General features: G+C 36.9%; 60 protein-coding genes, 1 other RNA gene, 1 pseudogene and 1 other annotated feature (2 of these 63 cut by a window edge). Of the genes and pseudogenes, 17 read left to right on the top strand and 45 right to left on the bottom strand.

From position 1 onward, the window contains the following. On the top strand, positions 1–1,418 hold the 3' portion of the coding sequence (locus tag AC4BHP_RS09310; protein WP_490551911.1) for an SH3 domain-containing protein. 205 nt of this gene lie to the left of the window's left edge; the window shows 1,418 of its 1,623 coding nt (coding positions 206–1,623); its start codon lies beyond the left edge, outside the window; the stop codon is at positions 1,416–1,418. A 470-nt stretch (positions 1,419–1,888) separates the two neighbouring features. Here AC4BHP_RS09310 and AC4BHP_RS09315 read toward each other — a convergent pair whose 3' ends face one another. From AC4BHP_RS09315 to AC4BHP_RS09335, 5 genes are all read right to left on the bottom strand, one after another. Then, positions 1,889–2,263: a hypothetical protein gene (locus AC4BHP_RS09315; protein WP_490551912.1), complete on the bottom strand. Its 375-nt coding sequence runs from the start codon at positions 2,261–2,263 to the stop codon at positions 1,889–1,891. Between the two features lie 224 nt (positions 2,264–2,487). Beyond that, a non-coding RNA gene (ssrS, locus tag AC4BHP_RS09320) (6S RNA) lies at positions 2,488–2,684 on the bottom strand. An 18-nt stretch (positions 2,685–2,702) separates the two neighbouring features. Further along, on the bottom strand, positions 2,703–3,701 hold the full coding sequence (locus AC4BHP_RS09325) for a TIGR01777 family oxidoreductase (protein ID WP_490551913.1): 999 nt from the start codon (positions 3,699–3,701) through the stop codon (positions 2,703–2,705). An 84-nt stretch (positions 3,702–3,785) separates the two neighbouring features. Further along, on the bottom strand, positions 3,786–4,643 hold the full coding sequence (locus AC4BHP_RS09330) for an ATP-grasp domain-containing protein (RefSeq protein WP_490551914.1): 858 nt from the start codon (positions 4,641–4,643) through the stop codon (positions 3,786–3,788). A 1-nt stretch (position 4,644) separates the two neighbouring features. Beyond that, positions 4,645–5,538 carry an ATP-grasp domain-containing protein gene (locus tag AC4BHP_RS09335; RefSeq protein WP_490551915.1) on the bottom strand — a complete coding sequence of 298 codons (894 nt, stop codon included), beginning with the start codon at positions 5,536–5,538 and terminating at the stop codon, positions 4,645–4,647. A gap of 171 nt (positions 5,539–5,709) precedes the next feature. On the opposite strand from AC4BHP_RS09335, the gene AC4BHP_RS09340 reads away from it, so the two are divergent. Beyond that, entirely contained in the window at positions 5,710–6,474 is a 765-nt protein-coding gene (locus tag AC4BHP_RS09340) for a YqcI/YcgG family protein (RefSeq protein WP_490551916.1), read from the top strand. A gap of 63 nt (positions 6,475–6,537) precedes the next feature. Here the strand turns inward: AC4BHP_RS09340 and AC4BHP_RS09345 are convergent. The 3 genes and pseudogenes from AC4BHP_RS09345 to AC4BHP_RS09355 all read right to left on the bottom strand — a co-directional run. Then, positions 6,538–6,720, bottom strand: a pseudogene (locus AC4BHP_RS09345) (KGG domain-containing protein); the annotation flags it as partial. 170 nt (positions 6,721–6,890) lie between these two features. Continuing rightward, positions 6,891–7,565, bottom strand: coding sequence for an SOS response-associated peptidase (locus tag AC4BHP_RS09350; protein ID WP_490551917.1), 675 nt, complete (start codon positions 7,563–7,565; stop codon positions 6,891–6,893). A gap of 74 nt (positions 7,566–7,639) precedes the next feature. Further along, positions 7,640–8,119: a spore coat protein gene (locus tag AC4BHP_RS09355; protein ID WP_225983664.1), complete on the bottom strand. Its 480-nt coding sequence runs from the start codon at positions 8,117–8,119 to the stop codon at positions 7,640–7,642. Positions 8,120–8,345: 226 nt separating this feature from the next. On the opposite strand from AC4BHP_RS09355, the gene AC4BHP_RS09360 reads away from it, so the two are divergent. Beyond that, positions 8,346–8,561: a hypothetical protein gene (locus AC4BHP_RS09360; protein WP_066101348.1), complete on the top strand. Its 216-nt coding sequence runs from the start codon at positions 8,346–8,348 to the stop codon at positions 8,559–8,561. A gap of 30 nt (positions 8,562–8,591) precedes the next feature. Here the strand turns inward: AC4BHP_RS09360 and AC4BHP_RS09365 are convergent, their stop codons facing one another. Further along, complete coding sequence (locus tag AC4BHP_RS09365) at positions 8,592–9,152, bottom strand: phosphatidylglycerophosphatase A family protein (RefSeq protein ID WP_139891415.1); 561 nt, start codon at positions 9,150–9,152, stop codon at positions 8,592–8,594. Between the two features lie 135 nt (positions 9,153–9,287). On the opposite strand from AC4BHP_RS09365, the gene AC4BHP_RS09370 reads away from it, so the two are divergent. The 3 genes from AC4BHP_RS09370 (at position 9,288) to AC4BHP_RS09380 (ending at position 11,044) form a co-directional block, all read left to right on the top strand. Next, positions 9,288–10,019 (top strand): alpha/beta hydrolase, encoded by a 732-nt coding sequence (locus AC4BHP_RS09370; RefSeq protein ID WP_139891416.1) that lies wholly within the window; start codon positions 9,288–9,290, stop codon positions 10,017–10,019. A gap of 78 nt (positions 10,020–10,097) precedes the next feature. After that, positions 10,098–10,613 (top strand): 2'-5' RNA ligase family protein, encoded by a 516-nt coding sequence (locus AC4BHP_RS09375; protein WP_066101354.1) that lies wholly within the window; start codon positions 10,098–10,100, stop codon positions 10,611–10,613. Between the two features lie 5 nt (positions 10,614–10,618). Next, complete coding sequence (locus AC4BHP_RS09380; protein WP_490551918.1) at positions 10,619–11,044, top strand: GNAT family N-acetyltransferase; 426 nt, start codon at positions 10,619–10,621, stop codon at positions 11,042–11,044. 110 nt (positions 11,045–11,154) lie between these two features. On the opposite strand, the gene AC4BHP_RS09385 is transcribed toward AC4BHP_RS09380, so the two are convergent. Then, positions 11,155–11,442, bottom strand: coding sequence for a hypothetical protein (locus tag AC4BHP_RS09385; protein ID WP_490551919.1), 288 nt, complete (start codon positions 11,440–11,442; stop codon positions 11,155–11,157). 153 nt (positions 11,443–11,595) lie between these two features. On the opposite strand from AC4BHP_RS09385, the gene AC4BHP_RS09390 reads away from it, so the two are divergent. Next, positions 11,596–13,911, top strand: a complete 2,316-nt coding sequence (locus AC4BHP_RS09390) for a UvrD-helicase domain-containing protein (RefSeq protein WP_490551920.1) — start codon at positions 11,596–11,598, stop codon at positions 13,909–13,911. 68 nt (positions 13,912–13,979) lie between these two features. On the opposite strand, the gene spoVIF is transcribed toward AC4BHP_RS09390, so the two are convergent. Continuing rightward, complete coding sequence (gene spoVIF, locus AC4BHP_RS09395) at positions 13,980–14,237, bottom strand: sporulation-specific transcription regulator SpoVIF (RefSeq protein ID WP_066101365.1); 258 nt, start codon at positions 14,235–14,237, stop codon at positions 13,980–13,982. Positions 14,238–14,425: 188 nt separating this feature from the next. After that, a complete protein-coding gene (locus AC4BHP_RS09400) occupies positions 14,426–14,584 on the bottom strand; it encodes a YjcZ family sporulation protein (RefSeq protein ID WP_066101369.1) in 159 nt (52 codons plus the stop codon). A gap of 170 nt (positions 14,585–14,754) precedes the next feature. On the opposite strand from AC4BHP_RS09400, the gene AC4BHP_RS09405 reads away from it, so the two are divergent. After that, positions 14,755–15,441, top strand: coding sequence for a GNAT family N-acetyltransferase (locus AC4BHP_RS09405; protein ID WP_148630892.1), 687 nt, complete (start codon positions 14,755–14,757; stop codon positions 15,439–15,441). Between the two features lie 489 nt (positions 15,442–15,930). Here AC4BHP_RS09405 and AC4BHP_RS09410 read toward each other — a convergent pair whose 3' ends face one another. From AC4BHP_RS09410 to mgtE, 13 genes are all read right to left on the bottom strand, one after another. Beyond that, positions 15,931–19,683 (bottom strand): AAA domain-containing protein, encoded by a 3,753-nt coding sequence (locus tag AC4BHP_RS09410; protein ID WP_490551921.1) that lies wholly within the window; start codon positions 19,681–19,683, stop codon positions 15,931–15,933. A gap of 328 nt (positions 19,684–20,011) precedes the next feature. After that, positions 20,012–20,368 carry a stage V sporulation protein AE gene (gene spoVAE, locus AC4BHP_RS09415; protein ID WP_066101378.1) on the bottom strand — a complete coding sequence of 119 codons (357 nt, stop codon included), beginning with the start codon at positions 20,366–20,368 and terminating at the stop codon, positions 20,012–20,014. A gap of 22 nt (positions 20,369–20,390) precedes the next feature. After that, positions 20,391–21,407, bottom strand: a complete 1,017-nt coding sequence (gene spoVAD / locus AC4BHP_RS09420; RefSeq protein ID WP_490551922.1) for a stage V sporulation protein AD — start codon at positions 21,405–21,407, stop codon at positions 20,391–20,393. 1 nt (position 21,408) lies between these two features. Continuing rightward, complete coding sequence (gene spoVAC, locus AC4BHP_RS09425; RefSeq protein ID WP_066101382.1) at positions 21,409–21,888, bottom strand: stage V sporulation protein AC; 480 nt, start codon at positions 21,886–21,888, stop codon at positions 21,409–21,411. A gap of 12 nt (positions 21,889–21,900) precedes the next feature. Then, positions 21,901–22,371: a hypothetical protein gene (locus AC4BHP_RS09430; protein WP_066101385.1), complete on the bottom strand. Its 471-nt coding sequence runs from the start codon at positions 22,369–22,371 to the stop codon at positions 21,901–21,903. A gap of 365 nt (positions 22,372–22,736) precedes the next feature. After that, positions 22,737–23,315, bottom strand: a complete 579-nt coding sequence (locus AC4BHP_RS09435) for a hypothetical protein (RefSeq protein ID WP_490551923.1) — start codon at positions 23,313–23,315, stop codon at positions 22,737–22,739. A gap of 193 nt (positions 23,316–23,508) precedes the next feature. Further along, entirely contained in the window at positions 23,509–24,366 is an 858-nt protein-coding gene (gene nikC, locus AC4BHP_RS09440) for a nickel transporter permease (RefSeq protein ID WP_066102359.1), read from the bottom strand. 57 nt (positions 24,367–24,423) lie between these two features. Beyond that, positions 24,424–25,431 (bottom strand): ABC transporter permease, encoded by a 1,008-nt coding sequence (locus AC4BHP_RS09445; protein WP_066101395.1) that lies wholly within the window; start codon positions 25,429–25,431, stop codon positions 24,424–24,426. Between the two features lie 75 nt (positions 25,432–25,506). After that, positions 25,507–27,105 (bottom strand): ABC transporter substrate-binding protein, encoded by a 1,599-nt coding sequence (locus AC4BHP_RS09450; RefSeq protein ID WP_490551924.1) that lies wholly within the window; start codon positions 27,103–27,105, stop codon positions 25,507–25,509. 13 nt (positions 27,106–27,118) lie between these two features. Beyond that, positions 27,119–28,114 carry an ABC transporter ATP-binding protein gene (locus AC4BHP_RS09455; RefSeq protein ID WP_139891422.1) on the bottom strand — a complete coding sequence of 332 codons (996 nt, stop codon included), beginning with the start codon at positions 28,112–28,114 and terminating at the stop codon, positions 27,119–27,121. Beyond that, a complete protein-coding gene (locus tag AC4BHP_RS09460) occupies positions 28,092–29,111 on the bottom strand; it encodes an ABC transporter ATP-binding protein (protein ID WP_490551925.1) in 1,020 nt (339 codons plus the stop codon). The genes AC4BHP_RS09455 and AC4BHP_RS09460 overlap by 23 nt, the downstream gene beginning before the upstream one ends. A gap of 295 nt (positions 29,112–29,406) precedes the next feature. Continuing rightward, complete coding sequence (fabI, locus tag AC4BHP_RS09465; protein ID WP_066101403.1) at positions 29,407–30,186, bottom strand: enoyl-ACP reductase FabI; 780 nt, start codon at positions 30,184–30,186, stop codon at positions 29,407–29,409. Positions 30,187–30,294: 108 nt separating this feature from the next. Next, a complete protein-coding gene (gene mgtE / locus AC4BHP_RS09470; RefSeq protein ID WP_066101407.1) occupies positions 30,295–31,656 on the bottom strand; it encodes a magnesium transporter in 1,362 nt (453 codons plus the stop codon). A 132-nt stretch (positions 31,657–31,788) separates the two neighbouring features. Between mgtE and prpE the strand changes: the two genes are divergently transcribed. Continuing rightward, a complete protein-coding gene (gene prpE / locus AC4BHP_RS09475; protein ID WP_490552015.1) occupies positions 31,789–32,535 on the top strand; it encodes a bis(5'-nucleosyl)-tetraphosphatase PrpE in 747 nt (248 codons plus the stop codon). Between the two features lie 90 nt (positions 32,536–32,625). Here the strand turns inward: prpE and AC4BHP_RS09480 are convergent, their stop codons facing one another. From AC4BHP_RS09480 to yjbM, 4 genes are all read right to left on the bottom strand, one after another. After that, on the bottom strand, positions 32,626–32,949 hold the full coding sequence (locus AC4BHP_RS09480; RefSeq protein ID WP_139891423.1) for a hypothetical protein: 324 nt from the start codon (positions 32,947–32,949) through the stop codon (positions 32,626–32,628). Between the two features lie 98 nt (positions 32,950–33,047). Next, entirely contained in the window at positions 33,048–33,935 is an 888-nt protein-coding gene (locus tag AC4BHP_RS09485; protein ID WP_066101416.1) for an RluA family pseudouridine synthase, read from the bottom strand. Positions 33,936–34,055: 120 nt separating this feature from the next. Next, a complete protein-coding gene (locus AC4BHP_RS09490; protein WP_066102367.1) occupies positions 34,056–34,850 on the bottom strand; it encodes an NAD kinase in 795 nt (264 codons plus the stop codon). A gap of 22 nt (positions 34,851–34,872) precedes the next feature. Next, positions 34,873–35,496: a GTP diphosphokinase gene (gene yjbM, locus AC4BHP_RS09495; RefSeq protein ID WP_066101419.1), complete on the bottom strand. Its 624-nt coding sequence runs from the start codon at positions 35,494–35,496 to the stop codon at positions 34,873–34,875. A 268-nt stretch (positions 35,497–35,764) separates the two neighbouring features. Between yjbM and AC4BHP_RS09500 the strand changes: the two genes are divergently transcribed. From AC4BHP_RS09500 to AC4BHP_RS09520, 5 genes are all read left to right on the top strand, one after another. Further along, positions 35,765–36,361, top strand: a complete 597-nt coding sequence (locus tag AC4BHP_RS09500; RefSeq protein WP_490551926.1) for a CYTH domain-containing protein — start codon at positions 35,765–35,767, stop codon at positions 36,359–36,361. Positions 36,362–36,366: 5 nt separating this feature from the next. Further along, the gene (locus AC4BHP_RS09505) at positions 36,367–37,038 is read left to right on the top strand and encodes a lytic transglycosylase domain-containing protein (protein WP_490551927.1); all 672 of its coding nucleotides are present in this window, start codon (positions 36,367–36,369) and stop codon (positions 37,036–37,038) included. 216 nt (positions 37,039–37,254) lie between these two features. Next, on the top strand, positions 37,255–37,659 hold the full coding sequence (locus AC4BHP_RS09510; RefSeq protein WP_139891425.1) for a globin domain-containing protein: 405 nt from the start codon (positions 37,255–37,257) through the stop codon (positions 37,657–37,659). Continuing rightward, on the top strand, positions 37,652–38,533 hold the full coding sequence (locus AC4BHP_RS09515; protein WP_066101430.1) for a ClpXP adapter SpxH family protein: 882 nt from the start codon (positions 37,652–37,654) through the stop codon (positions 38,531–38,533). Before AC4BHP_RS09510 ends, AC4BHP_RS09515 begins: the two co-directional genes overlap by 8 nt. Before the next feature lie 308 nt (positions 38,534–38,841). Further along, complete coding sequence (locus tag AC4BHP_RS09520; RefSeq protein WP_490551928.1) at positions 38,842–39,015, top strand: hypothetical protein; 174 nt, start codon at positions 38,842–38,844, stop codon at positions 39,013–39,015. Between the two features lie 105 nt (positions 39,016–39,120). Here AC4BHP_RS09520 and AC4BHP_RS09525 read toward each other — a convergent pair whose 3' ends face one another. From AC4BHP_RS09525 to AC4BHP_RS09565, 9 genes are all read right to left on the bottom strand, one after another. Beyond that, positions 39,121–39,438, bottom strand: coding sequence for a GyrI-like domain-containing protein (locus AC4BHP_RS09525; protein ID WP_306821543.1), 318 nt, complete (start codon positions 39,436–39,438; stop codon positions 39,121–39,123). Then, on the bottom strand, positions 39,426–39,602 hold the full coding sequence (locus AC4BHP_RS09530) for a hypothetical protein (protein WP_262366018.1): 177 nt from the start codon (positions 39,600–39,602) through the stop codon (positions 39,426–39,428). Before AC4BHP_RS09530 ends, AC4BHP_RS09525 begins: the two co-directional genes overlap by 13 nt. A 146-nt stretch (positions 39,603–39,748) precedes the next feature. Then, positions 39,749–41,560: an oligoendopeptidase F gene (gene pepF / locus AC4BHP_RS09535; RefSeq protein WP_066101435.1), complete on the bottom strand. Its 1,812-nt coding sequence runs from the start codon at positions 41,558–41,560 to the stop codon at positions 39,749–39,751. Between the two features lie 50 nt (positions 41,561–41,610). Beyond that, a complete protein-coding gene (locus AC4BHP_RS09540; RefSeq protein ID WP_490551929.1) occupies positions 41,611–42,141 on the bottom strand; it encodes a hypothetical protein in 531 nt (176 codons plus the stop codon). A 204-nt stretch (positions 42,142–42,345) separates the two neighbouring features. Next, a complete protein-coding gene (locus AC4BHP_RS09545) occupies positions 42,346–42,756 on the bottom strand; it encodes a competence protein CoiA (RefSeq protein ID WP_490551930.1) in 411 nt (136 codons plus the stop codon). A gap of 122 nt (positions 42,757–42,878) precedes the next feature. Next, on the bottom strand, positions 42,879–44,396 hold the full coding sequence (gene cls / locus AC4BHP_RS09550; protein ID WP_490551931.1) for a cardiolipin synthase: 1,518 nt from the start codon (positions 44,394–44,396) through the stop codon (positions 42,879–42,881). 193 nt (positions 44,397–44,589) lie between these two features. Continuing rightward, a complete protein-coding gene (gene mecA / locus AC4BHP_RS09555; protein WP_066101444.1) occupies positions 44,590–45,249 on the bottom strand; it encodes an adaptor protein MecA in 660 nt (219 codons plus the stop codon). Positions 45,250–45,508: 259 nt separating this feature from the next. Continuing rightward, complete coding sequence (gene spxA / locus AC4BHP_RS09560; RefSeq protein ID WP_066101447.1) at positions 45,509–45,904, bottom strand: transcriptional regulator SpxA; 396 nt, start codon at positions 45,902–45,904, stop codon at positions 45,509–45,511. A gap of 355 nt (positions 45,905–46,259) precedes the next feature. Next, positions 46,260–46,841 carry a GNAT family N-acetyltransferase gene (locus AC4BHP_RS09565; RefSeq protein WP_139891428.1) on the bottom strand — a complete coding sequence of 194 codons (582 nt, stop codon included), beginning with the start codon at positions 46,839–46,841 and terminating at the stop codon, positions 46,260–46,262. A gap of 293 nt (positions 46,842–47,134) precedes the next feature. Here AC4BHP_RS09565 and AC4BHP_RS09570 point away from each other — a divergent pair, with 293 nt between their 5' ends. Then, complete coding sequence (locus AC4BHP_RS09570; RefSeq protein ID WP_066101454.1) at positions 47,135–47,323, top strand: hypothetical protein; 189 nt, start codon at positions 47,135–47,137, stop codon at positions 47,321–47,323. 253 nt (positions 47,324–47,576) lie between these two features. On the opposite strand, the gene AC4BHP_RS09575 is transcribed toward AC4BHP_RS09570, so the two are convergent. The 6 genes from AC4BHP_RS09575 to AC4BHP_RS09600 all read right to left on the bottom strand — a co-directional run bounded on the left by AC4BHP_RS09575 (position 47,577) and on the right by AC4BHP_RS09600 (position 54,724). Next, entirely contained in the window at positions 47,577–48,764 is a 1,188-nt protein-coding gene (locus AC4BHP_RS09575; RefSeq protein WP_375138407.1) for a putative glycoside hydrolase, read from the bottom strand. 183 nt (positions 48,765–48,947) lie between these two features. Beyond that, a complete protein-coding gene (locus AC4BHP_RS09580; protein WP_066101457.1) occupies positions 48,948–49,895 on the bottom strand; it encodes an ABC transporter ATP-binding protein in 948 nt (315 codons plus the stop codon). Position 49,896: 1 nt separating this feature from the next. Then, positions 49,897–50,967 (bottom strand): ABC transporter ATP-binding protein, encoded by a 1,071-nt coding sequence (locus tag AC4BHP_RS09585; RefSeq protein ID WP_066101460.1) that lies wholly within the window; start codon positions 50,965–50,967, stop codon positions 49,897–49,899. 18 nt (positions 50,968–50,985) lie between these two features. After that, positions 50,986–52,014: an oligopeptide ABC transporter permease gene (gene opp3C, locus AC4BHP_RS09590; protein ID WP_066101462.1), complete on the bottom strand. Its 1,029-nt coding sequence runs from the start codon at positions 52,012–52,014 to the stop codon at positions 50,986–50,988. Next, entirely contained in the window at positions 52,014–52,943 is a 930-nt protein-coding gene (opp3b, locus tag AC4BHP_RS09595) for an oligopeptide ABC transporter permease (RefSeq protein ID WP_066101463.1), read from the bottom strand. The genes opp3C and opp3b overlap by 1 nt, the downstream gene beginning before the upstream one ends. A 125-nt stretch (positions 52,944–53,068) precedes the next feature. Then, the gene (locus AC4BHP_RS09600) at positions 53,069–54,724 is read right to left on the bottom strand and encodes a peptide ABC transporter substrate-binding protein (RefSeq protein WP_066101466.1); all 1,656 of its coding nucleotides are present in this window, start codon (positions 54,722–54,724) and stop codon (positions 53,069–53,071) included. 359 nt (positions 54,725–55,083) lie between these two features. On the opposite strand from AC4BHP_RS09600, the gene AC4BHP_RS09605 reads away from it, so the two are divergent. Next, positions 55,084–55,464, top strand: a complete 381-nt coding sequence (locus tag AC4BHP_RS09605; RefSeq protein ID WP_490551932.1) for a DUF3899 domain-containing protein — start codon at positions 55,084–55,086, stop codon at positions 55,462–55,464. A gap of 47 nt (positions 55,465–55,511) precedes the next feature. Next, positions 55,512–55,750, top strand: a binding site (T-box leader). A 46-nt stretch (positions 55,751–55,796) separates the two neighbouring features. Further along, positions 55,797–56,786, top strand: a complete 990-nt coding sequence (gene trpS, locus AC4BHP_RS09610; protein ID WP_066101468.1) for a tryptophan--tRNA ligase — start codon at positions 55,797–55,799, stop codon at positions 56,784–56,786. Positions 56,787–57,564: 778 nt separating this feature from the next. Here trpS and AC4BHP_RS09615 read toward each other — a convergent pair. After that, on the bottom strand, positions 57,565–57,671 hold the final stretch of the coding sequence (locus tag AC4BHP_RS09615; RefSeq protein ID WP_066101471.1) for a YjbA family protein. 655 nt of this gene lie beyond the right edge of the window; 107 of the gene's 762 nt are visible here — the last part of the coding sequence; the start codon falls outside the window, past its right edge — the gene reads right to left on this strand; the stop codon is at positions 57,565–57,567.

Consider the following 57,671-nt stretch of genomic DNA (forward strand, 5'->3'; position numbering starts at 1 on the left):
TGACCTATCTCTCCAAATCCGGAAGTTGGTTTAAGGTTAAATACGCTAATAAGACAGGCTTTGTGAGCTCTTCTTATTTAAAGAAGCTAACAGCTAATTCTCAGACTAGTACCCAAGCTACCGTTACATATCAAACAACGGCTAATATCAATTTAAGGACTGGTGCTTCTAATAAGCATAAAGTAATCCTAACCATTCCAAAAGGGAAAAATGTGACCTATCTCTCCAAATCCGGAAGTTGGTTTAAGGTTAAATATGCTAATAAGACAGGCTTTGTGAGCTCTTCTTATTTAAAGAAACCAACTGCTAATTCACAGGCTAGTACCCAGGCTACCGTTACATATCAAACAACGGCTAATGTCAATTTAAGGACTGGTGCTTCTAATAAGCATAAAGTAATCCTAACCATTCCGAAAGGAAAAAATGTGACTTATCTCTCCAAATCTGGAAGTTGGTTTAAGGTTAAATATGCTAATAAGACAGGCTTTGTGAGCTCTTCTTATTTAAAGAAACCAACAGCTAATTCCCAGACTAATTCACAGGCTACCGTTACATATCAAACAACGGCTAATGTCAATTTAAGGACTGGTGCTTCTAATAAACATAAAGTAATCCTAACCATTCCGAAAGGGAAAAATGTGACTTATCTCTCCAAATCTGGAAGTTGGTTTAAGGTTAAATATGCTAGTAAGACAGGCTTTGTCAACTCGACATACATGAAGAAGTCTGTCATCAAAGAGACAGTACCTAATTATAAAAATGTAAGATATTATAATACGAATATTCATATCTATACAAGTAATCCTAATGCTAATTTAACAGTTTCCAAAGGAAAACCTAATGTTCTTGAACCATTGTCATCTATTAAGCTACCAAATGAACTAGCAAAGATAAACTTAGGCTTTTTTAACTCAAAAATGGAACATGGTGGTTTATTTATGGTAAATGGACAAGTAACCAGTAACCATAATCCTAAATACGTAATTATGGAATATAAAAAGACAGGGAAAATAGATATTCGTAGTATCGCAACACCATTAATAAATCTTCAAGAATTAGAAGATATGAAGGAAAATAATTATTTTGCTGTTGGTACTTCATATTCTTTAGTACAGAACGGCAAAATAAATTTAGCGCATAGTGAGTATTTCTCACACAGTAAAAGCAGGAACCCTCGAACATTGTTTGGTCAGACTAAAGATGGACGGTTTATCATGGCAGTTACAGATGGCCGAATTAATGGGAGTAGTGGTTTAACAGCAAGCCAAAGCGCTGATGTTATGATGAAATTAGGGGCAGTTGAAGCTGTAAATTTAGATGGCGGAGGATCCAGCACCCTATATATCAATGGTAATTTAATTAATAAATTAGGCGAAAGCCCCAGAAAAATTGGCAGTGCTCTCTTTATTACAAAGTAAATAGAATATACAATTATAAGATAAACTCCTAATTGAAAAATTAGGAGTTTATTTTCACCATATAAGATATGATAAATTTTAAAGGATCCGAGTGTATGGAGATACAATTATCAGTTTGACTTTAATTATCCAACTTACTGCCAGTCGAATGTTCACTATTATTAGAAGGATTATAGTTGTTAGTACTATCAGATTGAGTATCCAAGTCTGAATCAAAACATCCTTTCATTAAAAAAAGAGCTAATTGCTAATAGCAATTCTGATAATTAATTTTCAACATGCTGCACACTCCCATCTATCCGTATATTAAGGATTTTAAAAGGATGTATACAAAATAAAGACTTCTATCTCTTAAACAGATAGAAGTCTTTATTTTTCTCTTTTATAGTCATTGGTGTTAAACAAGGTTTAATGGTACAACCAGTTCAGCCTAGGTAATTTAAATTACAACAGAACTGCTTCTATCACGGTTATCTCTTTAAACGTAAAGCCATGTATATAAATCCTGTAAATATAATAAAAATCTCAAAAGGATATAAGCTACTAATAACACGTTTGCTAGCCTGAGAAATTTCTTCAACAACCATACCCTTCCCTGTTAAACACTTACTTGGTACTATACGACCAATAATATCTTCGGAGGTAATAGAGTCGAATACTTGTATTGTAGAATCGAAATTATTTGAGGCTTTAGAAAGTGAATTATGTGCAAACTGCACCTTATCGATTTCACTATTTATCGCGACATTCGCAGAAGCAACAGTGATTGTCTGCTTTTTTAATTCTGGTATCAAAGAAATAACTAAAGAAAATATGATTGCTAATAAAAATAACCTGGAATTCATTAAAATCACCCAAATACTCTAAATAATATTTCCTATTCTATCTGTTTTATTTTGATTTAATAAAAAAACTAATAGTAATTTTAATTTTAAATATTAAGATAAATTATATTAATATTTTAATAAATACAAAATAAACAATCAACAACTGATTTCGCTTTTCCCTTTGTATTTATTACTCATTTTTTATGGATAAATAAAAAAACCAATTCCGAAATGGAATTGGTTTATAAGCCACTTTTGCCGTTACATATAAGAAAGTTTTAAACCACCACTTCTCCAAGTGGGTGTTCGCAAAAGCTTTCCTGCTTGTCCTCCAGGTCATATAGACAGAGGCTTGTCATTCCAGCCTTTATAATAAAACTCCCTATTACAGCTTAAAGGTTAAAACTTAAATTATGCATCACGTACAATGTAGCTCGTACTAAGTATAATACTCCTCTTATTGTTTAAATGCAATGGAGATGACTTCCATAATAAATATATAAATTCCAGGAAAATAGAAGTTTATTGAGAGGAACCAACACACAGTACAGGCGGTTAATGACACTATCTCATTTAATATTTCTTTTAAAGCATCTTCCAAATTTTTATATTTAAATGTATACCCCGCTTGTTCAAGCCTTTCAGGGAGTACCCAACGGCTTTTTAAAACAAGCTCCGGCTCAGTTCTAATCAGTATTGCACCTGCCTTAAGCATCCAAGCTGGTGTGGGGAGCCCAATTTTTCTGTTCATACTGTTACGCAGGTGAACCATTAATTCACGATTGGTGACTGGATGGGGTGAAGAACAATTAAATACCCCCTCCAAGTCTTCTCTGTTCTTAAGAAAGAGAACAAGTTGAAATAAATCTTCAATATGTATCCATCTAAACATTTGTCGTCCAGATCCCTGATACCCTCCAAGACCAAATGTAACGAGATTTTTATACGGAGTCATAACTCCGCCGCTTCCCCCTAATACGATTGCAATTCTTAAGGCAACTTGCCTTGTATGCGGTAGTTCAAAGTTAAAAAATGTTTCTTCCCACGCTTTCGCAACATCGACTGAAAAGCCGCTTCCGATCTCACCCTTTTTCTCTGTCATAGGTCGATCTTCCGCATGTCTGTATATGGTGGCAGTACTGGAATTAATCCACAAAGGAGGTGGAGTCATACACTCAAGGAGGGCACTCCCCAATATAGCTGTTGTTTCAGTTCTAGACATGACTATTTCTAGCTTATTACTGGCATTATAGCGGCAATTTACCGATTTTCCAGCCAAATTAACCAATAACTCGGCCCCTTCAAGCGCTTCCTTTATTTCACCTTTATTATGCCAGTTAATATGTTCGTTGCTTCTGGAAATAACCAGCACATCATATCCCATAGAATGAAATTGCTTCTCAAAATACTGGCCAATAAAACCTGTTCCCCCAGCAATTACGACCTTCTTTCTCATCCACTCATCCCTTTACCTCAAATTTATGAAGTATATCACTAATATTTTATCAAATAATTTACATTCTTTTGAATAAAAGGATTATTATGCGTGCAAGTCAACCATTTGTTTATTAATATACTTCAGATACATATGTACAACATCAAAGTCGTATTGTTGGTAAAGTGTACGGGTACCTACTGCATCTTCTATTTCGTTGAACAGGAATTCCCCGTCCTGGCCGATGAGAAAATCGATTCCTACAAAGTCAAAATCAAATAACTTACCTATTTTATTTACTAAATTCACTTGTTTCTCAGACAAAGTATAACGCTCAGCCTTTCCGCCAAGTGAAAAATTAGATTTAAAGCTGTTGCTGGAATAACGTTTAACAGCTCCAATTATCTCCTTACCCAGTACGAAGACTCTCACATCAACACCTGGATTATCACACATTTCCTGTAGGATAACATCCCCCTTATTAAGCTCCTCCATCTGCTTAGTTAATTCTGTTTTGCAATCTACTTTAAAAACATCCTTCCCACCATGTCCGCTGTTGGTCTTCAAAATAAGTGGAAAATTTAATAGCGACTGTCCCTCAGTGAATGAGATTGCCGTCTTCACAGATTTTATTCCATGGCTGTTAATCATTTGATGTGTTTTAGCTTTATGATTACAAATATCCGTCACCTGAGAATTGTTGAAAACTCTGCACCCCATTAATTCAAAATGAAGGCTTATTTGACTGTCTCGGGTGCGGTTAATGACGAAATCCGGTTGAAGTGAATTTCCATCCTCCATATAAACGGACAATTTTCCATTATCAATTATTAAACTCAATTCCTCGGCAAATACAAGCTGAATATTTAGATTGTGCTGATTACTATTATTAATAAACTGATTGACAAACCATTTATTTTTGTCATAATCCTCGCACTTATAGATCAGTAAGCCTTTAAACATGTCATACCATCCGCAAAATATAATCGAAGATATGCTCAGTTACATCAATACCTGTACAATCATAGATATTTTTTATATGAGCATTTGAATTTACTTCACAAAGAATCGGTTCTTCCTCTTCTCCAAACAAAAGATCCACTCCGCTAAAATCAGCTCCGATGATCTGACTAGCCTTAATTGCCAGTTCTTCAAATTCTTTCGGAAGAGCATATTCATGCATGACCCCACCATTTGTCACGTTTGCTCTAAAATCTGTTTCGGAAGTACGCAGCATGGACGCTACCACTTTGTCACCAACAACATGAACTCTTACGTCTCTGCCTTTACTGTTTTTAATGAACTCCTGATAAAGATGTGGGATTTGAAGTAATTCTTTTCTCTTTTTCGCCAATTCATCACGGGTTTGTATCAGATACACCTGCTCACCAAACGATCCGTAGGCCTCTTTAATAACAATCGGATAGGATAATTCCCTTTCAATAAACTCAATAAATGAATGATCCTTTTCCAATGTATTTGTAAAAGTCAGCGGGGAAAATATAGTTTTCGGTAATTTAATTGAATGATTAGCCAGTGCCTGAAATGTCATGATTTTGTTATCACACACTTCAATTACAGATGCCTTGTTAAACAGTCGATAACCCATCTGTTCCAACTGATTTGCCAGACGAATATCCTTATCTAAGAACAAAATAAAATCCGGCCGTTCATGCTGTCTTTCACTTTTAATAATGGTTTGATTTCCTTCGATAACTGAGAATAATTCTGTATTTTTAACTAAATCGAGAATGATTCCTTTTTTTGCAGCTGACTCTTTATACCAATCATGGATTTCCATAAATTTTGGTGACAGCAAACTCCCATTATAAATTAACCAGCCATACATTCTTTCCATTTTGAAGATGCTCCTTACTATTTATTCGTTTGTTTTATTATATCAAACCAGTGAGAGCTGAAGAATTTCATCATTAATCTAATCGAACAAAGCAACCATTCCAATCATTTTCATATGATGAAATTATCCCTAATTGTCCCGTACGTAAAAATACGTCAAGGAGTTTAATTTATGAACCATTTACTGATTAAATCTGACTTTAAAAAGGGGAATCTTCTTCCGAGGTGGCTGAATGAGGCCTATAACTATTGGAGTTCTACTGTCAGTGACAATCAATTCCCATGTCACTTTGGCATGAAAGCAGAGCGAGATGGCCTCCTCCGCTATACGTATTGTGAGAATCATAATTTTTCTGCGCTTCCACATACACTTAGCGAATTTCTCAAACTTTCAAGGAAGAATCCATCTATTCGGTATGCATTGGTTCTTTTCGTAGAGCCTGAACTTAATTATCAGCACCTTGATTATGATTATTATAATGCCAATTTTTGGAGTATTTTATCCTATTTGCACGAACAGGATGATAAAGAATGGTCCAATGATATTCCCCTTGATCCAGATGATCCCCATTGGGAATTTGTTTTCAACGGGGAACCTATCTTTGTATCTGGCAATGCTCCTTTTTACCAAAATCGTATTACCCGAAATCTAGGTGATTGCCTAATCATGATTTTTCAGCCAAGAAGAATTTTTGCTGATACGTCTTATACTACTCCACATGGCAGAAAAGCAATTGAGGTTATTAGAAAAAAAGTTGAGAAGATTGAAAACATGCCGTATCATCCAGATTTAGGCGGCTATGAGGATTTATCCAAGAGAGAATGGAAACAGTATTTAATTACGGATGATTGCAATCCAATTAAAGGAACTTGTCCAATGTGGAATACTCTATTATCATCTGGTAAAGGTAATCAGAAAAAGGAAAAACCATGCTAAGTCAGCATGGTTTTTCCTTGATTGCTTATAGTATTTTTTTTAATTTCTGAAGAAGGTTTAATCGTTGTTTGCGCGGGCTTTACCGCCTTTTTCACCAATCTCTTTATAGAAGTCTTTATCATGATTTTTCTTGGTGGCTTCTCCACCCTTTTCGCCAATTTCTTGGTAGAAGTCCTTATCATGATTTTTAGCTGTAGCTTCTCCGCCTTTGCGTCCTGCTTCTTCTCTAGACATTTTGTCTGCCATAAATAATCGCTCCTTTTTAAGAAATTATTTTGTTGCTTACACTACTATATTTATCCTCTTTTAAAAGATAAAAACATAATTACACGTATTTAACCTTTTTGTTATTCTCTTGTTATTCGAACGTAATGTTTAAATTCGATTTAATAGTTTCAGTAGTTGAAATTACCTTATCAACATACTCTTTGAATTAAGTGTTCCGAATTATTTTTGGGTGAATTCACATCAGCACTTACTTCAAAAGCTTCCATTAATTCAGGATTAAACGGACGTAAATATTGTTTTAGTAAATGCGAATCATGAATCTTTGGATTCAGCCACTTTTGTTCATCTTCCGGGTTAAGAATAACTGGCATCCGGTCATGTATGGAAGACATCAATTCATTGGAGGACGTTGTAATAATGGTACACGTGCATACGGCCTGTCCTTCTGGTGAATTCCATGATTCCCATAAACCTGCCAATCCAAATGGTTCTCCGCTTTTCAATTTAATCCGCATCGGTATTTTTCTTTCAGGCGTTTGCTTCCATTCATAATAGGAATCAGCCACAATTAAACAGCGTTTATTTTGGTATGCCTTCTGAAAACTTGGTTTTTCCGCAAGCGTTTCTGATCGAGCATTGATCAGCTTATATCCTATTTTTTCATCCTTTGCCCACGATGGAATCAATCCCCACCTCAAATAACCTAAGCGATTTTTGGATCCATCATTAATAACGGCAACAATTCTCTGAGACGGTGCAATATTATAACTAACTTGATAATCTGCCTCATCAAAGGCTGCCTCTATATGAAATCGTTCAATAATCGTTTCAAACGTTGAAAATAACGTAAATCTACCACACATATGTATCACCTCATGGCCATTATAACAGTTTTATTTCAGGAACCAAAAAGGCACCCATCTAGGTGCCAGAGCCTTCAATATTTTTTTGCAATTGCTCTATTAGCGTTGTTTACATCGTTTTTAATCAAAGCACTTAAATCATATGCGGGATACATATTATTCTTATACATATAGTTAAATACCTGGCTATGCAAATCAATCATTCCGTTTAGTTGGTTTGTTAATGTCTTTTTCAAAACAGGAGTAGCCGTTTCAGTGATGGCTATCGAATAATTCCGGATTAATGTTTTTGTTAATCCCAATAAATTCCCTGCAAAAAAGCTGGCGTCCGGTTGTTCTCTTTCATCCTCTTCCCTTTGCGGTGCTCTTGGAAAGTATTGCAGCAACTCTTTAATATATCTTTCCAAAACTTTAATTGTAGTCAAATATAGATTTTTCAACTCCTGATTTGGTACATCTCTGACCTTCATTTTCAAGCCTACTAATGCATTTGATGCAAATGCTACTAATTCATGCAATTCCAGTGTTTCATGATATGCAAGTGTATTAGCCAAACAACTTCCCCTCCTTCATTCCTTCACAAAGAGTATATGATTGCTAGGCTTGTCTCTTTCCTTCTTTTTATCTTGGTAAATATCTTCTACTATCAAGGTTCATTAAACGGATGATTATTTAATGATGATTAACAACTTCAACAAAAACAAACATCGAACATACGTTTCTTTTTTGTTGAATAAGAAACGTATGTTCGTATATAATGAAAATAGGAGGTGAAGATAAATGAATGATTTACTTAGGAGCATGAGAGAACAAATTCCCATCGATATCATCTATGTCTCGAATAAAAATATTTTTACAAAACGCCGTATTCTGGTTAAATCAATGGGTGAGCAACTGATTCGTGCCTATTGTTTTAACCGCAAACTCTATCGAACATTTAAGAAGGAACAAATCTTATCTACCCAACTCGTTTATCAATCCCAGCGGTCATCATAAAAAGAAAAAGAAGAGGTTCCCCCCCTTCCCTTAGCCAATCATTTCTTCATGATCTATATCTTCAATTTCATCCTCGGACAGGGATTCCTCTTTATCACGCAGACGATGAGCTAATCTGGAAGCAGCACTTGCTGCAATTGCAGCGACCAAATCATCAAGGAATGTATTTACGCCTCTTCCCTCTTTCTTCGTATCTAAATATCGGATAATCCCCACTTTATTCTTATCCAGGTGACCAAATGTTGTCACACCAATACTTCCATAACCGAGCACAGCTCCTAAGGCAATGGTTTCATCCACACCAAATAAGGACTCATCAGACTCAACAATAGACTGCAATGGCTCTGACAGCATGCCCTTTTCAGCTAATCGATCTAATTCAATACCTACAAGAAGGGCATGCTGAATTTCACGTTTCATCAGGACACGTTCTATACTATATATGCATTCATCCAGAGTTAAATTATCATTATAAGGAAATTGCATTTCATAAACAATTTCAGCGATTGCTTCAAGTGTAACACCTCGACTTTGCAAGGCAAGTTTAGCAGCATTTGTCACTGTTTTACTATGTACACGTTTTTTAATCATATCTCTATTACTCCTTTTTACACTTTCATCCATTATACCATCAGAATCTTCATAATATCACAAATCTCCTGATTATTATATACAAGTTAGAGTATGCTAAAATATACCTGAAAAGAATAACAGGGGGTGAGCTCATTGGCATTAAAAGCCGGAACAATTAAGGGTATATCTTTTAACAGCAAGGAATTAAATGAGGAAATCGAACTCCTTGTATATTTACCTTCAGCCTTTTCCCATCTGTATAAGTATTCCGTCCTGATTGCACAGGATGGTAAAGATTATTTCCAATTAGGCAAAATTGGACGAGCTGCAGATGAGCTTTTAGAAAGGCAAGAAATAGAAAATATAATCATTATAGGTGTCCCTTATAAAAATGTTGAAGATCGCTGGAATAAATATCATCCTGACGGCCTGAAGCATACTGCCTATAAAAGGTTTCTTGCACATGAACTTGTTCCATATATTGATGCCGAATATCCGACCTACCAAATGGGGCTGAGCCGCGCCCTAATCGGAGACTCCCTGGCAGCTACTGTTTCATTAATGGCAGCTATGGATTATCCCAATACATTCGGCAAGATTGCATTGCATTCCCCACTTGTAAACGAGTCCGTACTATCAGCAGTGGAGTCTTTTCAGTTCCCGCATTTAACGCAAATCTACCATACGATTGGAAAGAATGAAACAACAGTACAAACATCTAAAGATGGGATTATAGATTTTGTACAACCTAATCAGGAACTTAACTCGATTATTGAAAGCAAAGGCTTTCCGGTCTTTTACGAAGAGATTGATGGAGACCATACCTGGAGGGCATGGCAGTCAGATATGAAGAGGACACTTACCTGGCTCTTTCACAGGACATAATTAGCAAGGAATTTTTTTTGAATATTTGCTATAATGAAGTAATATCTAATTTTACAAAATAAGTCAGGGGGTTCTTACATGAATTTTGGAATTGCTATTTTCCCTTCAAAAAATTTGCAAGACATTGTAAACTCATATAGAAAGCGTTATGACTCACATTACTCTCGTATATCTCCTCATGTCACATTAAAATCTGAATTCACAGCCACAGATGAGCAAATCAAGGAAATTTCAGCTAAACTCGAGGAGATTGCAAACCAACACCAGCCTTTTACATTAAAGGTCTTAAAAGTTAGCACCTTCCAACCAGTCAATAATGTGATTTATTTAAAAATTGACCCTACTGCCGAATTAAGTGCACTTCACGAAGATTTCCATAATGATATTCTGGGCAAAGATAAAAAATACAAATTTGTTCCGCATATTACTATTGGTCAAGATTTATCTGACAAGGAACATAACGATATTCTCGGACAACTGCGTCTCATGAAATTCGAACACGAAGAAGTAGTTGATCACTTCCATTTACTCTATCAAACTGAAAATGGGGCATGGAAAGTATATGAAACATACCAATTAAGAAAGGACAACTGATCACGATGAACATCAAGATTGTATCAGAAAAAGAAGAATTGGATCAGGTATTTTCGGTACGTACTAAAGTTTTTGTAGATGAACAAAATGTACCTGAAGAAGAAGAAATTGATCATTTAGAAGAGGAATCTACACATTTTCTCGTAATAGATGAGGAAAGTAATCCAATAGGTGCCGGACGCTTCAGGGTGGTTGATAGCTATGGAAAAGTCGAAAGGATTTGTATCTTACCAGATTTCCGCTCAAAAGGGGTGGGCAAACATTTAATGAATGCCATAGAACAATATGCCCTATCTAAACAAATTGAGATCCTTAAATTAAACGCTCAAAACCAGGCGATCCCTTTTTATGAAAAACTCGGTTACTCAGTTATATCCGATGAATTTTTAGATGCCGGCATCCCTCATCACACTATGAAGAAACATATTTAAGACTGCAGCCGACTGCAGTCTTAAGTGTTTATACTCATAAACATTAAAGGAAAGCAGCGTATTAAAATACGCTGCTTTCCATATGTATAGAGTGATTTTAAATGTATGGTTTAAATACTTTCATTAATAAATTGACCGACCCCAGTCATTTCAGTGGCGGTTTTTTCGACTATTTCTGTCGGCACATAATTTTTGTAAATGCGATTAGATGAACCTCTAAAATCGTCTGAATTGATTTCCCTGTCAAATGAATCCCGTTCTTCATTCTTGCGATGGAATCTGATTGGCTGTACGGGCTGAAAGCGAGAAATCATATTTTTAGTCAGCTTCTCCGCTGCAATCGTTCTGTTCGTGTACTGTATGTATTCGTATTGCGTGATTGGACCTATGTACCCCATTCCTTTTCCACCTCACTTTTTTCCTTTTTTTACTTTTATTACCCACTTTTTAAGGCAATAAAACTACTATCCTCTTTTGTAATATATGATTCGATTTGATAAGATGATATTTGTCTGTCGTTTTTAAAATTTTTTATATAAATGAGGAATATGATGAAAACAGCTAATTGGAAAAACGAATCTATCTCTTTACTCACATGGCCCAAGGAGGCATTTGCTCGTATTCATGAAGCTGGAAAAAATGGTGAACTTCAATGTAATCATTGTGGTCAACCTGTTTATATGTATCTTGGAATCCATGAAGAACCATATTTTATTCATCGTGATTCTTCACGTCCTCCTTGTGTGGACAAAACTGAGAAAACAACGAATCTGGCAGTGAATGAAGCTTCAGTGGAATACGGAGGATTTCGCTTACCGCAATCCAGGTCCATTACCAATTGCTCTGATGAAACCATCTGGCAAGGACCAAAGTCCATTACAAATCTGCCATCCTATAATAAAAAACATCTGCCTGGGGTGAATAGCACTCATCCATTCATCGACATTCTGAGTGCCCACGGCTGGTTGCTGGACGATCAACAAGCAAATGCTGTCGTAACGGATGCAAGACATTTACTCGTTCTTGCAGGAGCAGGCAGTGGAAAAACCCGTGTTTTGACTGCACGGACAGCCTTTTTACTATTAGAAAAACAAGCGGATCCTAAATCGGTGATGCTCGTTACGTTTACATCTAAAGCAGCTGCTGAGATGAAAAGCAGGCTTCAGCAAATGCCCGGTGTAACTCCCTTTATGCTGCAGCATGTATTTACCGGTACCTTCCATTCCATTTTTTATCGAATTCTTTTACAACATGAACCTCAAAAATGGCATTCAAGTAAGTTGATAAAATTTGATAGGGAGAAAGAATATGTCCTAAAAATAGCAGCTTCAGAATTAGGAATCGATGAACGGGAATTTGCATTTGATCAAGCCTTACAGCAAATCAGCAGATGGAAAAACGATTTATTATCTCCTCAGGATATTCATCCTGCTGACGATTGGGAAGTCAATTGCCAGGAGCTTTATAAAAAATACGAATCCTTTAAAGAAATAAATAATAAATTCGATTTTGATGATATGCAAACAGGCTGTTATCAACTTTTAAAAGAAAATGAACAGATTCTTAATTTTTACCGAAACCGGTTTAAACACTTTCTAATCGATGAGTTTCAAGATATTAATAAGGTACAATATGAGATTGTTAGACTGCTTGCTTCAAATGCAGAATCTGCATGTTTTGTAGGTGACGATGATCAGGCCATTTATTCATTCCGTGGCAGTGATTCTGCCTTTTTACAAAACTTGAAGCTTGACTACGATTATCTCGAAACTATTATCTTGTCAGCTAATTACCGTTCTGGGCATAAAATCATTCAAACAGCCAATAAGATTGTTTCTCAAAATAAAACAAGAACACCAAAAAAAATGGTTGCTACACATGATCAATCACCATCTCCGGTTTTATTTTATCCATTTGATGAAGAATCTGAGGCAATCATGATTATGACCGACATAACCGAAAAAATAAGGCATGGAGCAAACCCAGAGGATTTTGCGATTCTTTATCGTACCAATACAATGAGCCGTGCTATTTTTGAAAAGCTTGCATCTTCAAGTCTTCCATTTCGGGTGGATTCTGACTATGATTCCTTTTATACAAGAAAGACTGTGCGCAGTATTTTGGCCTTTATGAAAGCAAGTATAAATCCAGATGATCCGGGAATGCTACAGGATTTATTACCGCCGCTATATTTGAAAAAGTCGGCAGTCCAGGATGCTAAAGCTCTATCCATCCTGAATGATTGCACTTTGCTCGAGGCACTTCGATTCCTCAATAATTTAAAACCGTTCCAAATGCGAGCAATAGATAAAGCTGTCTCTGTCATCCATTCACTTAAGGATTTGTCTCCATCAACTGCTATCGAGATGATAGAAAAAGAACTCGGTTTTGGGGCCTACCTCAAAAAGCGGGGGAATGAAGGCAATAAAATGGACAAAGGGTCGGACGATATCAAGGATGTGAAAATTGCTGCAAGACGCTTTGATACAGTGCTGGAATTTATTCTTCATGCGGATCATATGACAGCCATGTCAAAAGAGATTAAATCAATGTCTAAAAAAACAATAAATGCTATTCAGCTGAGCACCATCCATCGTTCAAAAGGACTTGAATATAAATATGTTTATATTCTTGGCTGCGTAGACGGAAACATGCCTCATGATTATGCTCTGGAATCTTGGCGTGACGGTGACAGGAAACCTATGGAGGAAGAAAGACGGTTATTATATGTAGCGGTAACACGCGCATGCTCGGGATTATATATTTCCATACCGGAAAATAGACGTTCAAAACGGGCAAGATCTTCCCGTTTCTTAACGATTTTAAAAGGGGAGCCCTCTTACAAAGAAGAACTGATTACCAAATAACCGAGTAATACAGATCGGCAGTTTGAGTCAAATCAAATGTTCTTCATATGTAAAGGTGGCTCCTTTACTCATTTTTTATTATTCATCATATTGGCAATTGTATTAAAATCTAATGATTTCCCATCCTTAATGATTGATTGTACCAACTGGTCCTCTACATCCTTCGGTACAGGCTTGTTTGCAATTTGCGAAACCCTCTTAATGACGTTGCGGACTGTTTTTTCATCTTTAAAATTTGCATTTTGTAAGGAATTAGCCAGCTCCATTACATCTTTCATATTTACGCCTGTTTTCTTTTCCATATTTTTAAAGAATCCATTATCCATAATTCAGCCTCCTTATCGTTACTGCTATCATATGAAAGAAAATAGGAAAGGTGAGACTCATTTCTCCATGCAAAAAAGGGATTCAGTATAGACTGAAATCCCTTTCTTTCATTTACTAATTGTAAATACTTAATTAACAGTAGGGCATAGAAGAGGTTTTAGGTCTCTTCTATGCATTTCAATTATTATTAGCAGAAGCTAGCGCCAACAATAATTAACAAGATAAATAGTACAACGATTAGTACGAAAGTAGAACCGTAGCCACCGCCGTAGCTACCACCACCGCCGTATCCATAGCCGCCACCGCAGCTGCTTCCGCCGCCGCCGTATCCATAACAACCAAACATGTAAGTCACCTCGCTTTCGCTTAGTACACTCATAACATATGTTAAAAGTGTTTCCTCGGTTTGGGCTAATCTCCATATAAGAATACCCAAATATTAAAATCGGCAATAATACCTTGAATTACTGTAAATATATCTTTTACACTAAAAGAAAACAGTAAGGAGTCATACACATGGCTATAGAGTGGAAAGAAGTAACAGAATTAGAGGATGAACTATTAAGGAAAGCATTATCTTTATATCATGATTGTTTTCCTGAATACGTGCGTGAAGATGAATGCGTATTTTACGAGTCCATCAGACAACGTGAGAAAAACACACCAAATAATTTCCATTTTTTAGTTGGAATCGTAGACGATAAAGTAATCTGTTTCTCAACTGCCCATTATTTAGCTCAAGTAAATAGCGGTTATATTGTTTATATAGCAGCCGATCCGAAAGAACGCGGGAAAGGCTTAGGGAAACAAACACTTTTAAAAATGGAGAAACTACTTAAAGAAGATGCCGTACATGCTGGGTACCCATCCTTAAAGGGAATCTTCCTCGAAACTGAAAGAGAAATTGATGCGCAAAACGAAGAAGAATACAAAGAAACCATAAATCGCCTTCAATTCTTTAACCATCTTGGCTTTTCACCTATAAAAGGATACCAGTATGTCCAACCACCACTATATACTGGACAAACTCCGGTGCCTTTATATCTCGCATTTAAAAAGTTAACTCGCGGAGAAGATATTAATTATGATCAAGTTGTTACAGCAATCTATCATGAAAAATATCATAAAATGAATAAAATTTCCTTAGCTGTACTTGATGAATGCATAACGTCTCAGAGGAATATTTCGGAAACCATCCAATAGCGGAAACAAAAAAGGGTTCTTTGGGGGCATAGGTGCCTGAAAAGTGGTCGGTAGGTGTTTGATAGTAGAACTTTCCTCGGGACTTCACCTATCTTTCACCCGCCTATCCCCCGGTATAGCCCGGGCATAGGTGCCTCATAGGTCGGTTATAGCTGCTTTTCCCAGAACTTCACCTACCTTTCACCCGCCTATCCCCCGGTATAGCCCGGGCATAGGTGCCTCATAGGTGGGGTATAGCTGCTTTTCCCAGGACTTCACCTACCTTTCACCCACCTATCCCCCGGTATAGCCCGGGCATAGGTGCCTCATAGGTGGGGCATAGCTGCTTTCCCCAGGACTTCATCCACCTTTCACATACCTTTATCCCACCTATCGCACAATTTTGGCGCATACACAAATACCCCGGCCATCGCCGGGGTATTATATTTTAATAGGACTCCAGTTTAACTCGTTAATAGCAGTCTTTGGAATTAGCTACTCCTGGATTAATCAAATTTCACTAACTTTCTTTTTTAATTCTTCGTTTCTTAATAGTTCTTTCACCTTTTGATCCATTCTTTCGATTTCTTGAGCAGGGGTTTTCCACCAGTTTCTACTCCAGATTCTTTCGATTGTCCATCCTCGGCTTTCAAGGAATCTTTGACGATAGATATCCCGTTCTTTTGCATTGGCCGAGCTATGGTACATTGCTCCATCACATTCAATCCCCAAAATATATTTGGAAGAATCATTAGGATGGACGATGGCCATATCGATTCTGTACCCGGACATTCCTACTTGCGTATGGACTTCATACCCTAAATTTCTTAATTGATTATAAACCTGTTCTTCAAAGGGGGAATCAAAATGCAGTGCCAGTTCTTGTACATGTGTATTTACATTATCGTTAATTTCTTGGACAACCGACTGTATTTCCTCTCTGTTAGTACGTGAAACGGCTCTTACATATTTTAAATATGATTTAAGAAGCTTTGGTCCAATTTGTGCTGTGCCCGCAACATTCAGCTCTTCCGGCTCGATACTAGATACTACAATAATACGTTCCTTTGCTCTTGATACGGCTACATTCAATCTATTTTCTCCACCATATTGGTTAAGCATTCCGAAGCGATTATAGACCTTTCCTTCTTCATTTTTAGCATATCCTATGGAGAAAATAATGATATCTCGTTCATCACCCTGAACATTTTCAATATTTTTCACAAATACTCTTTCATCCAGTTCTTTTGACATCACTTGATTATAAGCAACATTGAATTCTTGATCGTTTGCAGCCGATTTTTCAATGATATCCAGTATTTTGGTTTGCTGTTTGGCATTAAAAGTAATAATACCGACAGTTTTATCGGGCTGCTTAATCAATGTTCCTTTTAATAGTCTATAGACCTCAAGTGCTTCTACTTCGTTTGATTGATTGATCCATCTGCCATTCACTTTTTTCCATTGGATAGCTGGAGGATCTTTTAAAGGCTCGACATTGGGAGCAATCTGAACATGTCCATTATAAAAAGCATGATTAGAAAAGTTAATGAGTTCCTCAAATTTCGAACGATAGTGCCACTGAAGAATTTTTTCTGGAAACCTTCTTTTCGCTAGATTTAATAAACTTTGCGATTCATCAACATCATATTCTTCTTCATCATCTTCATTTACAAAAGATGACTGGAACATATTAAATGGCGGCAATTGCTTTTCGTCTCCAGCGACAATTAATTGTTTTGCTCTAAAAACGGCAGGAAGACCGCTTTCCACTGTACATTGAGAAGCTTCATCGAAAATTACCAAATCAAATAAATCATCATTTAACGGGAAAATTGAAGAAACTATTTCGGGTGATGCCAACCAAACCGGCATTAAATTCACAAGACCCTTCTCAGTAAATTCATTCACTAATTTGCGCAGTGGCCAAATCATCCTCTTTTTCCCTGCCTGATGTTTAAGATCTCTCATTTCCCTCGGGTAAGCTTTCTTAAGCTCCTCGACTGATTGTGTCAATTGATGAATTAAATATTGGTTAGCAACTTCTCTTTTTCGGTCAACCAGTTGACTAAACTTTTCCCGTATCCTTGAAAATTCGCTCGTTGAAATCTTCTTAACTTCAGGATATTTATTTTCCGTTTCATCAATCCAATGAATATATGCCGAGTTTTTAAATAACTGGACCCAGTACTCCGGTAGAGCTTGTTCAGAAGCAGGACTTTTCATGCTGAGTTCTTGAATGATTTTCTTCGTGACCTCTGAACACTCTTCCCAATATGAATCCATTTGCTGTAAGTGCTCAAAATCTTGATGAATATACTCTAATAATTGATCTAATTCCTGTAATGGAATATCTCCATCCGCAATTCTGCTTTGATAATTTTCGATCACTTTTTCATCGAAATATTTTTTTAGCTGGTTGATTTCATCAGACATTTTCTTTGTTTCTTTACCTAATTGATTCATAATTATAAGGGCTTGCTTAATTTTGATCCAGTCTGCAGAACTTGTTCCTTTAAATTTTCCGCCCTCTAATAACTCTTCGATAATTGCTTTACCAGAAAAAGAGGTCCACCACCATATTCTCAAGCCTTGCAGTGTCTTTTTACCAGTACCCTCTAAATCAGGATAAATGCTATCTAACTTGTCACCTACCAGCCATGTATACGCAGGTGTAATTTTTTTGTAATCTAAGGAATCCAAATAATCAGAGGCGTTCTTCGCTTTCACAATTAAATCATTCAGAAGTTCTACTAGGTTAAGCTTATCTTTAATGGAAAATCGAGCAAATGATTTACGCTTTTTCAATTCGTAAGACTCGCTGCCGAATCGCTCGTACCATTCTGCATAACTGTATATTTTTCCGCTGATCTCATCTAATATATCTTTATTTAACTCACTTAAGACAGGTTTTAAATTTAGCATTTTGCTCATATTATCTAATGGTGTTGCTTTTCCGTATAAATCATACAAACGATACCCAAAATCCTGGTACTCATAAAGCCCTTTAGCAATATCATTTAATAGCTTTTCATGAGTAAACAAGCTATTTGATGTAGATTTTAAATCTTCAAGTGACCGATCAAATAATACTCTATTAGTCTCAAGAACAGCACTAATTTTATTATAAAGCGGCTTTCGATCTGTTTTTTCATCATGCACCAAAGCTATATGATTGGATAATCTCAGCCCGTCTAAGCGTTGGTATACTACATCTAGAGCAGCCCTTTTCTGACAAACTACTAATATTTTCTTTCCCTGACTAAGTGCGTCTGTAATTAAATTAACTATAACCTGGGATTTTCCTGTTCCTGGCGGTCCGTGAACAACAATCCCTTTCTTATATCTCGCTTCTTTTAATATTTCCTCCTGTGACCCATCCGTAACAAGCAAATTCATTATATCCGGTTCTTCATTAGTCTGATTATCTTCATTGTTTATATCTTCTGCTGACTCAAACTCTTGTGGTTCTATCAATTCACTGACTAACGATGATAGATTAGATTCTTCTGAAAGGTCTATCAAGGCATCAAAGTCTTTAACTAGTGAAGAACCCCCTTGTGGAAAGTTCCCGATAATCGCATTTTCCAATAGTACAATTCCAGTGGATTCAGGAATTTCATCCCTCTTATATTCTTTTAACTTTGTGAGTCCTTCATTAGAAAATGAAAGATTAATATCATGCGCCCTGAAGAAAGTATCCCATTTTTCCCTCTCATAAGACTTAGCGATTTCTGCAGCCTCTTCGAAAAATTCTTCGGTAAACTGGACACTATTTAATTTCTTAAACGCCAAAAATAAAGTTCGATTGATTTGCGGACCACCTTCTTCCACACGAATGATCCATCTCTGTGTATTTACCTTACTTTTTTCTAAACGAAGTGGATATAAGAATAGGGGAGCCTGAAAAAAAGTCCCATCAGAGAGGCTTCCTGATATAAAGGGGTAGCCTAAATAAAAGTCGTGAATACCTGTTTCTTCTTCAATTCCTTTTATATTTCGCAATAAATCTGTGAGTTTTTTCGAAATGACCATTGAATCTTCATTCTCTATTGTTGGCTTAAGTAACGTAATTTCACCTTTAGACTGCATGACGATTTTCTTTACAATAGCTTCACTGATTTTTTCATTATTGTTTGATAACTTATCTAGTTCAGTTAAATCAAAACTCCATTTATTGTAGATTTTCAATAATCGAATAGAGCGATTACGACGACTAATATCATTCAATTTATCTCTCATATGAATTAGTTTTTCTTTCACCGTTTTACCTTCTTTCCAGATAAAAAATTCTACACCTCAAAAAGGAAGAGCATGCGCCCTCCCCATAACTTATTGTTTAATACAGAATATATTCAACGGAATTGGAGTGTTAGATCTTCTAAACAGGTATCAATTATCGGCTTTTTCAATTTTATAATACCATGAAAATGGAATTTTTCTTCCAAGTTACACAAATTACCAATCATACATTCCACATGCTGTTACTAGCCCTCTCCAGCCCTCTTACAACCGCTTTTGCATCCATCCATTTAACATTTAGAATACATACAGAATCCCCTTAGTCATAAACTTAAGGGGTTCTCTTTCATTAACCTTTTGGTTTAAAAATCAAGGCTGCGATAAATCCAAAGACTATCGCTGCCGTTATGCCTGATGATGTAATTTTAAACATTCCGGTTAACACGCCAACGATGCCATGCTTCTCTGCTTCCTCTAAAGCACCGTTAACAAGCGAATTCCCAAAGCTTACTATCGGAATAGATGCCCCAGCACCTGCAAAATCCAATAATGGTTCATACCATCCAAAACCACCCAATATAGCGCCAATGACAACAAATGTCGAAAGAGTATGGGCAGGCGTTAATTTTGCTACATCAAATAGAAGCTGTCCAATCACACAAATAATGCCTCCTACAACAAAGGCCCAAAAAAACATTGCCAGCATATATGCTCCTCACCTTTCAACGCTATAGTCTTTCAATAGCAACTGCGTGTGCTATACATGGAATGGACTCCCCTTGCTGGAAGGTCAGCGGAGAAAGAAGCGCTCCGGTTGCTGCCAGTAAGATGCGTTTATATGTACCCTTTCTCATTTCATTAAGTAAATGGCCATATAGAACAGTCGCGGAGCATCCTGCACCGCTTCCACCTGAATGTACGGGTTGATCATCCTTATAAATCATTAAACCGCAATCCTTAAATTTTTCTTTATTTAGCTTTAAGCCCTTCTGCTCCAGTAAATCAATCGCAGTGTCATGACCAATTTTTCCAAGATCACCTGTAACAACAAGGTCATAATAGTCCTCATCAATATTTAAATCCCTGAAGTGATGATAAATCGTATCTGCTGCAGCAGGTGCCATCGCGCCTCCCATATTAAAGGGATCCTTCAATCCCATATCAACAACTTTACCGATGGTTGCACTGGTTACAACGAGCTTACTTTCAGATGAGTTATCATTTTCCTCCACTAAGGCAACTCCTGCTCCCGTTACGGTCCATTGGGCAGTAGGCGGTTTTTGACCGCCATATTCTGTCGGATACCTAAATTGCTTTTCTACGGTTGTATTATGGCTTGAGGCACCAGTTAATATCTTGTTGGCACCGCCATAATTAATAATAAAAGATGCCAATGCCAAGCCTTCCATAGTTGTTGAGCATGCACCAAATAGCCCAAAATATGGGATGGCCAATGTCCGGGCTGCAAAGCTAGTAGGTGTGATTTGGTTAATTAAATCTCCCGCAAAGAAAAATTGAATATCACGAGTTTGTAATTTCTTTTTATCCAAAGCTTTTTGAACCGCTTCCTCAATTAATACACGGTTCGCTTTCTCATATGTTTTCTGATTTAGCCACAGATCATCATGAATAATATCAAAATCATCAGCCAAACGGCCATTGCCTTCAAAAGGACCGACAGCTACGCCTGTAGAGGAAATGACAGGATGATTATGCAGCACCCAGGTTTGTTTACCAGTTAGCATATTAACCTCCTATAACCATTAGATAGATTTGCTTTACTAATGCAACGACAAATGCTGAAAAAACACCATATAGGATTACAGTTCCAGCCAATTTAAATATATTTCCTCCTACCCCAAGCACAAATCCTTCTGTTCTATGCTCAATCGCTGCTGAAATGACGGAATTACCAAATCCCGTAACCGGAACAGCACTTCCCGCTCCAGCAAATTGGCCAATTCGATCGTAAACCCCAAAGCCTGTTAATAACATAGCTAAAAATATCATCGTTGCTACAGTTGGGTTACTGGCTGTTTGCTCAGTAAAATTAAAATAAAATATATACATATACGTAATAACTTGTCCTAGTAGACAAAATAGTCCACCTACAAAGAATGCCTTAATACAATTCTTTACAACAGGACGTTTTGCTTCATATTTTTGTTCCAGCTCTTTATATTTTTGTTGTTCAGGGGTTAGTTTTTCATTCTTTTTATTTGCCATATGTACACCTGCCTATGCCATATCCTTCTGTAGTTTCATTATTTTATCAAACCATTTTCCAGCTTTTTTCTTGGAGTAACCTTTATCCTTCACATTCACGATTAACTCGACTGTTTCAAGAAATATTTTCATATCACTTGATACAGTAAAATCAAAGGATTTAAAGCTTTTCTTTAACTCCTTATCTAATTTACTTTCGATACTTTTCATTCGAAAGCGTTGCATATGCTTAACCTTGTACGCAACCAAAATATCTTTATTCTTTTGGACAACAGCCACATCGTAGATTTCTTTATGGGAAGCTACTTTCTCTTTTATTTTCTCTAATGGTGCCTTTGAATGATCACCAAGATAAACGGGATCTTGATCCACGGATTGAATAAGTGACATCTTGGCTTCTTTACTGCTTGAGTCACCGGAACATCCGCTTACTATTGTGAAAAACATAGCTATAATTAAAAATACAGAAATCCTTTTATTCATAGCACCTTCACCCCCTCATTACAAATTGAAATTATTATCCTGTATTGTTTGTTAAACACAGCATTTTATCCAATTTATTTGGAATAACATTAGATGTAGCTTAATTGCTGCATAACAACCTAAAATAAAAAAAACTGCTGACTAAACAGCAGGTTATGGTTGTAAACGACCTTTTTTATTATTTTTTGTACATCCACAGTTTTTTTTCTTTTGCTTGGAAGGCGTTCTCTTGATTTGGCTTGCTTTTTGTTTTGGTATCTTCATAAAAGGGGTCCTCCTTCCCTGATTAGGACTCATACAGTATAAGTATGTAGGAAGGTTTGGTTTGTCTAATACAGATAACCAGATTCGATTACAGAAGTATTTTAAAAACGAACTATTTTTATTTCTTTTATTTGCCGCAATGTATATTTAATCCATTTCTTCCCAAACGCAACTTTAATATAAACATAATCCCCCTTCACTTTTTCAATCGTTCCCCTCAGCCGCTTTCCATCTTCCACTATAAAATCGCACACCGGGCTCGACATGAGCGACGGCATTTTGGAGAGATAGGTGACTAATTCCTCCTTCGTCATATCCTCTATACGTTTACGCTTTGTTTTCCCATTAGCTTCACTTGCATCTAATAAATCAGGCTCCCGTTCTTTCAGCGATTCAGTAAATTGTTTCTTTTCTATCTCAAAGCTTAATAAAGGGGGCTGCTGCTGCAAACTATCATCACTATTTCCCTCTTCAAGTCCTTCACGCGAATTATCTTTATCAGCAATATGTTGTTCCCATTCCTGTTGCTGATTAATTTTATGCATTAATTCTTTAGTCGCAGCATTTGTAAAAAAGTCATCTATTTCCACAATTTCTTCTTCACGCAATCGTCTCATTATTTGCTCCTTATCAAGCCAAGCATTTGCTGGCAGTGCACTATTAATCTCATTATGGCTCATATAGTTACCTCCTTAGCTTCTATCTGCTATATATATGTGCAAAAGACTGTAGATATATCTGAGCTCCCCTCTCTGCTGAAAGCGTTAATTATGGTTTATCATGACATTGCCTGCCCATAGCCAATTTTTCACACAAAAAAACCGCTCTCTAACAATTGCAGAGGAGCGGTTCATACTATTTTTATTTTCTTATTTAACGCTGTTTCATTTTTGGATCAAGGGCATCTCTCAGTCCATCACCCAATAAATTAAATCCAAGGACAGTTAACATGATAGCCAATCCTGGGAAAAAGAGCGTTCCGGGAGCCTGTACTAAAAAACCCTTCGAATCCGCCAGCATTTTTCCCCATTCAGGTGTCGGTGCCTGTGCTCCCAAACCGAGGAATCCAAGCGCCGCTGCTTCTATAATTGCTGTTGCAATCGCCAATGTTGCCTGAACAATAATTGGTGTCATACTGTTTGGAAGGATATGACGAAAGAGAATTCTTGAATCCTTCATACCAATTGCGTTGGCTGCCATAATATATTCCTCTTGTTTAACACTCAGTACTCTAGACCTTATGAGGCGGCCAAAATTCGGAATATTTATAATGGCGATTGCGATCAGGGCATTTTGCAGAGATGGCCCTAAAATAGAAATAATCGCGATTGCCAATAAGATACTTGGAAAGGCAAGAAGGATATCAAAAAAACGTGAAATAATTGTATCAATCCATCCGCCATAATATCCGGCTACAAGCCCCATAATCGAACCTACTATAACAGAACCCAGTACAGAGAAAAATCCAACGGATAAGGATATACGCGCACCGTATAATATCCGTGAAAGAATATCCCTCCCAAAGTCATCTGTTCCAAACCAATGTTCAGCAGATGGCGGTTTTAAACGGTCTGTCAAACTAACCTCCTTATATCCATAAGGAGCAATAATCGGAGCTAATAATGCCAATAATATAAAGAATAAGACGATACCAAGGCCCACCATTGCCAAACGATTACGTTTAAAGGCAGCCCATGATTCCCCCCATGGAGAAACCACTTTTTCATCCATTACCAATGGTGTCTCTTCTGTATTTCGTACTAATTCCCCCAATGTCTACACCACCCTTTATTTGGAGTATTTAATTCGTGGATCGACCAATGCATAAAGGAGGTCGACAACTAAGTTAATGAATACAAAAGCAGCCGCAATCAGTAAAATACCAGATTGAATAACAGGATAGTCACGATAGCCGATTGCTTCATATAAATAACGCCCTATGCCCGGCCAAGCAAAAATAGTTTCTGTCAGAATAGCCCCTCCAAGAAGTAATCCTGTTTGCAGCCCTATGACAGTTAAAACCGGAATAAATGCATTTTTCAAAGAGTGCTTGTACACCACCCAAAACATACTGACACCTTTTGCACGTGCTGTACGAATAAAATCTGATTTCATAACTTCAAGCATAGTCGATCTTGTCATCCTAGCAATAATGGCCATTGGAATAGTTGCTAAAGCGATACTTGGCATAATCAAATGCTTAACCGCCACAAAAAATTGATCGAAATCACCTTGCAGCAACGTATCCACCAAATACAAATTAGTTATCGCATTGATTGGATCTCTGATATCTTCACGTCCCGTTGTCGGTAACCAACCCAGCTGAAGGGAAAAAGCCCATTGCTCCATTAACCCCAGCCAAAAAATAGGCATGGATACTCCAATTAAGGCTAAGATCATAGCTAAATAATCAAACCAGGAATTTGAAAACCACGCACTGATGATGCCGGCGTTTACACCAATAACGATGGCAATAATCATCGCAACTAGCGTTAATTCTAGCGTAGCAGCAATATATGGCCATATCTCACTGGTAATCTCTGCATTCGTTCTAATGGATGTACCCAAATCACCGGTAAACAAATTCTTAATATAATCTATGTATTGAACATACCAGGCTTTGTCCAATCCAAGCTCTTGAGTTAAAACTGCAATGGACTCTTTTGTTGCCCTTTGCCCTAAAATAACCTGTGCCGGATCTCCAGGAATGGCTCTGACAATGGCAAATACAATCAGCGTCATTCCAAACAGAACCGGTATAACAGACAGAATCCTTTTCATTGTATAAGAAAACATCTGTATGCACCTCCATAATAAACAGGCGCCCCTATATGAATCATCCATGTAAAGGCGCCCTTACTTAACACAGTTTTACTTGAATTCTACATTCTTTAAAATATCTGATCCGGTCGGATGCGGTACAAGTCCTGTTAAATCAGCTGATGCTGCCAACAAAGGCGTTGAGTGAACGAGCGGAATCCACGGTGCATCTTCATGGATAATTTCTTGAGCCTGTTTATATAGCTCATTCCGTTTGTCTTGATCAACAATTGTTTGCGCTTCAATTAAAATGTCGTGGAGCTTATCATTCGCGTAATAGGAATAGTTGTTAGATCCGATTGAATCTTTATCAAGCAATGTATAGATAAAGTTATCAGGGTCTCCATTATCACCTGTCCAGCCCAGCATATAGGCCGGGAACTCGCCAGCTGCTGCCTTTTCAAGGTATGTAGCCCATTCTACAGTTTGAATTTCTGCCTTAACTCCAATTTTTTCAAAATTTGCCTGAATCGCTTCTGCAATTTTCTTTCCTTCTGGTATATATGGACGCGGAACTGGCATAGCCCAAAGATCCATTTTAAATCCATCCGGATAACCAGCTTCTTTTAATAATTCTTTTGCTTTATCTAAATCAAATTCATAATCCTGAATTTCATCGTTATAGCCTTCCACTGAATCCGGCAGAGGATTTTTCGCTGGTTTTGCCATTCCTAAATAGAAAGCATCAATGATAGCTTGCTTATCAACGGCATGGCTTAAAGCCTGACGGACTTTTGGATTATCAAATGGTTTTTTCGTTACATTAAAGCCAAGATACCCAACGTTCATGGAAGGACGTTCAATAGCCTGTAAATTTGCATCTCCTTTAATTGTTTCAAGGTCTGATGGGTTTACACCGTCCATCACATCAATCTCACCGATCTTTAATGAATTCAAACGTGCCGAGTTATCAGGAATCGTACGGAAAATAATTGTTTTTAATTTTGGCTCTCCGTCTACATAATAATCTTCATTCTTTTCAATAACGATTTTGTCATTTGCTTTTTCTTTAAATTTATACGGACCGGTACCAACTGGATTTTCCCGGAACTTATCACCATCTTTTTCAACTGCAGTAGGGCTGGCAATTCCAAAACAGCTCATTGCAATATTTTTAAGGAAGGTCGCCTGAGGTCTTTTCAAGGTAAATTGAACAGTCGATTCATCAACCGCTTTTACTTCCTTAATGACATGCCCTTCATCTTTTTTATAGCCGCCAAACATGCTGTAATATGGAAACTGATCAGCATCGCCATTCATCCATCTGTTAAAGTTGAATACTACTGCTTCTGCGTTAAAATCAGTACCATCATGAAACTTAACGCCTTTTTTCAATGTAAATGTATATGAAAGACCATCATCAGAAGCCTCCCATTTTTCAGCCAATCCAGGTTGCAGCGTCGTATCCTGTTTACCGTAAGTTAGCAGTGTATCAAAAATATTAATCGTGACTTTAAATGACTCTCCTTCGGTTGTCGTGATTGGATCTAACGAAGTGGAATCACCGCCACGCCCAAAAACAAGTGTATCCTTTGTATTTCCTTTCTCATCACTGCCTCCACCTTCAGTCTCCTTGTCGCCAGAATTACATGCTGCCAGTACAACGCTTAGCATTAGAATACTGACCATAGCCAATAAAAGCTTTTTCATATGAAACCCCCTCTTATATTTGTTTATTATCATTGCTGTCATGTTCACCATGGAGATGACATGCAGCATAATGATCCCCTTTTATTTCTTGGTATACTGGATTAATAGTCTTACAAACTTCCATTGCATGCTGACATCTAGTATGGAATGCACAACCACTCGGTGGATTGGATGCGCTTGGGATGTCTCCAGTTAAGATGATGGATTCACGTTTAATATCAGGGTCTGGTATTGGTACTGAAGATAATAAAGCTTGTGTGTACGGGTGAAGAGGGTGTTCGTATAACTCTTCGCTGCCCGACAATTCTACCATTCTCCCCAAATACATGACTCCAACGCGATCACTAATATGCCTGACAACCCCCAGATCATGTGCTATAAAAATATAAGTAAGTCCAAATTCTTTTTGGATATCCTTTAACAGGTTTAGTACCTGGGCCTGTATGGATACATCAAGCGCAGAAACAGGCTCATCTGCAATAATTAATTTAGGTTTTGTCATTAGGGCTCGGGCAATACCGATCCGCTGACGCTGACCGCCACTGAATTGATGGGGATAACGTTTTAAATGATAGGAACTGAGTCCCACAACATCTATCATTTCTGCTACCCTATTTGCCCGCTCCTTCTTATTGCCAATGCCATGAACAATTAAAGGTTCTTCTAATATTTGCTGGACGGAATGCCTCGGATTTAATGACGCATAAGGATCCTGAAAAACCATTTGAATATCACGTCGCACTTGTCTAAGCTGCTTTTTTGACATAGACATGATTTCCTTATCTTCGAAGACAATACTTCCTTCTGTTGGGTCAATCAATCTCATTAATAATCTGCCGGTTGTTGACTTTCCACAGCCACTTTCCCCAACAATCCCAAGAGTTTCCCCTTTTTTCACATGAAAGGATATATCATTAACGGCTTTTACTTCACCAATCTTCCTGCTCAAAACTCCTCCATTGATAGGGAAAAATTTCTTCAGGCCTTCAACTTTTAATAGCTCCGTCATGATGGATGCCTCCTTCCTGTCCCTGATATAATAGGCACCTTACCCATTGATATTGGGGAGACACCTTTTGTAATTCCGGAGTCATTGTGGCACAGGCAGGCATGGCATATTCACAACGCGGAGCAAATACACAGCCATTTTGAATCATTCCTGGTTTCGGAACATTACCTGGAATGGAATATAATTTACTATCTTTCTGCCGGATGTCAGGTACAGATTTCAGTAATCCTTTTGTGTATGGATGTTTAGGATTTTTAAATATATCCCTGACCGTTCCTTCCTCAACAATTTTTCCTGCGTACATAACAAGAACGCGATCGCATATTTCAGCCACCACTCCAAGATCATGAGTAATGAGAATGATTGATGTTTCAGTTTGATTATTTAAATCTTTCATCAGCTTAAGAATTTGGGCTTGAATGGTAACATCAAGTGCCGTAGTGGGTTCATCTGCAATCAATATGTTTGGTTTGCAAACCATGGCCATCGCAATCATAACCCTCTGTCTCATACCTCCTGATAACTCATGTGGATAATTTTTCATTAAATCAGCAGCCCTAGGCAGTCCTACTTGCTTTAACATTTCCATACATTCAGTACGCGCCTTAACTTTATTACTGTTTCTATGCAGCCTGTATGCTTCAATCATTTGTTGGCCGATTGTAAACAAAGGATTAAGAGAAGTCATCGGTTCCTGAAAGATCATAGATATCCGATCCCCGCGAATTTTCCTCATTTTTGATTCAGATTTTTTCAATAAATTGTCTCCCTCAAAATTAATGACTGCCTGGGGATCAACAATAGCCGGCGGTTGTGGAAGCAGTCCCATAATGGATAAAGAGGTCAAACTCTTCCCACTTCCTGATTCACCAACAATACCAAGAATTTCTCCTTTATGAAGTTGGAAATCGATATTCTCAACTGCAGGAACCAATTTTCCATCATCCATAAAAGAAACGGTTAAATGGTTTACATCTAAAACCACAGTGTCATCCAAGCCATTCCCTCCTGCGTAATATTATTATGTAATTTATTAAAATATTTAAAATATTATGATTTATTATGTCACAGCTTTTCCCAATTGACTATCATTTTATTAGAAATTTATAACATTTTTATTGTATAGGAGAATAATGTTGGATCTTAACACAATAATGAAGGGGGAACAGTTCCACATTATTTAGGTGATTGATTGACTGATTTACACAGTAACACTTTTCGTAAAAAAACAAAAAAACTCTCTATTTCAAAAGCGGTTATCAAAGCCACCTTGCAATAGAGAGTCATTTTATTTATAAGCTTAAGATGTGATACCCTGAATCCACATGGATATTTTCTCCCGTAATTCCCCGGGACAATGGACTGAACAGGAATAGGGCTGTGTCTCCCACTTCCTCCTGGGTTACTTGTCTGCGCAAAGGTGCACGCTCTTCAAATACTTTTCGAATTTCATTAAAATCGCCTACACCTTTGGCCGACAAGGTTCTGATTGCTCCTGCTGAAATAGAATTTACTCTTACGCCGTTAGGCCCAAGATCATTAGCCAAATATTTCACACTTGCTTCAAGTGATGCCTTAGCCACACCCATGACATTATAGTTTTGGACTACTCGTTCACCGCCAAGATAAGTAAGAGTAACGATACTAGCCCCTTCATTCAGGATTTCTTTTGCTGCTTTTGCAACAGCTGTTAATGAATAAGAGCTAATATTTTGGGCCAATAGGAACCCGTCCCTCGTCGTGTTCATATACTCACCTTTAAGCTCTTCCTTATTGGCAAAAGCAATACAGTGCGCAATCCCGTCTATCTTTCCATATTTTTCTCTAATCGTAGCAAAACATCCTTCGATTTCATCATCTTTTGTAACATCACATGGCAGGACGAAGGTCTCTTCTCCACCCTCTAAGCTGTTTACAAGGTCATAAACACTCTTTTCCATACGTTCCCCTGCATATGTAAAAATTAATCTAGCCCCAGCCTGGTAAAGTGAATTAGCTATACCCCAAGCTATACTTCTTTTATTTGCCACACCCATTACAACAATGGTTTTCCCATCCATACTTAAGTTCATAGGAAGGATTCCTCCTTAAATAATTAACACAAGTTATTAGTACCTACTACTAATTTAAACTAAGTAAAGAAGAATCGCAACCATTTTCTGTTTTTTCAGCTAAATATATCATGTGAGATAACCCATAAAGAGAGTAGCCATTCCAAAGTAAATAAGAATACTTATTAAGTCATTAATGGTCGTAATAAATGGTCCTGAGGCTACAGCAGGATCAATATTCATCTTATGCATCAATAAAGGCACAAGGCTACCCGCTAATGTGGCGACAATTAATGTTACCAGTATGGAAATACCAACGAGGGCAGCAAGAATTAGTTCACCTTTCCAAACATAAACGATAATGGTAACCACGATTCCACATGATATTCCGGTTATAAGTCCTGTTCCCGCTTCACGCCAAAGGAGCTTTAGCTTGTTTTCATCCTCAATTTGCCCTGTAGCAATTCCTCTCACTATAACAGCCAAACTTTGTGTACCTGTATTCCCAGCCATCCCTGCAATTAAGGGGATGAACACCGCCAGAATTGCCTTTTTCGATAAAGTTTCTTCAAATTGACCGATTAAATTAGCGGTAATCATGCCTAGAAATAATAATATAATCAACCACGGCAGTCTTTTACGGGCAGATGAAAAAGGACTTTTATCTATGTATTCCATATCGGATACCCCTGCTAATTTGGAATAATCATCGGAAGCTATTTCATACATAACATCAATCATATCGTCAAATGTTATAATGCCGACCAGATGATGCTGAAAATCAACAACCGGCATCGCCACAAAATCATAGTCTCTCATTTTTCGAGCTATTTCTTCCTGATCATCGCTTACTTTCACCGAATAGACCTGTTTGTTCATTAATTCAAAGACCATTGTATCATCATCTGCCACAATCAAATCACGCAGGGATAGTACCCCTGTTAATTTTTGCTTTTCATCCATAACATAAATATAATAAATTAATTCAGCATCCTGTGCTTCCTTCCTCACTAGTTTCATGGCAGATCCTACTGTTTGATTCTCTGCAATGCTTATAAATTCAGTCGTCATGATACTTCCTGCAGTTGATTCCTCATAGTGAAGCAAATGCATGATATTTTGCGATTGTTCTTCATCCATTAAAGACAAATAACTGATTATTTGTTCCTTATCCAAATTACTGAGCAAATCAACAGCATCATCCGGATGCATTTCAGCTAAAATAGAGGCGGCATATCGAGGATCCATTTCTGCTAAAATTCTCTCTACAATCTCTTCTTCATATTCATAAGCAAGATTCCCTATTAGCTCTGCCATTTCATCCGGTGAGAGAAAGTGATGAACAGTTGCCCGTTCTTTTTCTTCTAAATTCGCATAAAACTTTGCCTGATCATAGGGGTGAATATCTAAAAATATAATCCGAAACTGTTGGAGGTTCTCTTCTTTTAATAAACGCAGTAAATCTCTTTGCTTGCTTTCCTGAATTTCCATTTTAGAGGTCACCATACCTTTTTTTATGTCGTTTAAGGCGTATCTATCATACCCTTTACAATTTCCTAAATAGATATAATTGAAACCCTTTAAAAAAGGGTAATATAGAGGTAATAGAAGGAAGTGATGCAAATGATCTATGATTGTATAGGCGATGTACATGGTTGTTATGGGGAATGTATCGAATTATTCCACAAACTGGGTTATCAATTTAATGAGGATAGTATTCCTGTCCATCCAAACGGAAATACCCCTGTCTTTATAGGCGATATTACTGATCGAGGACCTAATTCTATAGAGATGATTAACCTTGTATGGTCATTAACCATACAACGGAAAACTGCCTTATATATACCGGGTAATCATTGCAATAAACTATATCGTTATTTCCTAGGCAATAAAGTAAAGGCTGTACATGGCTTAGAGACAACGATTGCTGAACTTGAGGCTTTATCTAAACCAGTAAGAAAGAAGGTGCGCGACCATTTTATGCAATTATACGAGTCAGCTCCTCTTTATCTTGTCTTAGATCAAGGTAAGCTTGTCCTTGCACATGCCGGTATCAAAAAAGAATTTATAGGAGCAACACATAAGGGTGTTAAAACATTTGTTTTATATGGGGATATAACCGGAAAAACACTGCCGGATGGAAGACCAGAACGAAGGGACTGGGCACTTCGACATCCAGGTGATCCGATTATTGTCTATGGGCATACGCCTGTCCGCGAACCAAGAATTAAAAATAATACGTACAATATCGATACAGGAGCTGTATTTGGAGGAAAATTAACTGCTTTGCGTTACCCAGATATGGCCCTTTTCTCAGTAACCTCCTCTCAACAGCTTGTTCCAGAAAAATTTCATACTTATGACAATTAATTCTAGTAATTAAAGGTGTCTGATTGTCCTATTATGCGACATTCAGCACTTTTTTATTTTCCAAGAAAACTTTTGGTTAAAAAAATCGAATTATCCTCGATCCAGAAGTAACTCATTACATAGGTCAACACATACTCCTTGTGAAAGGTATTGATTGAGCATTGTCTCCAAATCAATTGATATGTCATTGTCTATCAGGATTTTCTCAAGTTTTTGGTATGTTATTTTTGGAGTTATTTCAGCTCTTTTATCAGGAAACATGGTCCTGATCGCCTCATTCATAGCTGTCTTTTTATGTTGGAGATGCCTTACTGTAGAAGCAAAGGTAAGGATTGTTTCAATAAAACCAACTTCGGTTGGATTCAAATGATTATCAGCAATCCATTCATCTATTGTTTTGATGTTATTTACCATTATTTTCACTCCTTTTAAAATACTTATTTGCAAAACTTTATTTATCCTCAGTTTATTTATTTTAAAAATAGATATATCTGCTCAAATACTCATAAGCCCTATATTAATTGCATCATATCTTCTGGTAATTCACTCTCAAACGAAAGTTCTTTCCCCGTTATTGGATGAAGAAATTTCAACGAATAACAATGTAATGCCTGCCGCTTAATCAGTTGTCTGCTTTCCCCATATAAATCATCACCTATTAGCGGATGCCCCAAATGTGCCATATGTACTCGTATTTGATGCGTTCTTCCGGTTTGCAGCTTTAATTCCACAAGTGAATACCGTTCAAATAATTGCAGCGTTTTATATTCCGTGCATGCATATTGGCCATCTTCCCGTACCTCACGTTTAATAATGCTGGTATCCATACGGCCAATAGGTTCTTCCACTGTTCCAGCCAAGGGTGTAATCACACCGGTGACGATTGCTTTATATTTTCTCTCCACCGTTTTTATAGATTTAGACAAACTTAATAAATGGTGTATATGGCGATGCTTGGCTATTAAGACCAAGCCAGACGTATCCCGGTCCAATCTTGTGACAATATGAACGGTCGCTGAATGGCCAATTTGTTCATAATGGCCAATGATTGCATTGGCTAAGCTACCGGCTGGATGCTCTCTAGATGGAATTGTAGACATGCCGGCCGGTTTTTCGACGACCATTACATAGTTATCCTCATAGATAATAGAAAGAGGTATCTTCTCACCTATCAGCTGCTCACTTCCCACCTCTTTCGGGAAGATTACGGTAACCTGATCACCAGTTTTTAATATGTATCGCACCGTCACTTCTTGCTGATTAACAAAAATATAACCACCCTTAAATTTAATATCTGCCAACGCTGATTTTGATATTTTTTTATCCGCCAAATATTCTCTCAAAACTTTATTGCTTTCCTGATTTTCTACTGTCCACTCTAATGTAAATGGCTTCACCATGGAGACCTTCCTTTTCATTATTATATTTATAGCTTTTTAAGCTAAAGGATTATTTATTCAGTAAAAAAGGTGACCAAAAGACAATTGCATTCTTTTAGGTCACCTACTATAACTTTCTTTTTATTCTGTAACAAAAGAATCACGAACTCTTTTCCAAAATGGGAAAGGTCTAAAACGAGCAAAACGAATTCGTTCATCTGCCACTCTGAATTGAATCGATTTTACCTCTTTATGCAAAAGACTTAAATGGTCAATTGTAATTTGAAAATCATCATTTGTTACTGGTTTCATCATACAGGTATGATGACCTGGCAGTATTAGAGGAGATCCAATTGTACGGAACACTCTATTATTGATTGAAGCCATTTCCGTCAATTGCACAGCAGGGATGGAAGGATGAATAATAGCACCACCAAGGGCTTTATTATAAGCAGTACTGCCTGAAGGAGTAGATACGCACAAACCATCTCCTCTAAACCTCTCAAAGGATTGCCCTCTAATTTCTACGTCCATCACCAATGTGCTCCCCACACTTTTAACAGTTGATTCATTCAAGGCTAAATATTTTGACTCTCTGCCACCGTGACTGTATCGAACAGTAACCTCCAGCAGTGGGTACTCAACAGTTTGGTAAGGCGTCTTAGCTATAGCATTAGCTAGCTTTGTAATCTCTTCAGGTCTCCAGTCAGCGTAAAAACCTAAATGACCCGTATGTACACCTATAAATGCTGTTTTATCAAGACGTGAGCTATAACGATGAAAGGCATATAACAATGTTCCATCACCGCCGACAGATATAACAACATCAGGTTGATCCTCATCATAAATAACACCCAGACTATCCAGTTGATCCTTCACTTGCTCCATAAAATGATTGGATTTGGTATCTCCTTTAGACGTAACTGCATATTTCATCATAATCCCCACCTGTAAAGTGTTATTTCCCCCTCTTCTTAAAGACATATTGCTGCGCTTCCTGGATTTCCATTTTGATCTGTGTCATTTCTTCATCCATATGGAAAGCTGCTTCAGCTAATCTCTCTAAGCGATTGCGTAATGTTTCCGGGAACTGTCCGTTATACTTATAATTAAGTGAATGCTCTATCGTAGCCCAGAAATTCATGGCAAGGGTACGAATTTGTATTTCCGCTAATATTTTTTTCTCTCCGTGAATCGTTTGAACCGGATATTCAATAACTACATGATACGAACGGTATCCACTTGCTTTTTTATTTGTAATATAGTCTCTTTCTTCAATAATTACGAAGTCAGTTCTTTGTCGTAATAGCATAACGACCTGTTTTATATCATCCACAAATTGGCACATAATTCGAAGACCGGCTATATCCTGTAATTCCAGTTCAAGTCTTTCCTCAGGAATTTGCTTTTGGTAAGCCTTATCCAGGATACTTGCGATCGGTTTAACGCGTCCTGTAACAAACTCAATTGGTGAATGTTCTTTTTCTAAGTCACATTGGGTTCTTATACCCCTTAATTTGATCTTTAACTCATCAACCGCCTGTTTATAGGGGGCTAAAAATTCATCCCATTTTCTACTCATGGATTCCACCACCTGAAATACTTTTCAATATTCTTGTTATAGAGAGCAAGGGAAAACTCAGAATCGAAGACATTATCATGTATTAGTATGTATTTAAGGAATTGATCATCGCTATTCAACCATGCTAATGAATACATTTAGTACTAATTATTACCCTAAATTGCTCAAACCCATTTTAACACAAAGATTAAACGGATATCTAAGATTGATGTTATCTAATGAAAAAGTCATAATAGTTATACATAAGTTTATCATGGAGGATGTACATATGAGCGAACAAATCGAAATTGAATTCAAAAATTTGCTGACATTTGAGGAATTTAACCACCTCATGCAACGTTTCAAAATAAAACCAGATCATTTTACAGTACAAAAAAATCATTACTTTGACACAGTTACGTTTGACTTAAAAAAATATACCTCAGCACTACGTATACGTGAAAAAAATTCATCTTATGAGATGACCCTTAAACAGCCTCTTGAAAATCAAAAAGGCTTACTGGAAACCAACTGGGATATAGACCCTGATACAGCTAATAAAATCATAAAAGATGGCGGTATCCCTGATAGCAAAATCTCTGAAAGAATAAAAAATCTAAAAATCAACCCACAAGAAATTCGTTATTTTGGTACCTTGACAACAAAACGGGTTGAGCTTCCTTTTATGAGCGGCCTGCTCGTTTTAGATAATAGCTCCTATTTCCAAATAGAGGATTATGAGGTAGAATTTGAAGTAGACAACTTTGATCAAGGAAAGAAAGAGTTTGATCAGCTTTTATCAGAAGCTGGCATTCCGGTTCGTCCAACTGAAAATAAAGTTCAACGTTTTTATAATCAAATGATTTTAAACCATACTGAGGAGTGAACATAATGAACGTAGGAGACATATATACCATTATTCAGCTTCAAGCTCTCGGATCCCTGAGACCAACAGATACTAATTCTGTAACTCAGGCACCTTCTTCTGCCAATTTATTTCAGGCTATGCTGAATGAAGTTCTTACATCCGTCAGCCATCCTACGAATAATGCACTTGCTGCCAATCCAGGATTAGGTACATTGGCAACTATAATCAACAGCAGCATTCCGTCTTCTCCGTCCATTGCGTACAATCCTGTCCCAATTACTAATCAATCAACTACTGGTACAGCAAGCATGAATCAGAATACGGACTACGATGACATTATAAAAGAAGCTTCCAATAAATATCACGTCCCTGAAAAATTAATCAGATCCGTCATACAGCAGGAAAGCGGCTATAATTCAAATGCCATTAGCTCAGCCGGGGCATCAGGCTTAATGCAGCTAATGCCCAAAACGGCTTCATCTCTTGGCGTAAACAATATCATGGACCCCTATGATAATATTATGGGTGGAACCAAGTATCTTAAATCCATGATGACTAAATATAATGGAAATATCGAATTGACCTTAGCTTCTTATAATGCAGGTCCAGGAAATGTTGATAAATACGGTGGTGTACCGCCTTTTAAAGAAACGCAAAACTATGTAAATAAAGTCATGACTTCCTATTACGCATAAAATAACCAAACCTGCAAAACTGTTCATAAAATGAACAGTTTTTTATTTCCCCTTATATATGCAAATTGAAGAACTATCAATAACCTTCTACTAAGCTTCTCTGCTAGCATCTACCCTTCAAAATCTTATAAAATCAGGAAAAAAAGCAGTATATTGGATAATTCAAGTCTTGCTTGTTAAAATTATTCTTATCAACTCATGGAGGGAGAATAATGTATGGCAGAAAATCCAACTCCATATGATGCATTAGGGAAAGAGCGGTTATCTGAATTAATAGATGCATTTTATGATCATGTGGGTTCGCATCCGCTGCTAGCTCCTATTTTTCCAGATGATCTTACAGAGACAGCTCGTAAACAGAAACAATTTCTTACTCAGTTTCTTGGTGGACCTTCTTTGTATACTAAGGAACATGGTCATCCCATGCTGAGAGCAAGACATCTTGCTTTTGAAATTACACCTATGCGTGCAAAAGCCTGGCTGAGCTGTATGGAGAAGGCTATGGATAGTATTCAGTTAGATTCTCCTTTAAGAGAGTATCTGCTGGGCAGACTTACCTTAACAGCTGAGCATATGATAAATACAAACGATATCCAGCAAAAAGGTGATAGTTATGAATAAGCATGACTCTTCAATTCCAAAATGGCAGGATTGGCTGTCTGTCCATCAATATTTTAAACCGTTGGAAAAACCATTAGAAATCTATTTATTTATAGATCCTACTTGTTCAATTTGCTTTGAGCTGGAACGAATTATAAAACGACTGAAATTAGAATATGGACATTACTTTGCTTTAAAGTATGTGTTTAGCAAAAAAGTGGAAAGAAAGCATACAAATGCTAAGCACCCATTTCCATCATTCCTTTCAGCTGCAAACAGGTCGGGTATTTCCTGTGATGATAATATCTGGATCAACAATCCTGAAAGCTCGTTATATATCACCCCTATCGCGATTAAAGCTGCAGAAATGCAAGGAAAGAAGGCTGGATATCGTTTTTTTAAGAAAATTCAGGAGGCTTTATTTCTTGATCAAAAAAGTGTATCGAATTGGCATACATTGTTAGCCTGCGCTCATAAAGCCAAGATAGATTGTGATGAGTTTTCACGTGATATCAATTCTGAAAGTGCCATAAAAGCTTTTCAATGTGATTTAAAAATCTCATCAGAAATGGATGTCACTGACCTGCCTAGCCTGGTCTTCTTTAATCAAAAGATGGAAGATGAAGGTATAAAGGTAACAGGGGCTTACCCTTATGAAGTTTATGTTCAAATACTTGAGGAGATGTTAGGATTTCCGCCTAAAGCACAATCACTCCCCTCTTTAGAGGACTGTATTAAGGATTTTCAAATTATTAATACTCATGAGATTACATTTATTTACCGAATGGATAAGCAAGAAGTTGAAAGGGAAATGAAAAAATTACTCTTGAAGCGTACGGTTGAGAGGATACCATCATCCAACATAACGTATTGGAGATATGCAGAAAACGATTAAAAACCGTCATTATAATTATTATCCTAGAATATTTTTCCGTATAAATAAGAATAAGACTCTGTAATCGGACAGAGTCTTATTCTTCATACGAACAAAGGGGATGGGAGAAATTTTTCACGGTCAAACAAAGGGGTAAATGTTTGCTAGTGATCAACTTCACAATAGTAATATAACAAATTCTCTTCACATATGCAAGCACTTTGTTCATTAATTCACATTTCTGACATTTTTACTGCATACTTGGTTATCCTCTGCCATATTCTTTAGAAATCAGTACAAATTATCTTATGTAATAAAGGATGATTTCTATGAAAAAAATTTATATTTGCAGTTTAATCCTATTAGTTTTATTTTCTATTCCCCTGCAGCTGTTTGGGATTATGCGGATCATTCCTCTCTATGTATCGTCACCTATTTTGTTTCTCTCTTTTTTCATCTTTATCTATAGTCTTGGTTATCAAAAAAAATTCAAGGGATTCTAAAAGCCTTAAGTTGGCCTAAAACTACCGGTTATAGTTATAAATTAAAGTGAGAGCTCGCAGAAAATTGGCGAGTTCTCTTGATTGGCCTGCACTTACTTTTAGAGTTTAAGATTCTGTAATAGTATCCAATAACTCAATAATTAGATTATCTTTATTATTCCAACTATGATACCTCTCTAAATGCCATTTATCTAATTGTCTTTCATATCCGTTTTTTTCAATCCAAGCGTGTAATCTTGCATATGTATCTCTAATACTATAATTAGCTCCATTATGTTTGCCTACAGCATATCTTTGAGGCGGAATCGTTAAGCAAACCATATCATCCGGTATATCCTCGTACTCGTTAACTTGAACACATATCCAATAACCATCTTCAGTTTCTGAATAGTTATCAACAACAAATGCCCCTATTGTACAGATGAATTGGTAACCTGTTGAATTTCATTCATACGTTCATTAAGAAGTTGTGCTGCTTTTGGAATTTCATTTAGATATTGTTCGCCATCGCATAAAACTCGAAAACCTACTAATTTAATTTCACTAAGATCCTCAATTTTTGGATTGTGTAAAACTTTTTCCTCCAAGGGTTATTTCCCTCCTCTAGAGTTACTAGTACTGGAATCATTAAGTTTAATTTCAGCATTTAATTCCATTTTAAAAAAACCGCCCCTTAAAAGTTAAATTGGTGTCTAACTTCTAAGGGGTGGTTTAAAAAATCCTCGAATTATTTTTATTTATCTAAAAGAGCTTCCAGCTCATTTAATTTATCCTCAAAAACTTTACAAGCTTCTTCAACCGGATTCGGTGAAGTCATGTCTACACCTGCTTTTTTAAGAACCTCAATTGGGAAATCACTTGAGCCTGCTTTTAGGAATTCAATATAGCGCGTAACAGCCGGCTGCCCTTCCTCTAAAATCTGTTTACTTAACGCTGCTGCTGCACTGAATCCAGTTGCATATTGGTATACATAATAATTGTAGTAGAAATGAGGGATTCTTGACCATTCCAAACCAATCTCCTCATCAATAACAATATCATCACCAAAGTATTTTTTATTAAGCTCATAATATTTTTGTGTTAGGCTTTCAGCAGTCAGAGCTTCTCCATCCTGTGCCATCTTATGAATAATGTGTTCATACTCCGCAAACATCGTCTGACGGAATACTGTTCCTCTAAAACCTTCAAGATAATGATTTAATAAATAAATTTTCTTGCTCTCATCATCTATTGTTTTAAGCAAATAATCATTCAACAGGGCTTCGTTTGTAGTAGATGCTACTTCAGCTACGAAAATCGAATAATTACCATATGGATATGGCTGATTTTTGCGTGTGTAAAAACTGTGTACAGAATGGCCGAATTCATGAGCTAATGTGAAAAGATTATTAACATTATCCTGCCAGTTCATTAGAATATATGGATTAGTTCCATATGAACCTGAGGAGTATGCGCCGCTTCGTTTACCGCGATTTTCGTGAACATCTACCCAACGGTTTTCGAACCCTTCTTTTAATACATTGATGTATTCCTCACCTAAAGGCTCAAGCCCTTTTAGAATATATTCTTTAGCCTCATCATAGGAAATATCCATCTTCACGTCTTTCACTAAAGGTGTATATAAATCATACATATGCAATTCATCCACACCTAAAAGTTTTTTACGAAGCTTCACATAACGGTGTAGTAAATGCAGATTGTTGTGAATGGAATTGATTAGATTTTCGTATACGGTTTCCGGAATATTATTATTGCTTAAAGCTGCATGTCTTGCAGAATCATAATGACGTACCTTTGCATAGAAATTATCTTTCTTCACTGTCCCGGATAATGTACTTGCGAACGTATTTCGGTACTGTCCATATGTCTTATACATCGCTTTAAAGGCTTCCTCACGAACTCTACGATCACTGCTCTCCAAAAATCTGCTGTACCTTCCATGAGTCAGTTCAACCTCTTCCCCGTTCTCATCTTTAATTGTAGGAAAACGAAGGTCGGCATTATTTAACATGCCAAAAGTATTGGATGCAGTTCCCATCACTTCTGATGCCTGAGCCAATAAAGCCTCTGCCTCTGCTGATAGAACGTGGGGTCTTTGCAGATTGATCTCTTTTAAAGTTTGTTCATATAAGGAAAGCTCCTTTTTCTCTTGCATGAACCGATTAATTGTTTCTTCTTTAATTGCAAGGATTTCAGGTAAAATATACGAAAAAGCACTGGCAGCCTGAGAATATAAATTCCGGGCGCGGTCGTCCATTCCCTGATAAAATGTATTACCGGTATCCTGGTCATATCTCATGTGAGAATATGTATATAAACGTCCAAGTCTTTCAGTAATCATATCCTGAAATTGCAAAGCCTGCCATAAGGTATCAGCACTCTCATCTAATTTCCCTCTATATTGATCGCCTTTTGGCAATTCAGCCAAAATGCCCTTGAACTCCTTCTCCCATGCTTCATCGCTTGGGAAGATATCCTCCAGTCTCCAAGTATCTTCTACAGGTATATCTTTTCTTTCAGGTAATTGTTTAATATCTGCAGCCATGCAGTTCCCTCCAATCATTTGCTTCTTTCATAAAGTTCTTCATAATACCTTTAATTCCCTTCATAAAAATCGAATAACCTCAATTTGATTATCTCTTCAAAATGATCGTCTAAAATGAAGTCTTCTCTTATTATATAATGATTTACATCTATTTTTTCCAAATAATCAATTTTTTCAAGGAATCTCAGATATTCTTTCAATGCGGTAAATATATCCTGGCTCATTAAAGGGCATTGATTTAAAATTATATCCTTCTTCTTTATTCTTTCCAAAAATCTTGACCGAATCCATGCTTCACTGATTCTTCCATGCAGGTTAAAGCAATTCAGTAAATCGATATAGATTAATCCTTGCCAGACAGTCGCCGGCATTCCATACATACAGCCGCTTAACAATGGAACACCAACAAATTCAGGGATTTTAAACGGAGATATCCCAACCTGATATAATTCTTTAATCAGCTTACTTTGCAAGCCTTTAAAACGGATTTCATTCATAAGTTGCAGAGTACGTTTTTTAAACCAATCGTTTAAATAAGGGATTTCTTGCTTGGGTGGAGATAAGATACTTTCCAGATCCATTCCCTCAGATAACAATACCATCTGACCGAAGCATTGTTCTATTGAGACAGGTATAATATTCACAAATGCCAGTATGGAATTTGCTTGCTTGGGGTTGTGAAAGAGGAGAAAAGGTGATGAAGATTTTCTAAGAGCAGATTTAAGGAGTGAATTTAGCCTCCACAGATAAACTCCGTTTCTTTTAATGAAGTGGCTGTGAAAAATCTAGATAGGCACAACATCTGCATCCAAGTATCCTTTTGTTCTTTTCAAAAATAACTCTTCATGAATAGATGAACATTGATATTCGATTGCATAATATTGATTTTTCCTCTTTACATAAATGTCAGGTCTTTGCTTTATGATAGCTATATATTTCTCCAGTTCAACATCCAACTGACAGCTTCTTAACCAACGGTATAAATTATTTTTCCCTGATAGATGATCTGCTGTTTCAGATTCAGTTGCTGCTTGGCAATTCCCCTTTGTTTGATGAGCAAAATGGGGAATCGTCCGCGGGCCGGAACGGTATATCACACGTTTCCGGCAAGCAGGACAGCGATACTCTTCCTCGTGTCTCTTTATAATTTGGTTGGCATGAATTTGTTTATCTTCTTTATTAATTGCAACCAGCATGTACAGGCTCCTTTTCCTATAGGATACCTATCAAATTCTCGTTATCTATTTAATAAACCTTCATTCTAAATGAACTCTATATGTCCATCTGTTGAACTTTTCAACTAGGCGGAGCTTTTTCATCATAGCATCGGTGATAGTAGTCTAAATAATGATTCCATCATTCTCATACCGAAATGTCTACCTTTAAATACCTCAATATGCAGCTCATTCGAAACTAATAAGTCATGTAGATAATCATTTACTAATGTTTGTACACTATCGGTCTTATAGAGAAACGCATTGACTTCAAAGTTCAAGTGAAAGCTTCTCATATCCATATTTGAGGTACCTATAGATGCAAGTTCTCCATCTACAATGATGATTTTTGAATGCAAGAAACCCTCACGATATTCATAGACTTTAACTCCTGTCTCCAATAAATCAGGATAATAGGACCTCGAAGCATGGAAGACAATTCTCTTATCCGGATTACTAGGTACTAATAAGCGAACATCAATACCACTTAGAGCAGCAATTTTCAAGGCAGAAAATATGTCTTCATCTGGGATAAAATAAGGGGAGGCAATCCAAACTGATTTTTTTGCAGAAACAATCATAGAAAAGAATATATTTTTAATGGTACTGTATTCATTATCAGGCCCACCTGCAATTATTTGTACTCCCCCATGATGCCCTTTTTCATGATCTGTTGTTACAGGAGCAAGATACTCATCTGTTAAGAAACTGTGATTGGTCATGTAATACCAATCCTGCAAAAAGATTAATTGTAAACTGCGGACTCCTTCTCCATTTAACCTCAAATGGGTATCACGCCAAAATCCAAAGTTCTCATCTTTACCCAAATATTCATTACCGATATTTAAACCACCAACAAAGCCAATATCTCCGTCCACTACAACAATTTTTCGATGGTTTCTAAAGTTAAATTTATTATTTAAAAAGGGGAGCTTAACAGGGCCAAACGCCACTACCTCAATCCCCCATTTTCTCATTTCCTTAATATATTCCCCTGAAAGAGTCCATGATCCGACTGCATCATAAAGAAATCTAACTTTCACCCCGTTTTTCGCTTTATTAATAAGTATGTCTTTAATTTCATTCCCCAAGGTATCATGGCGAACAATATAATATTCCATATGTATGTGATGTTTTGCTTGCAATAAAGCTTCTTTAATAGAATTAAATGTTTCTTTTCCATTTGTAAGAACTTTAGTCTCCGTAGATAAAGAGATAGGGGTGTTGGCAATCTGATCAGCTAGATTAAACAATTGGCTATAATCATGATTCTCATTATCTAATCTTAATAATCTTTTCTCACTTTCCCCTGTAATATCCATATACTTTTGCTTATCTAAAAAATATTTTTTCTTAAATATCTTTTCTTTTCTAAAATTCCTTCCAAATAACAAATAAAACAAGAATCCAACTACCGGAAAAGCACCCAAAACGATTAACCATGCTAGTGTCTGTGCAGGATGACGATTTTCCAGGAATATAATAAATCCAATAAAAACAACAGTTATTGTAAATAATATACTTCCATATTGAATATAATCCCCATCGGAATTTTTCTGATATATAAATCCCACAATCCCTAAAATTGCGATAAATAAAAGAACATTAATAAAATTCTTCATAATCCTCACCTTATCCATTTTTCATTGAAAACTTTCATTATCTATACCCCAATATGGTCTGAATGACGCAAACCCTCGATTAGTTTTTCAATCACACTTTCTAAATAGGGGGTCCTCAATGTGGTGATTCCAGACCAATTTAAGAACTAAAAAGCCGACTTCCAAGTGGAAATCAGCTTTCAATTAATGAGTATTAAGAAAAGTATTGGCTTACAGTCGAGAATACATCTTTAGGTATAATGACTTTTCCATATTCTTCAAGACGATGGATTGTAACAGGAGATTCATCAGCATATTCAAGTATAATTGATAGCTTATTATCAATCTCTTCTTCCACAAACTCTCCATCTGGAAATTCTACATACAAATAATATATATTTTCAAAGGAGTATAACTTGGTCACAACTCCTTGAATTCCGTTCGTTTTACTTAATGCAATGACATCTTCAAAGTCTTTAAATGAAAGGACAAATTCCAATGTATCATCCTCTGTTATTTGCTCATCTATTGCTTGGTTAGTTTGAAAATGCTCTTCAAGCATAGACTCTATCTTCACATCAACGGAATTGGCGGGATCATCAATTGGCAAATCGAATTTATGGCCATCCTTGGATAGATGCGCTCGAGTAACTAAAATCTCCAACCCTTTTTCAAGTGCTTGGATTTGAATCCAAAGTGGGCCTTCAACAGTAAAATCCTCTTCTTCATGCACTTCATCCATCATTTCCCAGAAAAGTTCCTCACTTCGATCACGATTATACCAGATCTCTTCTCGATCGAAGCCTCGCTTTTCAATATCCCCATATGAAATGTAGAATTTTACAGTATTCTCATTAATACGTTCGATTTCCATGATTCACTCTCTCCCTTCTGGTTTGAGGTAATTGAAGGGATATACCCCCAAACTAGGTTGTTATATCTTTTCCCTGTTTTTAAAAATGTTAATCATGGATGTTCTTTTTATAAAGCAGGTGGTAGTTATATTTTATGATAAATAGTAAATAGTGGGAAACAAAAAGCCTATATTTCATAAAATAATTATGTCTAATAATTTAAGATACACCAAAACCCCCTTCGCTGTCCAGGAAGGGGGTTTATGAACAATATAAAAATTAATTAACTAAGCGCTGTGCTTCTCGAAGTTGAAATGTTCTTACTTTACGAGGTAAAAATCGTCTGATTTCATCTTCGTTGTAACCAACTTGCAGACGTTTTTCATCAATGATAATTGGTCTTCTTAATAATCCGGGATTCTGTTGGATGATATTAAACAATTCCTGTAAAGGTAAATTATCAAGATTTACATTTAACTTTTGAAAAGTTTTCGAGCGTGTTGAAATGATTTCATCGGTACCATCTTCAGTCATACGTAAAATCTCTTTTATTTCATCAAGACTTAATGATTCAGAAAAAATATTACGTTCTTTATATGGAATATCATGTTCTTCTAACCAAGCTTTTGCTTTTCTACATGACGTACAGCTAGGTGATGTGTAAAGTGTAACCATTCCCTGTCACTCTCCCTATTCTTTAAGTTCCCTTATCCCGTTAGAGCTATATATTTAACATTTCACAATGCTTATGATACTATCTAAATTAAAATAATTATAATTAAGGAACATATAAAATTATTATACATGATTAATAATGGAATGTGTAGAGATTTTTTAGAAAATGTTTCCGGGTTTACTAAACATTAACCTTACTATCATATTATTGAAATAATTGTTATATTACTCCATTCCTTTGCCCTATTTCATTTGGCCTGTGTCTCTTTTTTTAAATAATTTCTATTATTTATATACCCTAGAGCGAAGCCGTTAAACATTTGAGGTAAAAAGAAAACAAGCTGAAGTTAAATCTTCAGCTTGTTATTTCATCTAAAATATCAGATTTATTTTCTTTTATTTTCAAGGCTTTCTCAGTTGGCCGGTATTTCCCTCCATATAATTCTTCATCCTTATAAGTATGCAAATCACGATAGATTTCTTTCATTCCATCTAATACCTCTTGATCCATATGCTTATCTGCTTCCGGACTCCAATAAAGAATCTCCAATTCTACATCTTTATTTGTAGCGAGTGAATTTTTAACATAGGAGACGGTATTCGCATGCTTAAAACCCTCTCGTTTATAAAATCGTAATCTTTTCTCTGAATCCTCTTCCGACTCATTTATCGGCTCTACTTCTAAAAAGATTGGTTTTCCCTTCAATTTCAGTTTGTCCAAAACCTTTTTTCCTGTACCATTTCCTCTTGCATTACCCATCACATATAAGTAATCAACAAAGATAAAGTTCTCTTTCTCTGCATATAATAAAATATGATTTTTCCCATTATCAAGGAAGTAGTCCTTTTGGCCATGATTTAACAGCATGTTTATATGTTCTTCTGATTTCATTTCCTCTTCCGGAAAATATTCACGCAATCTTTTATACCAACTCATCTGATGTATCTGCTCCTTTGTTTATCTAGTTCGTATCTAGTAATTTTGATTTTACATTCATACATATTCTTATAGGTTGTTAAATGATAGGTGTTACCTATCTCATGGATTAATAGTTTAGAACAAGCATCCTGCCTATTCGCATGATTTTTTCTATCTTCTAAGGTGATATATTTTATTAAATGTATAAAATTTAGCAACCAAGTTACCTTTTCCCTTTTCTCCCACTTCTTAATCTATTACAATAAAAATGTAAAGAAATTTACACAGTCGAAATATAAAAGGAGGAACGAATGAGCGAATATATCCTTGATTTTATATTGGTATCCTTTTTAATTATTGGTCTAACTGCTTTTATGGGTCCATTAACAAATGGTATTGGAAATCTGATTTTCGGCAGGCACAAGCGTTCTGAGTTTGTGATACAAACGAACAGATCAACAACCGGATTTAATAAGGTTGGCGGCAAGAAAAACAAATAACCATTTCAATTTCTTAACCTTCCTAACAGAGCTGTATTCGCGTAGCGAAATAAACTGCATAATCATCACTGGCTTTAAACATTATTATAAATGGCGGATGCAGCCAGTATTCTACTTCTTAAGAACCTGTTGATAAAATTCCCCAAATTATACATTACTAATAAAAATTCTCACCCGATTGGAGTATGAAATAAGCTAAAGAAAAGGATTGGCTTTTTTTAGCCAATCCTTTGTTTCAGCTTATATGATTTTATTATTGTTTATAGTCTACTCCGGAGGTATAACGGTTTCCTGAGTTCCATAATAAATACTCATTGATTCCTTCTTCTTTTAACGCTCTAATTTGATCTTCTACTTCTTTTTTTCCGTATTGCTTATAATTTCCTTTACCTAGCCATGGTGCCGTAAAATCCTGAATCCAAGGCCTGGAGATTGGCGGACTCTCTAAACTGCTCAATTTTTTATTCTCTAGTTTTGCGTATTCTTTTACAAGTTTATATGGTTCTAAATCTGGCTTGGCAATTCCAAAATAGGATGTCCAATGACTCGGATAGATCATAGAAGAAATGACATCAACATGCTCAGATATCTTAGAGAAGTTTTGTCCTATCCCAGGCGCTTCTGGAAGAGTAGCAGAGTAGCCAAAAATATCAACTGATACCTTTACTCCATATGGCTCTAATTCACTCTTAGCATACTCTACAAAGTCTGTAACAGCATTTACTCGATGCTGAACATTATCTACAGCTTTATCTCCGTAATTACCCACTGAGTATTTCAATTCTTTATCGCGATTCTCAAATCCTTCGGGAAAGCGAACATAATCAAATTGAATTTCCTGAAAACCCATTTCAGCTGCTTCTTTTGCAATCTCAACGTTATATTCCCATACATCTTTTACAAATGGGTTAACAAATGATTCTCCTCTGCCATTTTTCCATACTTCTTTTCCATCTAAAAATGACCATTCAGGTTTTTTATTTGCCAAATAACTATCCTTAAAAACCGTCACTCTGGCAATCGGATAGATTTCTCTTTTTTCCATATCCTTTAATAATTTATCTGGATCTTTAATTAGATTTGTTCCAGCTTCAGCATATGGCTTAGATGCATCTGGTTTATAGGTTAATTTACCGAAGTCATCTTTTATATCAATCACCATCGCATTCAAATCTGTTGTATCCACTAATTTTGCCAGTTCTTTATATTTACTGCCCCCTGCAGAATTTCCTGTCACATAAATGCCTCTTACTGCATCAGGATATGTAAATGAATATTTCGATTCTTTTATAAATCGTTGCATCCCCTCAGGAAGTTCCTTGTTTTCTAGAACAATACTCTGTCCACTATGTAGTAAAAACTCTTTTTCAGCCTCTGTAGCAGCATATGATACCTCTGTAAACAGTGTCCCTATCATTAGGATTGACATTAACACTGCCATTTTTTTAACCAATTTCATCCCCCACATCACTCCTTCATGTCACTATTATTATACCTCCTATAAATATGAAAAAACATCTCACTTCCCTCTTTTTCCAAAAATACATCAAAAAGGCTATCCACAGAAGGATAACCTTTTTGCTACATATTCCAAATAAGACTCGTGAACCACAAACGGTTCATACTAATTTTTTTTGATATATGTTTTTTTATATTGCTCAAATTCATTTAATGAACACAATACATGATGTCCTGGTGCAATCTCACGCATTTCTAGTTGTTCATTTTCATCATAACCATGAACGTCCGGATTATACGGTTTTCTTCTACGCGTGCGTTCACTTTCCGGATCCGGCAGAGGAATCGCAGAAAGTAGAGATTGTGTATATGGATGCATTGGGTTTTTATATAGATCTTCACTGTCTGCAACTTCTACCAATTTACCATAATACATAACACCAATACGGTCACTGATGTATTTCACCATTGACAAGTCATGCGCGATGAACAAATATGTTAACCCTTTTTCTTTTTGAAGCTTTTTCAGAAGGTTAACAACCTGTGCCTGAATGGAAACATCAAGCGCTGAGATTGGCTCATCGGCAATAATAAATTCAGGATCCACAGCGAGTGCACGGGCAATCCCAATCCTTTGACGCTGACCACCAGAGAATTCATGCGGATAACGACTCGCATGCTCACGGTTAAGTCCAACCGTTTCAAGAAGATCGTATACGCGTTTCATACGTTCTTCCTTATTTTTCGCTAATCCGTGTATATCAATGCCTTCAGCAATAATATCGCCCACAGTCATACGAGGATTTAATGAAGCATAAGGATCCTGAAAGATCATTTGCATACCTCGGTTAAATTGCTTTAGATCCTTACCTGATTTTCTGCCATGGACTTCTTTCCCTTTAAAAATGACTTCTCCGCCACTCAAATCATATAAACGGATAATGGATCGCCCTGTTGTAGATTTGCCACATCCAGATTCTCCCACCAGACCGAATGTTTCACCTTTATAGATTTCAAAAGATACATCGTCCACCGCTTTAACCATATTCGGTTTACCAACATTAAAATATTGTTTAAGTCCTTTGACTTCGATAATTTTTTCTTTTGTAGCCATATTAGTTAACCCCTCCTACTTGTACAGGTTTTTCAAAATTGGAGGCCATATGGCGAATACGCTGTTGGACTAGCTCCGGTGGATTTACTTTTGGTGCATCAGGATGTAGGAGCCAAGTTTTTGCAAAATGAGTATCTGAAATCTGGAACATAGGCGGTTCCTTTTCATAATCAATTGCTAAAGCATAGGGATTCCTTGGTGCAAATGGACACCCCTTCGGTGGATGAATCAAATCCGGAGGAGTACCAGGAATCGCTGTAAGCTCAACATCCCCACTATTATCTAGGCTAGGCATTGAGGATAATAGCCCCCATGTATACGGATGGCGCGGATCATAGAAAATTTCATCTACCGTTCCAGTCTCAACAATTTGTCCTCCGTACATAACCGCTACACGATCAGCTACGTTCGCAACAACTCCTAAATCATGTGTAATAAAGATAATGGATGTATCAATTTTATTTTGTAAATCCTTCATTAATTCTAGTATTTGGGCCTGAATGGTAACATCCAAGGCTGTTGTTGGTTCGTCTGCAATCAGCACTTTTGGATTGCATGAAAGAGCAATCGCTACAACTACACGCTGTCTCATTCCGCCTGAGAATTGGTGAGGATATTGGTTCATACGAATTTCAGGCTGGGCAATCCCTACTAATCTTAAAAGCTCGATAGCTCGCTCACGGGCAGCTGCTTTGCTTAAATTTTGATGCTTGATTAACCCTTCCATAATTTGCTTACCGACTTTCATGGTTGGGTTTAAAGAAGTCATCGGATCCTGGAATATCATTGACATTTCTTTACCGCGAATTCGTTGCATTTCTCTTTCAGTCATTTTAACAAGGTCACGATTTTCTCCAAAAAGTATTTGTCCCTCTTTTATACGTCCTGGAGGATTCGGAATTAATCTCATTAATGCCTTTGTTGTAACGGATTTTCCGGAACCGGATTCTCCAACAATTGCCAATGTTTCTCCTTTGAACAAGTCAAAACTAACTCCACGTACAGCTTTAACCTCACCACCATAGGTATCGAAGGAGACATGCAAATTTTTTACTTCAAGTAATTTCTCCATTATAATTCTCCTTCCCTATTATTTTCGCATTTTTGGATCAAGCGCATCACGGAGACCATCAGCCAATAAGTTAAAGCTTAAGATTAGTATACTGATAGCTAAGGATGGAATGATCAATAAATATGGATATGATTTTATATATCTAAAACCGTCATTTACTAAAGAACCCAAAGAAGCTTCAGGTGCAGCAATTCCCAGACCAATAAAGCTTAGGAATGCCTCGGTGAATATGGCTCCCGGAATTGTAAACATCGATGTAACAATAATGGGTCCTAATACATTTGGTAGTAAATGCTTGAATATTAAGCTTCTATTTGAAGCACCTAGCGTTTTCGAAGCCAAAACATACTCCTGATCTCTTAATTTCAGGAATTGCCCCCTAACCATCCGAGCCATTCCTATCCAACCGGTTATAACCATGGCGAGTGTAATCGAAATTACCCCAGGTTTTTCGAAAATTAGGATCATTAAAATAACAACAATTAGATATGGAATACCGACGAGCACTTCAATAATACGCTGCATGACAGCGTCAATTCTGCCTCCAAAGAAACCGGATATCCCTCCATAGGTTACACCAATGAAAAACTCAATTACGGCTGCCAATATAGCGATATACAAGGAAATCCTTGCGCCGTACCAAACCCTTGTCCATTGGTCACGCCCTAAATCATCTGTACCAAACCAGTGATATCTGTCTTCAATACCATTTTTTTCATAGACATTCACACCATTTTTATCTGTACCATCAAATGGAAGCCAGCTGATATTTTCCAACCCCTGAACACGAGGCGGCAATTTAGAATTTGCTATGTCCTGTTGCTTATATGTGTAACCAGACGTCATTGGTGCAAAGATTGCTAAAAGACCGAAGATCACAACCATGACAAGTCCAAAAATTGCACCTTTATTTTTAAGTAAATGTCTCCATGCATCCTGCCAAAATGTTAGGCTGGGGCGAACGATTTTCTCTGCTTCATGAGATTCTTGCCCTACAACCTTAAATAATTCTGGAGAAAGGTTTTCTGTCTTTAGATTATTTTCCATTATTTTTTCCCCCCAGCAAGGCGGATACGAGGATCAACAATTCCATACATGATGTCCACCAAGAAGATTACAAGAATAAATAGTGCACTATAAAAAATCGTAGTACCCATAATGGTTGGATAATCATTCATATTAATAGAGTTAACAAATTGTTCCCCTAATCCAGGAATAGCAAAGATTCGTTCAATTATTAGTGTTCCAGTCATAATATTGACAGCCATTGGTCCAAGAATCGTAATAATTGGAATCAATGCATTTCTTATACCATGCTTAAATACTACAGCTACACCAGATAAACCCTTTGCTTTTGCAAGAGTAATATAATCCGATCCCATAACTTCTAGCATTTCAGACCTCATAAAACGAGCGATGCTTGCTATAACCCCAGCGGAAAGCGCCAGTGTTGGCAAAATCGTATATTCGAATCCATCCCAGAAAGCAACCGGGAAGATTTGATTTTCAACGGCTAAGAAATACTGTAAAAATCCTGCAAAAACGAAGGATGGGATCGAAACACCCAGGACAGCAATAACAGTGGCACCATAATCTATCCATGTATTATGACGCAGTGCAGCAGCTATTCCTAACATTAGGCCAACAATCGTTCCAAACAGCAAAGCTTGAAAACCCAGATGGGCAGAATTTGGAATCCGTGTAGCAATTAATTCTGTAACCGGTCTGTTGTCATATTGGAAAGAAGTACCTAAGTCCCCTTTAACTAAATTTGTCATATAAGTGACATACTGCTTCGGCACTGGGTCATTCAGTCCATATTTTTCATAAATAATCTCTTTTTGTTCAGCAGTAAGCTTTTCCTGATTTTTCAGCGGAGATCCCGGCAGCATTTTCATCAAGAAAAAGGTAGCAGTTGTAATAACAAATAAAGTAATAATCATATAGAATATCCGTTGTAATGTATATCGCAGCATTATTAGCCCCCCTTTTTCAGTTTTTGGCAATTGTTTTTCTATTCTGAATTTTCTCCTATAACTAGGGAAAAGGAGAGCACATGGCCATTTCAGGCATGCACTCTCCCATTCAGGCACACGAGCTATTATTCCTCGATTGATACCCACTTGTAACTGTAATCTCCGCCAAAGGCGTGGTTGTATAGATTTTTAACTTTATCCTTCGATAGGAATGAAAGTCCGCGTTGATAAAGTGGGCTGATGGCCGCATCTTCTTCAATTAGGATTTTTTCTGCTTTTTGAAGAGCTTCCCAACGTGCTGGCAAATCACTTAATAATGTAGATCCAGCTTCTTCGACCAATTTGTCATACTCAGGATTTGAGTATCCCATTTGGTTATGAGCTCCATCAGTTACGAACATATCGATGAAAGTCATAGGATCTTGATAATCTGGACCCCAACCAGCATAAGAGAAGTCATAATCACCTTTAGATTCTAATTCAAGTTTTTGCTTGAATGGTTGTTGCTTAAGGCCAACTGTAAGTCCTGGAAGAGTAGTTTCAAGCTGTTCTTTGATATACTCACCAGTTTTCTTAGCAGAGTCACCATCATAATTCAGCAATTCGAGCTCAACTTTGGATTCGCCGATTTCTTTCAAGCCTTGTTCCCAAAGCTTTTTAGCTTCATCTTTATTTGTAACGTTCATATCTCCGTTAGCTTCACGGAAATCTTTTCCGTCCGGACCTTTAACAAAATCACTTGGTACCAAGTAGTATGCAGGTACAGATCCATTATTTAAGATTGTTTTTACAAAAGCATCTTTGTCATAAGCCATATCAATTGCTTTACGGATATTAACATTTGCTAATGCTTTGTTCTTTTGGTTATAACGAAGGAAGTATACAGAAGTATCTTTTTCCGTACCGAATTCTTCGCTATCTTTGTAGTTATCAACGTTTTCAGCAGTCAATCCTACACGATCAATTTTACCTGTTTCATATAAGTTTACGGCTGTGTTAGTATCTTTTACGATTTTAAAATTGATTGTTTCGAGCTTTACAGTATCTTTATCCCAGTATTGATCATTTTTAGAAAGTGTGAAACTTTCTTCATGTTTCCACTCAGACATCGTGAATGGTCCATTATAAAGTGTTGTATCTGCTTCAAGACCAAATTTTTCGCCTTGTTCTTCAACAAATTTTTGATTTTGTGGCATGAATGTTCCGAAAGAAAGTAGAGATTGGAAATAAGGGATAGCATTTGTTAGTTTAATTTCAAGAGTGTAATCATCAAGCGCTTTAGCACCTAACTCTTCCACTTTCTTTTTACCAGTGTTGATTTCTTCAGCATTTTCAATTACATACATCATGTATGCATATTCAGCAGCAGTATCAGGATTTACAGCTTTTTGCCAAGCATAAATGAAATCGTGAGCTGTTACAGGATCACCATTTGACCATTTAGCATCTTGGCGCAGTTTGATAGTGAAAGTTTTTCCATCTTCACTTACTGTTGGATCTCCCTCAGCAACACCTGCAACAACTTTATCTCCCTCACCTAAACGGTAAAGACCTTCCATCGTATTGTTCATAACGTTGAAAGAAACCGAGTCAGTAGCCATTACAGTGTCCATAGACGGAATTTCAGAAGTTTCCACTAAGTTAAGTACTTGTTCAACGTCTTTCTTGCCTTCACCTTTATCATTGCTACCTGTCTCTTCGTCTCCGCCGGAACAAGCTGCAAGGAAAGTGCTCAAAGCAAGAATCATTACAAGAAATAATGAGATTTTTTTTGCTTTCATACTAGTAAATGACCTCCCTATTTTTTACTCTTCTAATTTTCAGAAGATTTCGTAACCAATCATAAAACGTTTCAGAATTTTTTGCAATCATTTTTTTACATTTTGTTTACGAACATATGTCATTTCGAATACAAGAATTAACAACAAACCTTGATACACCAATGTCTGGGTAAAATATCCTATAAAAACAAAAAAATTATATTTTTCAGATAATTCCAACCAGAAAAGCATATTTAATTAAAATGAAACGTTATGAATATAATAAAATTTTATAAATAAACTTGCAACTTTTAATTTTTAAATTATTGGTATAAAATTTAAATACACTTTATAAAACAACTTATATTCGGAGGAAACCCATGAAGTCTTCACAAAAAAAATTTCTTTTATTAAACGGTATCAGCCTTCTAATTTCAATTATCTATTCAATTAATATAAAAACTCCCTTTCTGCTTTCATTGATTGATAGCTATTTTATGATAGGCCTCTTTTATGTTTGTGCCGGCGCTCTCCTATATGTAATAGGAGGAGGTTTCTTTTCTTTCTTTTCCTACTCGTTTAAAAAATTCTGGAAAATCAATTCAAAAAAAGAAGAATATATATCTGAACTAGAAGGCGATTCTAAAGATAAAGGCCCGAATATGGAGGTACTTACCTTTTCCTGGACTAGCCCTTTACTTTATGCAGGTATCTTTTCATGTGTCATTACCTTTATTTGCTCAATTATTTTCTTTGGATAGTTGCTTTTCTAATCAGGTTTAAGTAGAATATCATTACTTAATATTTATTATAGGCTATGACAAAGAGTAGTAAGGTAGTACAAGGTTTTCAGAGAGTTTGTGGTTGCTGCGAACAAACAGCCCGTATACCTGAATGGACTTTTAAGCCTCCTGTAGGAAAAATGACAGTATGACAGGACGTTTGCCCGCGTTACTGGGCAAGAATATCTTTTTGGATATTCCTGAGTGGTTTATGTATAGAACGTAAACAATTAGGGTGGTACCGCGAATCCCATTCGTCCCTTTTAATAGTGGAGACGAATGGGATTTTTTATATTGAAAGGAGAATGAAAATGAGTATTATTTTTTCTGGCATTCAGCCAACCGGTCTGGTGACCCTTGGTAATTATATAGGAGCATTACGGCAGTTCGTAGAATTGCAAAATGATTCCCATTGTTACTTTTGCATAGTTGATCACCATGCGATTACGGTTCCGCAGGATCGCCTCGAACTAAGAAAGAACATTCGAAATCTTGCAGCCCTTTATCTGGCTGTTGGGATTGATCCTGAGAAAGCGACAATTTTTATCCAATCTGAGGTTCCCGCTCATACAGAAGCCGGATGGATTATGCAATGTAATACTTCTATTGGTGAACTTGAGCGAATGACTCAATATAAAGATAAATCTAAATCACAGGTATCTGTTTCAGCCGGTCTTCTGACTTATCCTCCATTGATGGCTGCTGATATCCTTTTATATCAAACCAACATTGTTCCAGTAGGCGATGATCAAAAACAGCATGTTGAATTGACACGTGATATTGCTGAACGCTTCAATAAAAAATATGGAGATGTCTTTACAATCCCTGATATCCAACTACCTGCTTCAGGGGCGCGAATCATGGCTTTACAGGAGCCAACCAAAAAAATGAGCAAATCCGATCCAAATAAAAAATCAACTATTTCTTTATTAGATGATCTAAAGCAGGTTGAGAAGAAAATCAAGAGTGCGGTTACGGATTCAGAAGGAATCGTGAAATTCGACAAGGAAAATAAACCAGGTATTTCAAACCTTCTATCCATTCACTCTGCACTAAGCGGTGAAAGCATAGAATCCATTGAAAAACGCTTTGTAGGTAAGGGATATGGAGATTTTAAAGCAGAGGTTGCCAATGTAGTGGTTGAAACACTACGACCTATTCAGGAACGTCATCAGGAATTACTGAATTCCCCTGAATTGGATGAAATCCTCGACAAAGGAGCTCTCGAGGCAAATAAAGCTGCTAATAAAACATTACGAAAAATGAAAAACGCAATTGGTTTAGGTCGTAAAAGAAGATAAAGATTGTTCTAAATTAAAGTGCTGAAGCTAGATTTGTATTGAATCTAGCTTCAGCACTTTTTTATTATATTCGACTTCAGGGCCTAGGAACTCGAGTCATAAGCAAATACTCTGCGGAGGCCAACAGCATGTTGGTCACAAAGACGTTGCCACACGATGTGGCGCTTTTAGTTTTCGTTCCTTAAGTTAGTTTCAGGTGTTTTATTCAATCTAGCTTCGGCTCCTAGCTCCTCGAGGTCATAAGTGTAGCCACTACGGGAGGAAAGAGCGCCTCCCTACGTGCCTCCTCTTATGCTTGTCGGAGCTGAACAGTCGCCTCAGCTTTTTACTTAATCTAGCTTCGGCTCCTAGGAGCTTGAGTCATAAGCAAATACTCTGCGGGAGGGAAAAGCACCTCCCTCCGAGTATTCGTCTTATGCTCTTCGCTCCTGGGCAAGGCCCTTCAGCTTTTTACTTAATCCAGCTTCAACAGCTAGAAGCTCAGGACATAAGCATGATCTCTGCAGGAGGAAAGAACACCTCCTTCCGTGATCCTGTCTTATGCTCCTCGCGGGCCTACACGATGTAGGTCATGAAGACGTTGCCACACGATGTGGCGGTTTTAGTCTTCGATCCTTAAGTTAGTTTCAGCTTTTTATTCAATCTAGCTTCAGGGCCTAGGAGCTCGAGTCATAAGTGTAGCTGCTGCAGGAGAGAAAAGCACTCTCCCTCCGCACCTCCTCTTATGCTTGTCGCTCCTGGGCAAGGCCCTTCAGCTTTATATATAAAAAACCATCCATTACAGCATGGATGGTCGATCTCCTACTTCTATTTCCCAGAGCTTTTCGAAAAATGGTTGGCCTTTTATTAAACGTTCACATAACATGGCGTGTTTTTCTGACCAGC

This window comes from Pradoshia sp. Z4_20, assembly GCF_058216035.1.

Bases quoted from the DNA above. Each gene is read 5' to 3' on its own strand.
- AC4BHP_RS09450 (WP_490551924.1), bottom strand. From the start codon at position 27,105: ATGAAAAAGCTTTTATTGGCTATGGTCAGTATTCTAATGCTAAGCGTT.
- AC4BHP_RS09510 (WP_139891425.1), top strand. From the start codon at position 37,255: ATGGCAGAAAATCCAACTCCATATGATGCATTAGGGAAAGAGCGGTTA.
- AC4BHP_RS09455 (WP_139891422.1), bottom strand. From the start codon at position 28,114: ATGACGGAGCTATTAAAAGTTGAAGGCCTGAAGAAATTTTTCCCTATC.
- spoVAE (WP_066101378.1), bottom strand. From the start codon at position 20,368: ATGCTGGCAATGTTTTTTTGGGCCTTTGTTGTAGGAGGCATTATTTGT.
- opp3b (WP_066101463.1), bottom strand. From the start codon at position 52,943: ATGCTGCGATATACATTACAACGGATATTCTATATGATTATTACTTTA.
- AC4BHP_RS09600 (WP_066101466.1), bottom strand. From the start codon at position 54,724: ATGAAAGCAAAAAAAATCTCATTATTTCTTGTAATGATTCTTGCTTTG.
- trpS (WP_066101468.1), top strand. From the start codon at position 55,797: ATGAGTATTATTTTTTCTGGCATTCAGCCAACCGGTCTGGTGACCCTT.
- AC4BHP_RS09520 (WP_490551928.1), top strand. From the start codon at position 38,842: ATGAAAAAAATTTATATTTGCAGTTTAATCCTATTAGTTTTATTTTCT.
- AC4BHP_RS09515 (WP_066101430.1), top strand. From the start codon at position 37,652: ATGAATAAGCATGACTCTTCAATTCCAAAATGGCAGGATTGGCTGTCT.
- AC4BHP_RS09435 (WP_490551923.1), bottom strand. From the start codon at position 23,315: ATGAGCCATAATGAGATTAATAGTGCACTGCCAGCAAATGCTTGGCTT.
- AC4BHP_RS09330 (WP_490551914.1), bottom strand. From the start codon at position 4,643: ATGTTTAAAGGCTTACTGATCTATAAGTGCGAGGATTATGACAAAAAT.
- AC4BHP_RS09480 (WP_139891423.1), bottom strand. From the start codon at position 32,949: ATGGTAAATAACATCAAAACAATAGATGAATGGATTGCTGATAATCAT.
- spoVAC (WP_066101382.1), bottom strand. From the start codon at position 21,888: ATGGCAAATAAAAAGAATGAAAAACTAACCCCTGAACAACAAAAATAT.
- AC4BHP_RS09545 (WP_490551930.1), bottom strand. From the start codon at position 42,756: ATGCTGGTTGCAATTAATAAAGAAGATAAACAAATTCATGCCAACCAA.
- AC4BHP_RS09500 (WP_490551926.1), top strand. From the start codon at position 35,765: ATGAGCGAACAAATCGAAATTGAATTCAAAAATTTGCTGACATTTGAG.
- AC4BHP_RS09375 (WP_066101354.1), top strand. From the start codon at position 10,098: ATGAATTTTGGAATTGCTATTTTCCCTTCAAAAAATTTGCAAGACATT.
- pepF (WP_066101435.1), bottom strand. From the start codon at position 41,560: ATGGCTGCAGATATTAAACAATTACCTGAAAGAAAAGATATACCTGTA.
- cls (WP_490551931.1), bottom strand. From the start codon at position 44,396: ATGAAGAATTTTATTAATGTTCTTTTATTTATCGCAATTTTAGGGATT.
- spoVIF (WP_066101365.1), bottom strand. From the start codon at position 14,237: ATGGATAATGGATTCTTTAAAAATATGGAAAAGAAAACAGGCGTAAAT.
- AC4BHP_RS09605 (WP_490551932.1), top strand. From the start codon at position 55,084: ATGAAGTCTTCACAAAAAAAATTTCTTTTATTAAACGGTATCAGCCTT.
- AC4BHP_RS09565 (WP_139891428.1), bottom strand. From the start codon at position 46,841: ATGAGTTGGTATAAAAGATTGCGTGAATATTTTCCGGAAGAGGAAATG.
- AC4BHP_RS09325 (WP_490551913.1), bottom strand. From the start codon at position 3,701: ATGAGAAAGAAGGTCGTAATTGCTGGGGGAACAGGTTTTATTGGCCAG.
- nikC (WP_066102359.1), bottom strand. From the start codon at position 24,366: ATGGATGAAAAAGTGGTTTCTCCATGGGGGGAATCATGGGCTGCCTTT.
- AC4BHP_RS09585 (WP_066101460.1), bottom strand. From the start codon at position 50,967: ATGGAGAAATTACTTGAAGTAAAAAATTTGCATGTCTCCTTCGATACC.
- AC4BHP_RS09540 (WP_490551929.1), bottom strand. From the start codon at position 42,141: ATGGATCTGGAAAGTATCTTATCTCCACCCAAGCAAGAAATCCCTTAT.
- AC4BHP_RS09400 (WP_066101369.1), bottom strand. From the start codon at position 14,584: ATGTTTGGTTGTTATGGATACGGCGGCGGCGGAAGCAGCTGCGGTGGC.
- spxA (WP_066101447.1), bottom strand. From the start codon at position 45,904: ATGGTTACACTTTACACATCACCTAGCTGTACGTCATGTAGAAAAGCA.
- AC4BHP_RS09340 (WP_490551916.1), top strand. From the start codon at position 5,710: ATGAACCATTTACTGATTAAATCTGACTTTAAAAAGGGGAATCTTCTT.
- AC4BHP_RS09490 (WP_066102367.1), bottom strand. From the start codon at position 34,850: ATGAAATATGCAGTTACGTCTAAAGGAGATACCAAATCCAATCATTTT.
- AC4BHP_RS09365 (WP_139891415.1), bottom strand. From the start codon at position 9,152: ATGATTAAAAAACGTGTACATAGTAAAACAGTGACAAATGCTGCTAAA.
- AC4BHP_RS09335 (WP_490551915.1), bottom strand. From the start codon at position 5,538: ATGGAAAGAATGTATGGCTGGTTAATTTATAATGGGAGTTTGCTGTCA.
- AC4BHP_RS09405 (WP_148630892.1), top strand. From the start codon at position 14,755: ATGGCTATAGAGTGGAAAGAAGTAACAGAATTAGAGGATGAACTATTA.
- AC4BHP_RS09430 (WP_066101385.1), bottom strand. From the start codon at position 22,371: ATGAATAAAAGGATTTCTGTATTTTTAATTATAGCTATGTTTTTCACA.
- AC4BHP_RS09505 (WP_490551927.1), top strand. From the start codon at position 36,367: ATGAACGTAGGAGACATATATACCATTATTCAGCTTCAAGCTCTCGGA.
- mecA (WP_066101444.1), bottom strand. From the start codon at position 45,249: ATGGAAATCGAACGTATTAATGAGAATACTGTAAAATTCTACATTTCA.
- mgtE (WP_066101407.1), bottom strand. From the start codon at position 31,656: ATGGAAATTCAGGAAAGCAAGCAAAGAGATTTACTGCGTTTATTAAAA.
- AC4BHP_RS09570 (WP_066101454.1), top strand. From the start codon at position 47,135: ATGAGCGAATATATCCTTGATTTTATATTGGTATCCTTTTTAATTATT.
- AC4BHP_RS09385 (WP_490551919.1), bottom strand. From the start codon at position 11,442: ATGGGGTACATAGGTCCAATCACGCAATACGAATACATACAGTACACG.
- opp3C (WP_066101462.1), bottom strand. From the start codon at position 52,014: ATGGAAAATAATCTAAAGACAGAAAACCTTTCTCCAGAATTATTTAAG.
- AC4BHP_RS09580 (WP_066101457.1), bottom strand. From the start codon at position 49,895: ATGGCTACAAAAGAAAAAATTATCGAAGTCAAAGGACTTAAACAATAT.
- AC4BHP_RS09360 (WP_066101348.1), top strand. From the start codon at position 8,346: ATGAATGATTTACTTAGGAGCATGAGAGAACAAATTCCCATCGATATC.
- AC4BHP_RS09380 (WP_490551918.1), top strand. From the start codon at position 10,619: ATGAACATCAAGATTGTATCAGAAAAAGAAGAATTGGATCAGGTATTT.
- AC4BHP_RS09445 (WP_066101395.1), bottom strand. From the start codon at position 25,431: ATGTTTTCTTATACAATGAAAAGGATTCTGTCTGTTATACCGGTTCTG.
- fabI (WP_066101403.1), bottom strand. From the start codon at position 30,186: ATGAACTTAAGTATGGATGGGAAAACCATTGTTGTAATGGGTGTGGCA.
- spoVAD (WP_490551922.1), bottom strand. From the start codon at position 21,407: ATGCTAACTGGTAAACAAACCTGGGTGCTGCATAATCATCCTGTCATT.
- AC4BHP_RS09350 (WP_490551917.1), bottom strand. From the start codon at position 7,565: ATGTGTGGTAGATTTACGTTATTTTCAACGTTTGAAACGATTATTGAA.
- AC4BHP_RS09485 (WP_066101416.1), bottom strand. From the start codon at position 33,935: ATGGTGAAGCCATTTACATTAGAGTGGACAGTAGAAAATCAGGAAAGC.
- AC4BHP_RS09575 (WP_375138407.1), bottom strand. From the start codon at position 48,764: ATGGCAGTGTTAATGTCAATCCTAATGATAGGGACACTGTTTACAGAG.
- AC4BHP_RS09315 (WP_490551912.1), bottom strand. From the start codon at position 2,263: ATGAATTCCAGGTTATTTTTATTAGCAATCATATTTTCTTTAGTTATT.
- AC4BHP_RS09390 (WP_490551920.1), top strand. From the start codon at position 11,596: ATGAAAACAGCTAATTGGAAAAACGAATCTATCTCTTTACTCACATGG.
- yjbM (WP_066101419.1), bottom strand. From the start codon at position 35,496: ATGAGTAGAAAATGGGATGAATTTTTAGCCCCCTATAAACAGGCGGTT.
- prpE (WP_490552015.1), top strand. From the start codon at position 31,789: ATGATCTATGATTGTATAGGCGATGTACATGGTTGTTATGGGGAATGT.